Origin of the sequence: Ciceribacter azotifigens (assembly GCF_048159625.1) — a bacterium.
Classification (GTDB): domain Bacteria; phylum Pseudomonadota; class Alphaproteobacteria; order Rhizobiales; family Rhizobiaceae; genus Allorhizobium; species Allorhizobium azotifigens.
This window is the reverse complement of sequence record NZ_JBLQTA010000015.1, coordinates 1-50,024: the sequence shown is the minus strand read 5'-3', so window position 1 is coordinate 50,024 and position 50,024 is coordinate 1. Positions and strand designations below refer to the sequence as shown.

Genomic DNA, 50,024 nt, shown 5'->3' with positions numbered 1-50,024 from the left:
TCGCCGGCGCCGGCGACCGCCATGACAGCGGCCATGAACGCCTGATTGCAGCCGGAGGTGATGTGAATGTTCTCGGCGGTGACCGGTGCCCCATAGATTTCCGCCACCTCGCCGGCATAGGCGTCGCGCAGCGTATCCTCGCCCTCGATCGGCCCGTAGCCGGCGGAGGCCCTCGAGGCGGCGGCCTCGCCGAGCCAGGCGAGCATGTCTGGATGCGGTGGATAGCCGGGAACGGCCTGCGAGAGGTCGATCAGTGGTCCCGATGCGCCGTCATAGGCGCGGCGCCAGGCGAAGACCGAAGGAACCGGCGGCGGAGACAGCCGGGATACGAGCGGATTGAAGGAGGCGGAGGGCATGGTTCGTCGTCTTTCCAGTTTGCTTATTGCTTCTCGCTCTTGCGGCGGGGCTTGGCGGCAAGTGCGGCGCGCGGGTGAGGGCGTGCCGAAAACGTGCCGAGCGGATTGGACTGCGCCGCCGTGGCCCGCGGCGCGCGGCTGCGGATCAGATGGCGGGCCGAGGTGCTCGGGCGGGAGAGCCGCTCGCTTTCGATGGTCGAGAACATCCAGTCGATGAAGACCTTGGCAATCGGGGCCGAGCGCACTTCGTTGCGGCAGGTGACGTAGAAGGCGTCTGAGGCCGGAACCGAAAGATCGAAGGGAATGACGAGTTCGCCCGAAGCGATGAGGCTGCTTGCCGTGATATTGTCCCCGAGAGCGATGCCCTGACCGTGGCGGGCGGCTTCCGTCGAGAGTCGCGCATCGCTCATGAAATGCTCCCTGAGGCGGGGCATGTCGAGCTGATCGGCGGCCGCGAGCCAGGTGGTCCATTCCCGCCCGTCGTCGCCATGCAGCAGGACGTGGTCACGCAGATCGCGGACGGAACGCAGCGGCCGGCTATTGAGAAGCGTCGGGCTCGCGACCGGGAAGAGTTCGAGGCTGCTCCACAGCCGCGCCCAGCAGTCCCGCCAGCCGCCCGAACCATAGAGAATGGCGACGTCGATGTCCGGCGACTGGACGAGCGCTGCGTCGTTGCTGGAGGTGAGCGTCAGGGTGATTTCCGGATACTGCTCGCTGAAGGAACCCATGCGCGGGACCAGCCAGAGCGAGAGCAGGGCAGGGACGCAGGAGATGCGCAGGTTGCCGCTGGTCGATGGACGGTTCACCAGCGCGGTCGCGGCGGCGATCCCTTCGAAGGCGGAAGAGACTGCAGGCAACAGCAGCGCGCCCTGCGGGGTCAGTTTAAGCCTCTTGCCGCCGCGCTCGAAAAGGCTTGCCTTGAGATTCTCCTCGAGCGTCCTGATCTGATGGCTCACCGCGCCGTGGGTGACCTTCAGCTCGCGGGCGGCGGCGGAAATCGAGCCGAGCCTTGCGGCGGCCTCGAAGGCGCGGAGCGGATTGAGCGGGGGCAGGCGAACGGACATGGGCGCGATGCTTGTGAATTTTTCTCACATCGATTGCTATTACATCGTCAATTGCATTTCCATCCCTTTTGCAGGGATAATGCTCATCATAGAGGCGGGGCCGAAGAATGCCCTTTTGAAAGCCATGTCGCGGCCGCGCCGCCGACCTGCTTTCGAAACGACGAGGAAAGGAACGACAAGATGGCGTGGGATCCGACGAAACTGGAGGCTCTGCGGGCGAAATACGGCGGCGACAATGCCGGCGAGATCTTCGACCCGAAGTTCGCCAAGGTGGGTGAGAAGATCTTTTCGAACGGCACGCGCGCAGCCCCCTATGCCGGCGTTCCGACCTTCCTGTCGGCGCCGCATCATCCCGTCGATCCGAAGAATCCCGATTTCGGCGACCTGCAGGTGGCAATCGTCGGCGTGCCGATGGATCTTGGCGTGACCAACCGTCCCGGCTCGCGCTTCGGGCCCCGGGCGCTTCGGGCCGTCGACCGCATCGGTCCCTACAACCACGTGCTCGAATGCTCCCCGATCTTCGACCTCAAGGTCGGCGACATCGGCGACGTTCCCTTCTCCAGCCGCTACCGCCTGGAGCTCAGCCACGAGGATATCGAGAACTACCTCTCGAAGATCGTCGAGGCCGGTGTCATGCCGCTGTCGGTCGGCGGCGACCATTCGATCACGCAATCGATCCTGAAGCCCTTGGCGCGCAAGCACGGCCCGGTCGGCCTCGTGCATATCGACGCCCATTGCGACACGGGCGGACCGTTCGACCAGTCGCGCTTCCATCACGGTGGACCGTTCCGCAACGCGGTGCTTGACGGCACGCTCGATCCGACCCGGACGATCCAGATCGGCATTCGCGGCCCGGCCGAGTATCTGTGGGAGTTCTCCTACGAGTCCGGCATGACGGTCATCCACGCCGAGGAAGTCACCGGGCTCGGCATGCCGGCGATCATCGAGAAGGCGAAGAAGATCATCGGCGATGGACCGACCTACCTCTCCTTCGACGTCGACAGCCTCGATCCGAGCATTGCGCCGGGCACCGGCACGCCGGAAGTGGGCGGACTGACGTCGCGCGAGGTGCTGGAATTGATCCGCGGCCTCAAGGGCATCAACCTCATCGGCGGCGACGTCGTGGAAGTGGCGCCGCAATATGATGCGACCCACAACACGGCCCACGCCGGCGCGCAGGTTCTCTTCGAAATCCTCAGCCTGATGGTCTATAGTCCGGCCGTCCGGGGCCGCTGAGCCGCACATCGGCGGGGCGCTGCCGGCGCCTCGCATCCGAGTTCAAAAGCAGCAAATCAACAAAAGGGAACGCGATATGAAGAAAATTCTCAATGCCTCCGTCAGCCGCCGCGGTGTGCTGGCCGGCTCGCTTGCCGGTGCCGGCATGCTGGCCATGCCGTCCATCCTCAGGGCCCAGGACAAGTCGTTGAAGGTCGGCGTCTACGGTGGCTACTTCAAGGATTCGTTCGACAAGAACATTTTCCCGGAATTCACCAAGGCGACTGGCATCGCCGTCGAGTCCATCGCCGAGCCGACCGGCGAAGCCTGGCTCGTGCAGCTCGAGCAGGCCGCCAAGGCCGGCCAGGCGCCTGCCGACGTTTCAATGATGTCGCAGGTCGCGATGCTCAAGGGCCAGTCGACCGAGCTCTGGGCACCGCTCGACACCGCCAAGATCAAGAACGCCTCGGGCCTGATCGACACCTTCGTCAACAAGTATCCGGACGGCCGCGTCGCCGGCATCGGTGCGGTTGCCTGGTACATCACGCTTGTCACCAACACCGACGTCTACAAGGAAGCGCCGACCTCGTGGGCAGCCCTCTGGGATCCGGCGAACGCCGACAAGCTTGGCCTTCTCGCGCTCGTCTCCAATTCCTTCCTGCTGGAAGTGACTGCCAAGACCCATTTCGGCGGCACGCAAGTGCTCGACACCGAGGAAGGCATCCTCAAGGTCTTCGACAAGCTCGCCGAAGTTAAGCCGAACGTCCGCCTGTGGTATCGTGACGAAGCCCAGTTCGAACAGGCGCTGAAGTCGGGCGAAATCCCGATGGGCCAGTACTACCACGACGTCACCGGCCTTGCTGCCGCCGACGGCCATCCGGTCCGCTCGACCTTCCCGAAGGAAGGCGGCATCATGGATTCGGGTTGCTGGGCGCTGTCGCGCGCTTCGGCCAAGACCGAAGAGGCCCACGTCTTCATCGACTACATGTGCCAGCCGTCGATTCAGGCGACCCTGTCGCGCAAGGTCGGCACCGCGCCGACGGTCAAGCGCGAATTGCTCGACCTGACGGCGGAAGAGTTCGCAGCCGTGTCGTCCGACATCGCGCCGATCATTCCGCGCTACGACCTCTACCAGACCAAGTCGGACTGGCTGAACCAGAAGTGGACCGAACTGATCGTCGGCTGAGGATGAAGCTTGCCCCTTATCCGTCCCCTCTGCCCGCTTGCGGTGAGAGGGGACGGTAGGCGTTGCGGCGCGTTTCAGTCTCCCCTCCAGCGGGGAGACTGTGCCCGTAAGGCGGGTGCGGAGCAGATACCCGCGCCCTTGCGGACGTCGACAAGACAAGTACCCTGCTTGAACCCCAAACAAGATCGCGCGACAATCAAATCCCTTGATGGGATGACGCAGCCGGGGCCGACAGGGACGAATTCCCATTACCCTTATTACTTTCGGAGACATGATGTCCGGACTCATCCTCGACGGTGTGACCAAGCAATTCGGCCTCTTCACAGCCGTGGACCATGCGCAGCTCTCGGTGCCGGAAGGGCGTTTCGTCTGCCTGCTCGGCCCGTCCGGCTGCGGGAAAACCACGCTGTTGCGCATGATCGCCGGTCTTGAACAGCCGACCAGCGGTTCGATCGTGCTCGACAGTGCCGACATCACGGCCGTGCCGACCCACAAGCGCAATCTCGGCATGGTGTTCCAGTCGCTAGCGCTGTTCCCGCACCTGACCGTGGGCGAGAACATCGCCTATCCGCTGCGCATCCGCGGCATCGGCCGCGAGCAGCAGGTGAAGCGCGTCGAGGAACTGCTCGCCATGATCCATCTCACCGGTTATGCCGACCGGCCCGTCACCAAGCTGTCCGGCGGCCAGCGCCAGCGCGTGGCGATCGCCCGGGCGCTCGCCATCTCGCCAAAGCTCTTCCTGCTCGACGAGCCGCTTTCGGCACTCGACGCCAAGCTGCGCGAGGCCATGCAGGTCGAACTGCGCAAGCTGCAGCAGCAACTCGGCATCACCACCATCGTCGTCACCCACGACCAGCGCGAGGCCATGACCATGGCCGACACCGTCGTGGTGATGAACGGCGGCAAGATCCGCCAGGCGGCAAGCCCGATCGAGATCTACCGCAAGCCCGCCGACCGTTTCGTCGCCGATTTCATCGGCTCCACCAATCTCCTGCCGCTGACCGTCGAGGGCGGGCGCACGCTGGTGCTCGGCCAGGCGGTCGAGGGTTTCACAGCCCCTGCGGGCATGGCCGCAGCCAGCTTGTCGGTCCGTCCGGAGGACATCCATCTTTCGGCCCCGGGGGAGGGGCGGCTGACCGGTCGCGTCACCTTCATCCGCGATCTCGGCGGCACGATCGAGACCTTCATCGATGTGCGCGGCACCGAAGTGGTGGCCGTTTCGACGCCACGCGAGCGGCCGGTCGTCTCGGTCGGCCAGGATGTCGGCGTAGTGATCGATCCCGCAACCGCCGTGGTGCTTGACGCATGAGACGCGAACCGCCCCAGAGACCTCTCGACTATGCGCCGCTCGCCTTTCCGGCGGCCATGCTGATCCTGTTCTTCGTCGTGCCGTTTGCGACGATGATTGCCGTCAGCTTCTTCCAGCGCAATCCCTCCGGCTTCTACTCGCCGGCCTTCGTTCTCGACAATTATGCCCGATTCATCAGCCCCTTCTTCGCCGGCGTTCTCGGCTTCTCGCTGATGCTGGCTATCGCGGTCGCCGTCGTTTGCGTCGTGCTCGGCCTGCCGTTCACCTACCTGCTTGCCCGCATGTCGCGCAAAGCCCAGGTGTTGTGGCTGGTTGCGTTGCTGTCGATCCTGTCCCTGTCCGAAGTCATCATCGGTTTCGCCTGGTCGACGCTGTTTTCGCGCACCGCCGGCATCACCAATCTGCTCGTCATGATCGGGCTAATGGAAAATCCGGTGGCGCTGATGCCGAATTTCGGCGCGGTGCTGACCGGCATGGTCTATCAGGCGCTGCCCTATACCGTGCTGGTGCTCTATCCGGCGCTGGTGCGGCTTGACCCGACGCTGACCGAAGCGGCCCGCACGCTTGGCGCCTCGCCGCTTCGGGCCTTCTTCACCGTCGTCGTTCCGGCGCTTCGCAACACCATCCTCGCCACGCTGATCATGGTCTTCATCTTCGCGCTCGGCTCCTACCTGCTGCCGCAGATCCTCGGCCGGCCGCAGCACTGGACGCTGTCCGTCTTGATCACCGACCAGGCGATCTACCAGTCGAACATGCCGTTTGCCGCGGCCATGGCGGTGTTCCTCGTGCTGGTCACGCTTGGCATGGTGGCGCTGACGCTGTTTGTCGGCCGCAAGGGAGAAACGGCATGAACACGCTGCTGACCCGCATCTATTTCGCCCTGATCGGCATCTTCCTCGCTGCCCCGATCGTCGTCGTCGCCGGCGTCTCGGTCAACGAGAAGCAGAGCCTGACCTTCCCGCCGCAGGGCTTTTCGCTCGCATGGTACGGTGCGATCTTTACCGACAGCGGCTGGCGCTCGGCCTTCTTCGCCTCGGTCCTGCTGGCGCTCGCCTCGGCGGCGCTCGCAGTCGCCATCGCCCTGCCGCTCTCCTGGTTCCTGTGGCGCCGCATCGCGCCCTGGGCCAACATCTTCCAGGTGCTTGGCATTGCGCCGTTCACGCTGCCGCCGGTGATCACCGCGCTCGGTCTCCTGACCTTCTGGGCGGCGACCGGCTTCTACGGCCAGCCGTGGACGGCCGTCATCGGCCACGCGATCTTCTTCGTGACACTGCCGCTGGTGACGCTTTCGCTCGGCTTTTCGGCGATCGACCGTTCGCTGGTCGAGGCGGCGGCGACCATGGGTGCCGACGACCGGACGGTGTTCCGGACCGTCGTGCTGCCGCTCATCCGGCCGTATCTCGTTTCGGGCTACGCCTTCGCCTTCGTGCTGTCGCTCAACGAATACATCGTCGCCTACATGACGGTGGGCTTCACCATGGAGACGTTGCCGATCAAGATCTTCAACGCGCTGCGTTACGGCTATACGCCGGTCATGGCCTCCGTCACCGTGCTCTTCGTCGCGGCGGCGGCGCTGATCTTCGGGTTGGTGGCACGTTTCGGCGACCTGCCGAAGCTGCTTGGCGCCATGGCCGCCGACGACCGCTGATCGTCGACGGCCTGCTTCCCGTGCTCGGTCTCAGGCCTGGGGGCCGCCGCGCAGCATCTCGATGATCGCGGAAAAGTCGCGCCCGCCCTGTCCCTGCTTTTCGAAGAGGCCATAGATCTGCGCGGCTTCCGCTCCGAGCGGCGTTGCTGCACCGGTCGAAAGTGCGGCGTCCTGGGCGAGTTTCAGGTCCTTCAGCATGAGCGCCGCGGCGAAGCCCGGCCGGTATTCGTTGTTGGCGGGTGAGGTTGGAACCGGACCCGGAACCGGGCAATAGGTGTTCAGCGACCAGCATTGGCCGGAAGAGGTCGACGCCACGTCGAACAGCGCCTGGTGCGAGAGGCCGAGCGCCTCTCCGAGCACGAAGGCTTCGCAGACGCCGATCATGGAAATGCCGAGGATCATGTTGTTGCAGATCTTCGCCGCCTGGCCCGCGCCGTTGCCGCCGCAATGGACGATCTTGCGCCCCATGGCTTCGAGATAGGGTTTCGCGCGCTCGAACGCGTCCCCGGACCCGCCGGCCATGAAGGTCAGCGTGCCGGCGGCCGCACCGCCCGTGCCGCCGGAGACGGGGGCGTCGAGCGAGGCGCAGCCCTTGCCGGCGGCAAGCTCATGGGCCTGGCGTGCGCTGTCGACGTCGATGGTCGAGCAATCGATCAGAAGCGTGGAAGCCGGGACCGCCTTCACGAGTTCGCGCCAGACGGCGAGCACGTGCTCGCCCTTCGGCAGCATGGTGACCACGACGCCTGCAGCTTCCGCGGCTTCCGCCAGCGAGGAAGCGGGCGTGACGCCGTTTTCTTCCGCTGCCTCAAGGATTTCCGGGGAAAGGTCGAAGCCCCGGACCTCGTGTCCGGCCTTCACGAGGTTGGCGGCCATCGGGCCGCCCATATTGCCCAGTCCGATGAATGCGATGGGTGTTGCCACGGGGAGTCTCCTTCTATCGGTTGTCGGCAAGGATCATTTCGGCAGCCTTCTCGGCGATCATGATGGTCGGCGAGTTGGTGTTGCCGGAGGTAATGGTCGGCATGATCGAGGCGTCGGCGATCCGGAGGCGCTTGAGCGCCCGCATCCGGAGCCGGGGATCGACGACGCTTTCGGCGTCGGCGCCCATGCGGCAGGTGCCGACCGGATGGAAGATCGTCGTGCCGACGTCGCCGGCCGCCCGGATCAGGTCCTCGTCCGTCTCGAAGGCGGGGCCGGGCTTGTATTCCTCCGGCCGGTAGCGCGCAAACGAGGGCTGGGCCGCGATCCGGCGGGTCAGACGGATCGAGCGGATCGCGGTTTCCCGGTCGCCTGCCGTTGAGAGATAATGCGGGCTGATCACCGGCTGGGCGGCGAAGTCCGGGCTCTGCAGGTGGATTGAGCCGCGGCTCTCCGGCCGCAGGTTGCAGACGCTCGCCGTGATCGCGGGGAAGGGATGGACCGGATCGCCGAACTTGTCGAGCGAGACGGGCTGGACGTGGTATTCGAGGTCGGCGGTGTCCTTGTCCGGGCTCGACCTGGTGAAGATGCCGAGCTGGCTCGGCGCCATCGCCATCGGTCCGGAGCGTCGCAAGAGGTATTCGAGCCCGATCGCCGCCTTGCCGAAGAGGCTCGATGCCTTTTCATTCAGCGTCGGCAGGCCGCTCACCTTGTAGACGAGCCGCAGTTGTAGGTGGTCCTGCAGGTTCTCGCCGACCCCCTTCACCTCCGTCACCACCTCGACGCCGGCCTTCTGCAGGACATCGCCGCGTCCGACGCCGGAGAGTTCGAGGATGTGCGGGCTGCCGACGGCGCCGGCGGCGAGCACCGTCTCGCGGCGGGCGCGGAAGGTCTTCGTAGTGCCCTCGTGCCAGACTTCGACGCCGGTAACCGAGCCGTCCTCGATGACGAGCCGTTTCGCCTGCGCCCTCGTCAGCACGGTGAGGTTGCCGTGCTTGACTGCCGGCCGCAGGAAGGCCTTGGCGGTGTTCCAGCGGATGCCGGCGCGCTGGTTGACGTCGAAATAGCCGGAGCCCTCGTTGTCGCCGCGGTTGAAGTCGTCGGTCATCGGAATGCCGGCTTCGAGCGCGGCCTTCTGGAAGGCTTCGAGGATCGCCCAGCGGACACGGGCCTTTTCGACCCGCCACTCGCCGCCCGAGCCATGCGCGTCGTCGGCGCCCTTGTAGAAGTCCTCGGACTTGCGGAAGATCGGCAGCACGTCCTCCCAGCCCCAGCCGGTGCAGCCCATCTGCCGCCAGAGGTCGTAGTCGCGCGCCTGTCCGCGCATGTAGATCATGCCGTTGATCGACGAGCAGCCGCCGAGCACCTTGCCGCGCGGATAGAGGAGGGCGCGGCCGTTCAGCCCTTCTTCCTTCGCAGTGGTGAAGCACCAGTCCGTCCGCGGGTTGTTGATGCAATAGAGATAGCCGACCGGGATGTGGATCCAGTGGTAGTTGTCACTGCCACCCGCTTCGAGGAGCAGCACCCGCGTCGACCGGTCCGCAGCAAGCCGGTTGGCCAGAACGCAGCCTGCGCTTCCCGCGCCGACGATGATGTAGTCAAAGGATTCCATTCCCCACTCCGCAAGTCTCCGCTCCCGGCCTTCGTCGGGGCCGGAACGTCTCTGTCGTCGTTGTCAATGCGTCGCCGGCGAGGCCGGCCCCGTTAGTTACGGCTAATGCCGGTGTTCGAAGCCGAGCTTGCGTCCGAGGCGGGACGCATAGAACTCGCCGATGATCCCGCGCCGGAATAGCAGCACGCACACCATGAAGACGAGGCCGGTGATGATGGTGACGGGGAATTCCGAGGTTGCGAGATAGTTCCCGAGCGTCACCACGAGGCCTGCACCGATCACCGGGCCGACAAGCGTTCCGATGCCGCCGAGCAGCGTCATCAGGATCACTTCTCCGGACATCTGCCAGGTGACGTCGGTGAGCGTCGCGAACTGGAAGACCAGCGCCTTCAGCCCACCGGCCAGTCCCGCAAGCGCCGCCGACATCACGAAGGCGCCCAGCTTGTAGCGCGCCACCGAATAGCCGAGTGACGTTGCGCGGACCTCGTTCTCGCGGATCGACTTCAGGATCATGCCGAAGGGCGAATTGATGAAGCGCCAGATCACCAGCATGCCGATGAGGAAGACCGCAAGCACGAAGAAGTACATGTTGAGCGGGGTGCCGAGATCGATGAAGCCGAGCAGCTTGCCGCGCGGCACGGACTGGATGCCGTCCTCGCCGTGGGTGAATTCCGCCTGCAGGCAGAAGAAGTAGAACATCTGCGCGAGCGCCAGCGTGATCATTGCGAAGTAGATGCCCTGCCGGCGGATCGCGAAGAAGCCCATGACGAGGCCGAGCACGGCCGCGCCTGCGACCCCGACGAGGAGCCCGAGCTCCGGCGGAAAGCCCCATTCCTTGACCACGTGGGCGGTGAAATAGGCAGCACCTCCGAAGAAGGCAGCATGGCCGAAGGAGAGAAGCCCGGTATAGCCGAGCAGCAGGTTGAAGGAGGCCGCGAACAGCGCAAAGCACAGGAGCTTCATCACGAAGATCGGGTAGAGGAAGAACGGGGCGGCGGCGAGAAGTCCGATGCCGCCTGCAAGCAGGATCATCTGCACGAGGGCGGGACGTCCGCCGCCGATGTCGGAAGTGGTCGTTACCTGAGCCATGTCACGCATCCCGGCCGAAGAGGCCTGCCGGCCTGATGAGAAGAACGATCGCCATGATGACGAAGATCACGATGTTGGACGCCTCCGGATAGAAGACCTTGGTCAGGCCTTCGGCGATCCCCAGCATGTAGCCGGTGACAATTGCCCCCATGATCGAGCCCATGCCGCCGACGACCACCACCGCGAAGACGACGATGATGATGTTGGAACCCATGAGCGGCGACACCTGGTAGACCGGGGCGGCAAGCACGCCGGCGAAGGCGGCGAGCGCCACGCCGAGGCCGTAGGTGAGGGTCAGAAGCACCGGCACGTTGACACCGAAGACCTGCACCAGCGTCGAGTTTTCCGTGGCAGCACGCAGATAGGCGCCGAGCTTGGTCTTCTCGATCAGAAGCCATGTGGCAAGGCAGACCACAAGCGATACCACGACCACCCAGCCGCGATAGATGGGCAGAAACATGAAGCCGAGATTGGTGCCGCCGGCAAGCGCCGCCGGCGTGGCATAGGGTTGCCCCGACGCGCCGTAGAGGTAGCGGAAGGTTCCCTCGATCGTCAGCGCCAGGCCGAAGGTAAAGAGGAGGCCATAGAGCGGGTCGAGGTTGTAGAGGCGCCGGAGGAAGAGCCGTTCGATCACCGCCCCGAAGAGGCCGACGATCAGCGGCGCGAGGATCAGTGCCGGCCAGTAGCCAATGCCCCCGAAGGTGAGCAGCAGATAGGCGACGAAGGCGCCGAGCATGTACTGCGCGCCGTGCGCGAAGTTGATCATCCGGAGGAGGCCGAAGATGATCGCAAGGCCGAGGCTCAGCAGGGCATAGAAGGAGCCGTTGATGAGGCCGATCAGGAGCTGTCCGAGCAATGCCTGTAGCGGGATGCCGAAGATTGTCGCCATGGTTCAGACCCCCAGGACCTTGTGGAGCATGTCCATGCGCTCGGGCAGCTCCTCCACCTTGAATTCGGAAACCATCTGGCCGTGCTCCATCAGGTAGAAACGGTCGGCGACCCGGCTTGCGAAGCGGAAGTTCTGTTCGACCAGCAGCACCGTCATGCCGCGCTCCTTGAGCGTCTTCAGCACTTCGCCGATGCGCTGGACGATGACGGGGGCAAGCCCCTCCGTCGGTTCGTCGAGAATTAGCAACTTGACGCCGGTGCGCAGGATGCGGGCGATCGCCAGCATCTGCTGTTCGCCACCGGAAAGCCGGGTGCCCGGGCTGTTGCGCCGCTCGTGAAGGTTCGGGAAGAGCTCGAAGATCTCGTCGAGCGACATGCCGCCGTCCGCGACCTGCGGCGGCAGCATGAGGTTTTCCATGACCGAAAGGCTCGAGAAGATGCCGCGCTCCTCCGGCACGAAGCCGATGCCGCAGCGGGCGGTGCGGTGCAGCGGCACCTTCATCATGTCGGTGCCGTTGAAAACGATCTGACCCTTGCGGGCGCGCACGATCCCGACCAGCGTGCGCAGCGTCGTCGTCTTGCCGACACCGTTGCGACCGAGAATGGTGACCGTCTCGCCTTCGCGCACGGTCATGTCGACGCCATGCAGGATGTGGCTTTCGCCGTACCAGGCGTTGAGGCCGCGTACCTCGAGAAGTGCCGTCATCTCACGCCTCCTCCGTGCCCATGTAGGCGACGCGCACGCGGGGGTCGCTGCTGACCGTGTCGTAGTCGCCCTCGGCGAGGATTTCGCCACGCTGCAGGACAGTGACGTGGTGGCAGATATCGGCGACGACCGAGAGATTGTGTTCGACCATCAACACGGCGCGGGTCTTTGCGACCTCGCGGATGAGGCTGGCGATCACCCGCACGTCCTCCTGACCCATGCCGGCCAGTGGCTCGTCGAGAAGCAGGACCTTGGGATCGAGGGCGAGCGTCGTGGCGATCTCCAGCGCGCGCTTGCGACCGTAGGAAAGATCGGCGGCGATCGTGTTGCGCTCCCGGACGAGACCGACGCTTTCGAGCAGGTTCTCCGCGCGTGGCGTCAGCGCATCAAGCGCCGAAAGCGGACGCCAGAACTGGTGGGCGAGCCCGTTGGGGCGCTGGAGCGCCACGCGCACGTTGTCGAGCACGCTCAGATGCGGAAACACTGCGGAAATCTGGAAGGAGCGCACGAGGCCCATCCGCGCGACCTTGTCGGCCGGCGTGCTGGTGATTTCCTCGCCGAGCAGCGTGATCGTGCCCGCGGTCGGCTGCAGGAATTTGGTGAGCAGGTTGAAGACGGTGGTCTTGCCCGCACCGTTCGGCCCGATCAGGGCATGCACCTGTGCATGATGGACGTCGAGATCGACGTCCCGGACGGCGGTAAAGCCGCCGAAATCACGGCGGAGGCCGCGCGCGGACAAGACCACGCGCGGCTCCGTAGAAGTTCTTTCGGAAGGAAGGCTCATCATCTACGGCCAGACTTACTTCGCGAGCTCGCAACCGCTCTTGGCCGGATCGATATAGGCTTCCTTGCCGGGGATGGTGGCGAGAACGTTGAAGTAGTCCCAGGGCTCCTTGCTGTCGCCGGGCTTCTTCACTTCGAGCAGGTACATGTCGTGGAACATGCGGCCGTTGGGGCCGACCGTACCACCGCGGCCGAAGACGTCGTCGACCGGCATTTCGTGCAGGGCCTTGGCGACGGCTTCCGTCTCGTCCGTTCCGGCTTTCTCGATCGCCTTCAGGTACTGCAGGACGGCGGAATAGGTGCCGGCATGGATCATGTTCGGCATCTTGCCCGTGCGCTCGAAGAAGCGCTTGCCGAACTTCTGGCTGTCCTCGTCGCGGTTCCAGTAGAAGCCTTCCGTGAGCGTCAGGCCCTGCGCCGCCTCGAGGCCGAGGCCATGGACCTCTGCGAGCGTGAAGAGGAGAGCCGCAAGACGCTGGCCGCCCTGGGTGATGCCGAACTCGGCGGCCTGCTTGATCGCGTTCTGCGTGTCGGCGCCGGCATTGGCAAGGCCGACCACCTTTGCACCCGAAGACTGCGCCTGCAGCAGGAAGGACGAGAAGTCGGTGGTCGCGAGCGGATGGCGCACCGCGCCGACGACCGTACCGCCGCTCGCCTTGACGAAGTCGCTGGTCTGCTGTTCGAGGGAGTAGCCGAAGGCGTAGTCGGCGGTCAGGAAGAACCAGCTGTCGCCGCCCTGTTTCACGAGCGCGCCGCCGGTGCCGACTGCGAGCGCGTGGGTGTCATAGGCCCAATGGAAACCGTAGGGGCTGCACTGCTTGCCGGTGAGTTCCGTTGTCGCCGCGCCGGTGACGATGTCGATCTTCTTCTTTTCCTTGGCGATCGCCTGGACGGCGAGCGCGACCGACGAGGTCGTCAATTCCATGATCGCGTCGACCTGTTCGGTATCGTACCACTGGCGGGCGATGTTCGAAGCGATGTCCGGCTTGTTCTGGTGGTCGGCGTCGACGATTTCGACCGGCACGCCGAGCACCTTGCCGCCGTAATCCTCGATTGCCATCTTCGCGGCCTCGACGGACGACTTGCCGCCGAAGTCGGCATAGACGCCGGACTGGTCGTTCAGGATGCCGATCTTGACTTTGCCGTCCGATGCGTCGGCCAGAGCAGCGGTGCTGCTCGCCAGCACGATCGCCAGCGAGGCGATGAGATTCTTGCGCATATGGTCTCCTCCCAGAGTTTTCCAGACTGCGAATCTGTTCAATTTTGACCAGCCGCGCTCCTCAACGTGGCCGATCGTGAGGGCATGATCCGGGAAAAGGACGATTGACGCAAGTTTTCGCGCCGACTAATTGCAAACAGGTTCTGTTCGTTTTTGAACAGAAGACGGGGCTATGCATGCATTTTACCTGGGACGACCTACAGTATTTTCTTGCCGTCGCCCGCACGGGACAGTTGTCAACGGCGGCAAGGCAGCTGCGGACCAGCCACGCGACGGTCTCGCGGCGCATCGACCGGCTGGAATTCGCCTTGAAGGTCAAGCTCTTCGAGCGCAATCCACGCGGCTACGTGCTGACCGGCATGGGGCAGCGCTTTGTCGAGACCGCCGAGAAGATGGAGCAGGAGACGGAGCGGCTGCAGGCCGATCTCGCCGGCGGCGGCAGTGCGCAGCGCGGGGTCGTGCGGCTCAGCGCGCCGGAGGGCTTCTCCAATTTCTTCTTCACCGGCACGCTTCAGACTTTCGCAGCAGCCTTGCCGAGCATCTCGCTGGAACTCGTGACGATCCAGCAGATCATGGCGCTCTCGCGCAAGGAGGCCGACCTCGCGGTCGTCCTCGATCCGCCGAAGGCGGGGCCGTATTTTTCGGAGAAGCTCTGCGACTACCGCCTGAAGATCTACGGCACGCGGGGATATCTCGAGAGCCGTGGCGCTCCGCAAAGCCGCGACGACCTCCTGGACCACGCCTTCATCGGCTATATCGAAGACATGATCTTCGCGCCGGGCCTCGACTATCTCGGCGACATCCATCCGCGCATAAAACCGCGCTTCCAGAGCTCGAGTATCTTCGCGCAGCTGACGGCGACGCGGAATGGGCTCGGGCTCTGCGTGCTGCCGATCTTCATCGCGAAAAACTATCCGGAGCTGGAAGTCGTCCTCGGAGACGAGGTCGAGCTGCTACGCCACTACTGGATCACCTGCCACCGCGATTTGCGGCAGGTGGGGCGCGTCAGAAGCGTCATCGAGTTCCTGCGGAACATCGTGCGGGAAAACATGAATGCGTTCCTGGGGACGACTGAGAGCGCAAGGGTGGTCGCGGCGGAGTAGGCTTGCTTACCCCTTAAACTCCGAGGATCCCCGTCGGTCCGCCGTTTCGCGCGCATACTGGCTCGGCGGCAGCCCGACGACGCGGGTGAAGGCTACGCTGAACGCGCTGGCTGAACCATAGCCGACCTGCTCGGCGACATCCGTGATCGGCAGTTGCCGACTGAGGAGGGACCTTGCGAGCGCCATGCGCCAGGCAAGCAGATACTCCATCGGTGCGGTGCCCACTGCCCGGTTGAACCGCTCGAAGAAGGCCGATCGTGAAAGGGCGGTTTCTTTCGCGAGTTCCTTTACCGTCCAGGGGTGCGCGGGTGCCTCGTGCATGCAGCGGATGGCGACCGAGAGCCGTGGGTCGGAGAGGCCGCGCAGCAGCCCCGGCGGCGTGCCGATACCTGCCGTGGACCGCAGTGCCTCGATCAGCATCACTTCGAGAAGGTGTGCCAGGATGAGGTCGCGGCCAGGCCGTTGTTGTCGCGCTTCCTGGCTGACGAGCGCGACGATCGTCGACAGGCGGCTCTCGTTGCGCACATGCACGATCTTCGGCAGCAGTGAGACCAGCAGCTTCGCGTCCGGCGAGCCGAAGCTGAAATGGCCAACCAGAAGCCGGGCGTCGGGGGGCGCCGAGGGGTCGCCGTGCCTGATCTCGTTCTCCAGGATCGAAACCTCCGATGGATCTCCTCCGGAGGTTAGGGTCGGCTGCAGGCCGGACATGGTGAAGTCCCGGGCCGAGGGAATCAGCACGAAGTCGCCGGCTTCCAGGTCGATCGGGGCATGGCCGTCCACTTCGAGGCGGCTGCCGCCCTCCAGCACCACACAATAGAACGGCTGTCCAGTCTCGGTGCGGCGGACGCACCAGGCACCGGCGCCGCTCACGAGCTTGGAGAGCAGTGCATGCGGCTGCAGCAGCGTGACCACTTCGGCGAGAGGATCGATCAAGTTCAGGACTCTCACTAATGGAACATGGACTTCAAGTCATAATCAGTCCGAATGGGATCGTCTAGTCTGGTTGGCATTCGACACAGACAAGAGGAAACACCATGAAGATTGTCCTGATTACCGGCTGCTCCTCCGGCTTCGGCCTCGAAACGGCCCGCTATTTTCTCGAACGTGACTGGAGCGTGATCGCGACGATGCGGGCGCCGCGGACGGATGTTCTTCCCGCCACCGGGCGGCTGCGCGTCCTGCCCCTCGACGTGACCGATCCCGTAAGCATCCACGGGCTCGTCGATGCAGCGGGGCCGATCGACGCGCTGGTCAACAATGCCGGCATCGGCTGGCTCAACGCGCTTGAGGGCACGCCAATGGAGATCGCCCGTGATCTCTTCGAGACGAACACGATCGGCACCATGGCGATGACGCAGGCCTTCCTGCCGCAGTTCCGCGAGCGCGGGCAAGGCGTCGTCGTCAACGTCACGTCGAGCGTCACGCTGGCCCCACTTCCGCTTCTCTCGGTCTACACCGCCAGCAAGGCGGCGGTGAACGCCTTCACCGAGTCTCTGGTGCTGGAGTTGCGGCCGTTCAACATCCGCGCGCACCTCGTGCTGCCCGGACGGGCGCCGGACACGCGTTTCTCACAGAGTGCGCAGGGACGGATTGCGGCGAACGGTGGTTTCCCGGAGGCTTATGCCGGGGTGGTGCAGGGCGTGTTCGCCGGCTGGGCGGAATTGTCACCGGCGGACGTCACGCAGCCGCGCGACGTAGCCGAGGCCGTCTGGCGGGCGGTGACCGATCCATCGGCGCCCTTGCACATTCCAGCCGGCGTCGATGCACTGGCGCTCGCGACGGCCAAGGCCGCCGCGTGAATGCGATCCGCCTCCGGTCAAAGGGAGGAGGCGCCGGCGCCTCCTCATTCACGCGTTCCGCAGCCGCCCTTCCGCGAGGTCGAGCACGGACTTCGCCGCGTCCATGACGTTCGTGCCGGGGCCGAAGACGGCGGCGACGCCGTGGTCGATGAGGTAGTCGTAGTCCTGGCGTGGGATGACCCCGCCGACGACGACGATGATGTCTTCGGCACCTTTGGCCTTCAGCGCTTCGACGAGCTGCGGGGCGAGCGTCTTGTGGCCGGCGGCGAGCGAGGACATGCCGACGACCTGCACCTTTTCGGCGACCGCGAGGTCGGCGGCCTCTTCCGGCGTCTGGAAGAGCGGGCCGGCGACGACGTCGAAACCGATGTCGCCGAAGGCCGATGCGATCACCTTGGCGCCGCGGTCGTGGCCGTCCTGGCCAAGCTTGGCGACGAGGATGCGGGGTGCCGCGCCCTTGACCTCCCGGTAGTGCTTCAGGCGGTCGGAGAGGGTCGCCAGCTCCGGATCCCCTTCATAGGCCTTGCCGTAGATGTTGCGGACGACCTTCGGCACGGCCGTATGGTCGCCGAAGACCTTACGCATGGCATCGGAGATTTCACCGACGCTCGCCCGTGCGCGGGCGGCCTCGACGGCAGCCTCGAGCAGATTGCCTTCGCCGCTTTCGGCAACGGCGGCGAGCCGGGCAAGGGCCGTCTCGACCGCCTTCGGGTCGCGCTGGCGCCGGATCTGTTCGAGCCGCTTGATCTGGGCGGCCCGCACGGCGGAATTGTCGATCTCCAGGATGTCGATCGGCTGCTCGTCGTTCAGGCGGAACTTGTTCACGCCGACGATCACCTCTTCGCCCTTGTCGATCGCCGCCTGACGGCGGGTCGCGGCTTCCTCGATCAGCTTCTTCGGCAGGCCGGCGTCGACAGCCTTGGTCATGCCGCCCATCGCCTCGACCTCCTCGATCAGCGCCCAGGCCTTCTCGGCGAGTTCGTTGGTCAGGCTTTCGACGTAGTAGGAGCCGGCGAGCGGATCGACCACCTTGGTGACGCCCGTCTCGTGCTGGAGGATCAGCTGGGTGTTGCGGGCGATGCGGGCGGAAAAATCGGTCGGCAGCGCGATCGCCTCGTCGAGCGCGTTGGTGTGCAGCGACTGGGTGCCGCCGAGCGCCGCCGACAGCGCCTCGTAGGCCGTGCGGATGACGTTGTTGTAAGGGTCCTGTTCCTGCAGCGACACGCCCGAGGTCTGACAGTGCGTGCGCAGCATCAGCGACGACTGCTTCTTCGGCTCGAACTCCTGCATGATGCGGGTCCACAAGAGGCGCGCGGCGCGCAGCTTCGCCGCCTCCATGAAGAAATTCATGCCGATCGCGAAGAAGAAGGAGAGGCGGCCGGCGAAGTCATCGACGTTCAGGCCCTTCCTCAAGGCTGCGCGGACATATTCGCGCCCGTCGGCCAGCGTGAAGGCGAGTTCCTGCACCAGCGTCGCCCCGGCCTCCTGCATGTGGTAGCCGGAGATCGAGATGGAGTTGAACTTCGGCATCTCCTTCGCCGTGTACTCGATGATGTCGGCGATGATCCGCATCGAGGGTTCCGGCGGATAGATGTAGGTGTTGCGGACCATGAACTCCTTGAGGATGTCGTTCTGGATGGTCCCGGACAGCTGCGCCCGCGGCACGCCCTGTTCTTCGCCTGCGACGATGAAGTTCGCGAGGATCGGGATCACCGCGCCGTTCATGGTCATCGAGACGGAGATCTTTTCGAGCGGGATGCCGTCGAAGAGGATCCTCATGTCCTCGACGGAGTCGATCGCCACACCCGCCTTGCCGACGTCGCCGACAACGCGCGGATGGTCGCTGTCATAGCCGCGATGGGTCGCGAGGTCGAAGGCAACCGAGACGCCCTGCTGGCCGGCGGCAAGATTGCGGCGGTAGAAGGCGTTCGATTCTTCCGCGGTGGAAAAGCCCGCATACTGGCGGATCGTCCAGGGCCGTCCGGCATACATGGTGGCGCGCGGACCGCGGACGAAGGGGGCAATCCCCGGCAGGCTGTCGAGATGGTCGATGCCTTCGAGGTCTTCGGCCGTGTAGAGCGGCTTGACGTCGATGCCTTCCGGCGTGTGCCAGGTGAGGCTGTCGGCTGGGCGCTTCAGCTCCTTCTCGGCCAGCGCTTCCCAGTCCTTTATGGTCTTCTCGGTCATCCGGTCATCTCCCTGCTTCGTGCGGAGTGCATGTCGACGCGTCTCGCCTGTTCCGTGGCGTCAGCCCCTCTGTCGGCACAGCCGGCAGAGGGGTAACCCGACCGCTAACTTTGCTTGCGTCCTCACCCCTCGAATTCCATGATCAGTTCGTCCACGGCGAGGCTCTGGCCTGCCTTGGCGGCGATGCGCTTGACCACGCCCCGCTTCTCCGCCTTCAGCACGTTTTCCATCTTCATCGCCTCGACGGTTGCGAGCGCCTGGCCGGCCTCGACCTGATCGCCTTCCTTGACCGCCACCGAAGTGATCACGCCCGGCATCGGGCAGAGCAGCATCTTCGAGGTGTCCGGCGGCAGCTTTTCCGGCATCAGCTTGGCAAGCTCCGCGACGCGCGGCGAGCGCACGCGGGCGATGACGTCCATTCCGCGCCAGCGTAGCCGGATACCGGCGCCGGCAAGGCCGATCTTGACGCCGATGGTTACCCCGTCGACATGGAAACGGGCATGGAGCTGTCCCGGAACCCAGCCGCCGGTGATCGACGATACGGCGCCGTCCGCGAAGCGGGCGAAGGTGCCGTCGGCGGAGGTTTCCACCGTCAGCGGATATTCGTGCCCGGCGAGCGTCACCACCCAGTCGCGGCCGACGACGCGGCGATGATTGCCGATGGTGCCGGAAATCTGTACCGCGCGGTCCTGCAGGATCTGGTTGATGAAGCCGGCGATGGCCGCGAGCTTGCGGGCAGAATCCGCATCCGGCGCCACGCCCGAAAAGCCTTCCGGGAATTCCTCGGCGATGAAGGCGGTGGTGAGCCGTCCCTCGCGGAAGCGCTCATGCTCCATCACGGCGGAGAGGAAGGGCAGGTTGTGGCCGATGCCCTCGACCTCGAAATCGTCGAGGGCCGCGCTCATCGCGTCGACCGCCTCAAGACGGCTCGGCGCCCAGGTGCAGAGCTTGGCGATCATCGGGTCGTAATACATCGAGATCTCGCCGCCCTCGTAGACGCCGGTATCGTTGCGGATGATCGTGCCGTCGTCCTGGCGGCCTTCGACCGGCGGACGGTAGCGGGTGAGCCGCCCGATCGAGGGCAGGAAGTTGCGGTAGGGATCTTCCGCATAGAGGCGGCTTTCGATCGCCCAGCCGTTGAGCTTCACGTCCTCCTGGCCGAAGGAAAGCTTCTCGCCCGAGGCGACGCGGATCATCTGTTCGACGAGGTCGAGGCCGGTGATCAGTTCGGTGACCGGGTGTTCGACCTGCAGGCGGGTGTTCATCTCGAGGAAATAGAACTTGTTCTGCTTGCCGTCGACGATGAACTCCACAGTGCCGGCGGAGTGGTAGCCGACCGCCTTTGCGAGCGCGACGGCCTGCTCGCCCATCGCCTTGCGGGTCGCGGCGTCGAGGAATGGCGAGGGAGCCTCCTCGATGACCTTCTGGTTGCGCCGCTGGATCGAGCATTCGCGCTCGCCGAGATAGAGCACGTTGCCGTGCTTGTCGCCGAGTACCTGGATTTCGATGTGGCGAGGCTCGGTGACAAATTTTTCGATGAAGATGCGGTCATCACCGAAGGAGTTCTTCGCCTCGTTGCGGGACGACTGGAAGCCTTCGCGGGCTTCTTCGGCGTTCCAGGCGATGCGCATGCCCTTGCCGCCGCCGCCGGCGGATGCCTTGATCATCACCGGATAGCCGATCTGGTCGGAGATTTTTACCGCCTCGTCGGCATCCTCGATCAGGCCCATATGGCCCGGAACAGTCGAGACGCCGGCTTCGGCCGCGAGCTTCTTGGAGGTGATCTTGTCTCCCATGGCCTGGATCGCGCCGACCGGCGGGCCGACGAAGGTGATGCCGGCGTTTTGCAGGGCATCGGCGAAGACGGCGTTTTCCGAGAGGAAGCCGTAGCCAGGATGGACAGCGTCGGCGCCTGACTTGCGGATCGCCTCGAGGATGTTCTCGATGACGATGTAGGACTGGTTCGACGGGGCCGGGCCGATATGGATCGCCTCGTCGGCCATCTTCACATGCAGCGCGTCGCGGTCGGCGTCGGAATAGACGGCGACGGTGGCGATGCCCATCTTCTTCGCCGTCTTGATCACGCGGCAGGCGATTTCACCACGGTTGGCGATCAGCAGTTTCTTGATTGTCACCGTCACACCTCGAATACGTCTTCAAATGATTCCGGAAAGCTCTGCCGGGCGACCCTCTCGTCGATCATCAGCATGGCTTCGTAGGAAAGCGGGTCGAAATTCTTGTCCGCCGCGACGACCTCGCGACCGAAAAGAAGGTTAAGCCGGGCGGCATCCAGGTTGCCGCGCTCGAACGGTTCCGGCCCGAAATGATGCCAGAGGGCATGCAGGAAGGCCGCATCGATGCGGTGCTCCTTGGTGCCGGGCCTCGCCTTGCGCGGCAGGGCTTTCAGCGGGGTCACACCCTTCGGGTTGGCGCGGCGGATGGTGAACTGTACACCCGTTCCCGGCATTCCGGACGGAAACCCCTTGTGCTTGGTCATCTCGGGAAGGTCGGCCATCGGCGTTATCCCCTCACAACGGGATCGTGTCGTGCTTCCTCCAGCGGGTCTCCACCTGCTTGTTGCGAAGCGAGGCGAAGGCGCGGGCGATGCGGCGACGGGAGGAGTGCGGCATGATCACCTCGTCGATGAAGCCACGTTCGGCGGCGACGAAGGGATTGGCGAAGCGCTCTTCGTATTCCTTCGTGCGGGCGGCGATCTTGTCGGCGTCACCGAGTTCGGAGCGGTAGAGGATTTCGGTCGCGCCCTTGGCACCCATGACGGCGATCTCGGCGGTCGGCCAGGCATAGTTGATGTCGGCGCCGATATGCTTCGATGCCATGACGTCGTAGGCGCCGCCATAGGCCTTGCGGGTGATGAGCGTCACCATCGGTACGGTCGCCTGACTGTAGGCGAAGAGGAGCTTGGCGCCGTGCTTGATGACGCCGCCATATTCCTGGGATGTGCCGGGCAGGAAGCCGGGAACGTCGACCAGCGTCAGGATCGGGATCGAGAAGGCATCGCAGAAGCGGACGAAGCGAGCGGCCTTGCGCGACGAGTCGATGTCGAGGCAGCCGGCCAGCACCATCGGCTGGTTCGCAACCACGCCGACCGTCTGGCCTTCCATGCGGATGAAACCGGTGACGATGTTCTTGGCGAAGGCTTCCTGGATCTCGAAGAAATCGCCCTCGTCGGCGAGCGCGTAGATCAGTTCCTTCATGTCGTAGGGCTTGTTCGACGAATCCGGGATCAGCGTGTCGAGGCGCATCTCGACGCGGGCGGGATCGTCGTGGAACGGCCGGACCGGCGGCTTCTCGCGGTTGTTCAAGGGCAGGAAGTCGAAGAGCAGGCGAACCTGTTCCAGCGCCTCGATGTCGTTCTCGTAGGCACCGTCGGCGACCGAAGACTTGGTCGTGTGCGTGCGCGCGCCGCCGAGTTCCTCGGCGGTGACGATCTCGTTGGTGACGGTCTTCACGACATCCGGGCCGGTGACGAACATGTAGGAGGAGTCACGGACCATGAAGATGAAGTCGGTCATTGCCGGCGAATAGACCGCGCCGCCGGCGCAGGGGCCCATGATGACGGAAATCTGCGGAATGATGCCGGAGGCATCGACATTGCGCTTGAAGACGTCGGCATAGCCGGCAAGCGAGGCGACGCCTTCCTGGATGCGGGCGCCGCCGGAGTCGTTCAGGCCGATCACGGGTGCGCCGTTCTTCACGGCCATATCCATGATCTTGCAGATCTTCTGGGCGTGGGTCTCCGACAGCGAGCCGCCGAGCACGGTAAAGTCCTGGGAAAAGACATAGACCTGGCGGCCGTTGATCGTGCCCCAGCCGGTGACGACGCCGTCGCCGGCAATCTTCTGCTCCGGCATGCCGAAGTCGGTGCAGCGGTGGGTGACGTACATGTCGTATTCTTCGAAGGAGCCTTCATCGAGAAGGACCTCGATGCGTTCGCGCGCCGTCAGCTTGCCCTTGGCGTGCTGGGCGTCTATGCGCCGCTGTCCGCCGCCCATGTGGGCTTCGGCGCGCCGGGCCTCGAGCTGATCCAATATCAATCGCATGCTTCCTCCCGATGATCTTCAAGGCCTGCAATCCAAGTAGTGCCCTTAAACATAGCATCCGGCAAAGAAAATGGTTGAATAGGCGCAGTTGCGGATTTATAAATTTGCAAACAGCGAAATGCGAAATTGCAAAATGGCAATCGGAAAACTCTTCATCGGCCGTAAGGTACGCGAACTGCGCCAGGCAAGCCATGCCACACAGGCCCAGTTTGCCGACAAGATCGGCATTTCGACAAGCTACCTCAACCAGATCGAGAACAATCAGCGGCCGATCTCGGCCGCCGTCCTGCTGGCCTTGGCGGAAAAGTTCGGCATCGACATCGCCGAGCTTTCGTCGGGGCAGAACGACCGGCTGCTCTCGGCGCTGACCGAGGCGTTGTCGGATCCGCTCTTCGAGCAGTATTCGCCGAGCCTGCAGGAGCTGAAGCTGGTAACGCAGAACGCCCCCGGCATCGCCCATGCGCTGATTGACTGCCATCAGGCCTACCGGCGCAACAGCGAGCAATTGGCGAGTTATGACGACCGCTTCGGTGGTACGACGCCCAACGAGACGACCTCCTATGACGAGGTGCGCGACTTCTTCCACTTTGTCGACAACTATATCCACGAGCTGGACGTCGAGGCGGAGAACCTCGCCGCGGAGCTCAAGCTCGGGGAGGGGGACAGCCACGCCGCACTTTCGACCTGCCTCGACCGGCGCTACGGCGTGCGCGTCGTGCGCGGCGAGGCCGGTGACGAGGCGATCAGGCGCTTCGACCCCGCAAGCCGCATCCTGACGATCAGCCGCTACGCGGCGGCACCCACGCGCGATTTCCAGCTTGCTGTGCAGATCGCCCAGATGCATGCCGCGCCGAAGATCGAGCAGGTGCTGAAACAGGCGGGTTTCCGCACCGAAGAGGCAGTCGAGATCTGCCGTCTCGGGCTCGAGAACTATTTTGCCGGTGCGCTGGTGCTACCCTACCGCATCTTCCAGCAGGCGGCGCGGGATCTGCGCCACGACGTCGAGCTGCTGGCGGCCCGGTTCGGCGCCTCGCTCGAGCAGGTCTGTCATCGGCTGTCGACGTTGCAGCGCCCGGGGCAGAAGGGCGTGCCGATCTTCTTCGCCCGCATCGACCGGGCCGGCAACATTACGAAGAGGCACAGTGCCGCCCGCCTGCAGTTCGCCCGTTTCGGCGCCGCCTGTCCGCTCTGGAACGCACATCAGGCCTTCGAAATGCCCGGCCGGATCATCCGGCAGCTCGCCGAGACCCCGGACGGGGTGCGCTATCTCTGCCTCGCCACGCAGGTGAACAAGGGATCGGTCGGCTTCCGGGCTTCACAGCCGAGCTACGCGCTGGCGCTCGGCTGCGAAATCTCCTACGCCGACGCCTTCGTCTATGCCGACGGCCTCGACCTCAACAACCGTGCCGCCTACGATCCCATCGGCATCTCATGCCGCATCTGCGAGCGGACGAAATGCACCAGCCGGGCGGTGCCACCTCTCAAACGCAAACTCGTCGTCGACCATCGCCTGAGAAACGCGGTTCCCTACGAAATCGAGTGATCTCGACCCTGCGACCGCGGACGAGATCATCGCCCGCGTCGTCAGCGCTAGCGATCCGGCGCCGGACGGGTGATTTCGCAATCATCCGTCGGCTCGCTGTCTTCGTGAGGCGACGGCATAGCCTCCGGTGGGTGGCACGAACTCACGTCTCCAACTCCTCCACCATCAGATCGATGAACCTCCTGACCCGGGGTTCGAGCAGGCGCTTGTCGGGATAGATTGCGATGATCGGCACATCGCCGGAACCATGCTCGGACAGGATCCGGCGCAGGCGTCCGGCCGCCAGATCTTCGGCGATCAGGAAATCGGGAAGGAAGGCGATGCCGAGCCCGGCGCGTGCGGCGTCGAGCAGCGCTTCACCGCTGTCGAGCCGCAACCGGCTGCGTCCCTGCGCCTTGATCCATCCGCCCTGTTCTCCCGGAAAGCGCCAGGCCTGGCGCTGGTTGTGGCTGCTGAAGACGAGGCAGTCATGGGAGGCGAGATCGTCGAGATTTGCCGGCTCTCCCCGCTCGGCGATGTAGGAGGGCGAAGCGCAGAGCACAGCGTGGCAGCGGGCGACGACGCGGGAGACCAGGCGCGAATCCGACGTGGTGACGCCGATCCGAACCGCCAGGTCGAAGCCTTCCTCGACGATGTCGGCGACCCGGTCGGTGAAGCTCATCTCGACCTGAACGTCGGGCCAGACCTTCAGATACTTCCCGATGATCGGAAGAAGCACATGCCGGCCATAGGCGTCGGGTACGGTCAATCTCAGCACGCCGCGTGGCACCCCGCTCTTTCCCGCCACGCTCGCCTCCGCTTCATCGATCGAGGCGAGGATCTGCAATCCGCGTTCGTAGAGAACCCGGCCTTCGCCGGTCAGACTCAGCGTGCGGGTCGTGCGATTGAGGAGACGCGCGCCGAGCCGCTTCTCGAGGCGTATGACGGCCTTGCCCGCCGCCGAGCGCGAGAGACCCATCGCCCTGCCGCCGGCGATGAAACTGCCGGCGTCGACCACCGCCATGAACACCTGGATGTCGTTCAGATTGGCACGCAGCATCAAGTCACTCCGGTCGTTCGTTTCTGTGTCGACGCCCATTCGCCAATCAACCGGCTATAGCAGCCGGGCTTCGCGGCAGTTCAAGCCGGGAAGCGGAACGACGACAGGAAGGAAGAGACATGGCACAAACACTTCACCGTTTGAACCCGCCGGCCCTGCCCGATGCGGGCGCGCTCGGCTATTCGCAGATCAGCGTCATGGAGCCGGGCAGGCTTGCCTTCATTTCCGGCCAGGTCGCCTGGCAGGCGGGCGGCGGACCGGTGCCGGTGGACCTCGGCGAGCAGGCGCGGCTTGTCTGCACGAATGCCAAGGCGGCACTCGATGCGATCGGTGCGGTGCCGCAGGACATCGTCATGGTGCGCGTCTACATGACCGATCTGACGCCCGAGCGTGTCGGCGAGGCCATGGCGTATCTCACCGCCTTCTTCGATGGCGCGCAGCCGAGCCTCACGGGTATCGGGGTTGCCGCCCTTGCCGGGCCTGAGCTGCAGATGGAGATGGAAATGATCGTCCGGCTGCCCGACTGACAGAAGGGGCCGGCACCGCCGCAGCCGCAAGGCAGGACGGAGCGGGCAATGCCCGCCCCGCCGAGAAGGTTCACCCGAACAGCGGTTCTGGATGCGGTCGGAAGAAGGCGTCGACGATCTCAGAGCCCACGGCATCCAGTGTGCCCGGCGACCATTTCGGATTGCGGTCCTTGTCGATGATGGCGGCGCGGATGCCTTCGTAGAAATCGGGCGTGCGCAGGATCTGGTCGGTGGCGGCGAATTCGCGTTCGAGGCAGGTTTCGAGATCGGGCGACGACCGGCCCTTGCGCAGGAGCGCCAGCGTCACCTTGAGGCTCGTCGGCGAGCGCGTCAGCATGGTGGCGCGTGCCTTCGTCGCGAACTCGCCTGCTTCGGCAGCGAGTGCTTCAAGGATCTCCTCGATCGTGTCGAAGGCAAAGCAGCGGTCGATCAGGTTGCGGTGTTCGGCGAAGGCGAGCGCCGTCGCCGGCCTCGCTGTTTCGGCGATGACGACTGCGACATCGTTGTGCCCGGCGGCGGCGGGAAGTGAAGCGAGCGCCTCGGCGATTTCGGAAACCTGCGAGGTATCGACCAGCCAGTCGGCGAAGCCGGCGGCGATAGCATCGGTGGCGCCGACCGGCTCGCCGGTGAGCCCCATATAGGTGCCGAGTTCGCCGGGAGCCTGCGAGAGCAGCCAGGTCGCGCCGACGTCGGGGAAGAAGCCGATGCCCGTCTCCGGCATGGCGAGGCGTGCCGTCTCAGTGGCGATCCGGTGACTGGCATGGCCGGAAAGCCCGACGCCGCCGCCCATGGTGATGCCTTCGATCAGCACGACATAAGGCTTTGGGTAGGAGCCGATCCGCGCGTTGAGACGATATTCCTCGCGCCAGAAGGTCGCCGGCTCGGGGCTGCCCGCCTTGCCTCCTTCGTAGAGCATCTTGATGTCGCCGCCGGCACAGAAGCCGCGCTCGCCTTCACCCATCACCATCACGGCGGCAATCGTCGGGTCCTTCTCGAAGTCGTCGAGGGCGGCGTCGATGGCGCGGACCATGCCGAGCGAGAGGCTGTTGATGATCCGCGGTCGGTTGAGGCTGATCAGCCCGAGCGTGCCAGACCGGCCGGTCAACACTTCCTCACCGGCTGTGGCGACATCAAAGAATTTCATTCAATGCTCCTCCTCGTCCTGGCTCTTCTGCGCCGTTCTCCACCCGCGGCGCTCCGCTCATAGCATATGGCCGGGGGCATGGCCTCCCTGCCTTTGGTCGGGTTTCGTTCAACCGACGACGTTGCGTGGCGTTCCTCGCTGGAAAAGCTCGATGTTCTCTACGAGTTGGTCGGCAAGCGCCTGGATGGCCTGCCAGCTCGCCCAGGCCACGTGCGGCGTCAGGATGACGTTGGGCCGGCCGGCGATCCGCATCATTGGACTGTCGAGGGCCGGCGGCTCGCCATCGGTGACATCGAAGCCAGCGCCGGAGATCTGTTCGGCGTCAAGCGCGTCCACCAGCGCCTGTTCGTCGACGAGGCCGCCACGGCCGGTGTTGATAAGGATCGGCTTGCGCTCCATCAGCGCGAATTCGCGCGCGGCGATGATCCCGCGGGTCTCTGCGTTCAAGGGGCAATGCAGGGTGATGACGTCGCTTCGGCGCATCACCTCGTCGAAGGCGGTGCGCCCGGTCGGCGGCACGCCGGCGCCCTTGCGGTCGGCGACCAGTACCGTCATGCCGAAGGCCTCGGCGATGCGGGCGACGGAACGGCCGAGCGCGCCGTGGCCGACGATCCCGAGCGTCGAGCCGGAAAGATCGGAGATCGGGTGATCGAAGAAGCAGAATTGCCGTGCTTCCTGCCAGCGGCCGTCGATCACCGACTGGCGATAGGGAAGGATGCTGCGTCTCAGCGCCAGCATCAGCGCGAAGGTATGTTCGGGAACCGTGTTCGTCGCGTAGTCGCGGATGTTGCAGACGGTGATGCCGGCCTTGCGGCAGGCGGAAAGATCGACGCAATCCGTGCCCGTCGCCGCGACCGCGATCAGCTTCAGCCTCGGTGCGCCGGCGATCGCATCGGCGCGGATCGGCGCCTTGTTGGTGATGACGATGTCGGCATCGGCGATCCGGCCCGCGACCTCTTCCGGGGTGCTGCGACGGTAGAGCACCAGGTTATGCGTAAACTCAGGTTCGCGAAGCGTCGTTTCCGGCGAGAGCGTGTCGCGGTCGAGAAAGACGATTCTGGTCATGGACGAACATTCCTCACGCTTCGCGGTCGTGGTGAGGGTCGTAGCCGATGCTCCGCAGACAGACAATAGCGCCGCCCGCGGGCGGTCCCACCCGCAAACGAGAAAGGCCCGGCACGATGTGCCGGGCCCTCGGGGCAGGGGAAGCAGATGGTCAGTGGCGGTGCAGCCAGGCGTCGATCTCGCGATCGGCTTCTTCCTGGGTCTTGCCGTAGGCTTCCTGGATCTTGCCGGCAAGCTGCTTGCGGTTCCCCTTGATGACGTCGAGGTCATCGCCGGTGAGCTTGCCCCACTGGGCCTGGGCCTTGCCCTTGAACTGCTCCCAATTACCTTCGACCTGATTCCAGTTCATGTCAGCATCCTCTCGTTGGTTGGACAAAGAGGCTTGCGGCCTCGGAGTGAACAACGCCTGCAGGCAGGGGAAGTTCCGTTGCCGGCGACCGGGGAGGGCGCATCTGAGACCATTGGTCGAGTTCGCTGGTCTGGCCGGCGCCGCTTTGCAATTGCCTCCGCCGGAGCCGAGGCGTACAACAACGGCAACGGGAACCGCCCTGCATCTCGTGCGTTTGTCGGCAGGGCGATTGTTGAAGGAGACATGACATGGCTGCAGTCTCGATGACTGGCAAGGCAGGCGAAAAGATGCAGGAAGAAGCCATCGGCAACCCCGATGCGAACCTTCAGGACGTTCAGGCCGAACTCGACAATCTGCGCCGCGACATTGCAGCGCTGACGCAGGCGATCACCTCCCTCGGCAGCGCCAAGCTTCAGGACGCCGGCGCGCGTGCGACCGAAATGGGCGCGGAAATGGCGGGTGCCTCGGCGGCGGCCTACCAGTCTGCGCGCGACGGCCTTCGTTCGGCCGAGCAGGACCTCGAGACCCGCATCCGCAACAATCCCTTGCAGGCGGTCGGGATCGCCGTCGGCATCGGGTTCCTCGCCGCGCTGCTGACACGGCGCTGACCCATGAACCTCATTGCAGAAGTCCTGGCCAGTCTCGCGCTGCGGCACGCGCGCCCGGTGGTGGAAGGTGTCAAGCGCAATACGGTGGCGGCAATGCTGCTGATCGTGCTGTTCGTGACCGCCTATGTCGCGCTCGTCGTGGCGCTCGCACTCTACGTCGCGGAGACGGCGGGGCCGGTCATGGCGGCACTGTCCGTGGCGCTGACCGCAATCGCCCTGGCGCTGGTGGTCATTGCTGTGATGATGGTCCTCAACCATCAGGCCCGCAAGGAGGCCTTGATGCGCCAGCAAATGGCCGCGGCGGCGGGTGACCCGCTCACCACGGGGCTGATGGCCGAGGTTCCGCTGATGATGCGGGAAAGTCCGATTGCCACCACGGCAATGATCGGGTGTCTTGTCTACGCGCTGGCAAAAGTCGGCGGAGTAGGTCGGAAGATCTGACAAGACGCGCCGGAGGATAGCCGGAAAGGGGCGCTACTTTTTGGTGCTGTTGCGCTCGGCGGCATCGAGCCGTTCGAGCAAATCCAAGAAATGCTTCGGCGTGCCTTCTTCGACGATACTATCGTAGTATCCGCGCAACTTTGACGCGATGAGGGTGTTTGAAAGGTCCCTTCCTGCATCGGACCGCTTCGGTCTCGCTTTGCGGTCCTTCATCTTCTCAGGTGCCATGAACCCCACTCACCCCCTTACAATATTAGGAATTCCCCAAGAACTGTACTAGCATAAAAAAAGTTCCGGGGCGTCGGAACTTTTTTGGTCCATCGGCCGTTGTCGCGGAAGTCTGCATTTACGAGTTCTACTGATGAAACTGACCAGGGCTCATCACGCCCGGCCCCTCAGGTGGGCCACAGCCGAAGTGCCGAGCTCAACGCGATCGTCGATTGGCGTGCGTTCGTCGTCCGCCGGCGGGTGGCAGGATCGCGGCGCTGTCGACGAAGGCCGTTCGCCGATTTCCCGTACTGGGCTGAACAGACGACCCGCCCCACGTGCCCTTCCACCCCGTTCCGGCCACTTCAGCCGACACTTCGACCCCGTCCATCAGTCCGCGAACCAGCGCTGAATGCGCCCGATTGGAGAAGCTGAATGTCCCTGACTGCCCGCGTAGCTGCCCATCTTCCCTATCTTCGGCGTTATGCCCGAGCCGTGACAGGCTCGCAGACGTCCGGTGACGCCTATGTGGCGGCCGTGCTGGAAGCGCTGATCGCCGATATTTCGATGTTCCCCGAAAGTGGTGACGACCGCGTGTCGCTATACAAGCTTTTTGTTGCGCTGTTCGACACGACCTCGATCGAGATCCCTCCGATCTCCTCGCCCTTCGCCTGGGAACGACGCGCTGCCGCCAACCTTGCGGCCGTCCCGACCCGGGCGCGCCACGCCTTTCTGCTGACGACCGTCGAAGGTTTTTCGCGCGAACAGGCCGCAGACGTTCTCGGCGTAGACGACGCCGAGTTGGATGCGCTGGTGAGCAAGGCCTCCGAGGAAATCTCGCGGCAAGTGGCGACCGAGATCATGATTATCGAGGACGAACCGCTGATCGCGCTCGATATCGAACAGATGGTCGAGGACCTCGGTCACCGGGTGACTGGCACGGCACGCACCCACGCCGAGGCTGTCGAGCTCTTCCGGCGCACGAACCCGAAAATGGTCCTCGCCGACATACAGCTCGCCGACGGCAGTTCGGGTATCGACGCGGTCAACGACATCCTGAAGACAGACACGATTCCGGTGATCTTCATCACCGCCTTTCCCGAGAGGCTCCTGACGGGTGAGCGTCCGGAGCCCGCCTTCCTGGTTACGAAGCCCTTCAATCCGGACATGGTGAAGGCTCTGATCAGTCAGGCTCTTTTCTTTAATGAACAGGTGGCGGAGAAGGCGTAGTCCGGGCAGGCGACTGCCCGTGCGAGCCACCGAGCGACCTAAGAGGGCAGGTCCCGCATACGCGGGACCGCCGGCGTGTTTCGCGGAGTTGCACGGTGGTTCACAGACTGACTTGGTACGAGCCCCAGCGCGGTGACGAGTACCTGCGCGAATTCTTCATCACCGGCCTGATGGATATCGGCGCGACGCTGATTTTGCAGGATGCCGAGGGCAAATATTCTTGCATAACCACCTTGCCAATGCGCTTCAGACTGGCAGGGAGCGAGCCGCCGACAGACCGGGGCCTGTTCGGCGAGGACATCGGCCGCCGGCTTGAAGACATGAAGGCGCAGCTCCAGCAGCCGGGAGACCATGCGGAGATGGAGATCGACGCGGGCGACGACACCTTCTTCGAATTCCGTTGCCGTATGATCACTATGGCGAACGGCCAGAACAACCTGATGACGGTCGTCATCGATCGGACGGAGGATCGCCGGCGGGAGCGGCTCCTGCGCGCGCTGCTGCGCGAAGTGAGCCACCGGTCGAAGAACCTGCTGGCCATCATTCAGAGCATCGCCTCCCAGACAGCCCGCTATTCGGGCTCTCTCAATACCTTTCTCGGCAAGTTCCGTGGCCGCCTGCACGCCCTGTCGCAGTCGCAGGACCTCATCACGGATTCGAGCTGGAGCGGGGCCTACTTCCGCGACCTGTTGCAACAGCAGATCGAGAAATACGTGCAGGACGGTGCCGCCGACCTCATCCATGTGACCGGAGAAAACCTCCTTTTGACGCCGAACGCGTCATTGCATGTCGGCCTCGCCCTGCATGAACTCACGGTCAACGCCGTCAGCCACGGTGATTTTGTGGCGAGACGTCAGCGGATCGAAGTCTCGTGCGAGCGCGTCCGCGAGGACGGCAGGGAGGCGGTGCGCATTACATGGACCGAGCCGCTCGCGCCGACCGACGGCGAGGCTCCCGCCCGCTCCGCGCGTTTCGGCAGCACCGTCCTGGAGAGAGTCGTGCCGGCCTCGGTGAACGGTAGCGCGGTGCATGAGGTGCGGCCGGGCTCTGTCTATTACGAGCTCACATTCCCGCTCGATGTCGAAGCTTAGAGTTGCCCTGAAATTTGTGCGTCGCGGTGGAACTTTCCGACGCGGTCTGCGTTTCGTGTGCTCAATGGAGGCCGGGAATGAGCACACTTGCCGCGCTTTTGGTTCTTGTCGCCTGTCACCCCGACGAAGGGCATTGCATGAAGGAGCCGGTCGCGGTCGCTTCCTTCGGCAGTCGTGCGAGCTGCATGGCCGCGCTTCCGCAAGAGTTGAAAAAGGCACGCCGCCTCACACCGGTCATCTACGCCGACTGCATTCCGGTCCAGGCGGACCTTCTGGCCGGCCGCGCTCCGATCCGTCAGCGGATAGAGCCACAACGTCTCGCCGTGCTGCTGGACGATGCGGCGCCGAAGCTGGATGTTCCGGTACTCGCGGCGGTCGCCGAGCAGTCTGTGCCGATTCCCTACGAACGCTACTGAGCAGACGGAAATGGCCGAGCCGTGATGTCCCTCTCCGGGTTTGTCATCGATGCCGGAATGGCTCGTCGGCAGCAATTGCCGGCGGCGGCCGTGGAGGCCGCCGCCGGCTTTCAGAGATGCGCACGCATGTCAGGCGCTACGGAAGAAGCGGCTGACGAGCGAGATGAGGAACAGCACGACAAAGACAAAGAAGAGGATCTTCGCGATACCGGCCGACGCGCCGGCAATGCCCCCGAAACCGAGTACGCCGGCGATCAATGCGACGACGAGGAAAAGAAGAGCATAGTAAAGCATGGCTTTTCTCCTTGTATGCACCACGCAAGAACGTCCCGTCATGCCAAATGTTCCGCGGCGCCAAAAAGTCCCGGCGCGACCGGAACCTTGGCGAGTTTCGGCCGTTTCCTCGCAGCACCTCCACAACCACGTGGGAACGGAATGACGAGATTTACCGACAGAGCCTATATTGGCGCCGGTGGCGAGCCGGCCGCACCCCCGTACCAGGGGATCATCTCAAGATTGCGCCAGTTCTATCAATCCGTGCAGGATGAGGGTATACCGGACAAGTTCCTCGAGCTTCTTGAAAGGCTCGATGCTGCGGAAAAGAATGCTGCGGAGCAGCGCGTCACGGGAGACAATGCGTGATGGACCGAGAAAGATCCGCGGAAGAGACCGGTTTCAAGCGGGACATGCTTGCCGCACTCCCGAACCTCAGGGCGTTCGCCGTGTCGCTGACGGGGCGTCATCACCTCGCCGACGACCTCGTGCAGGACACGATCGTCAAGGCCTGGGCGAAGCAGGATCACTTCGAGCCCGGTACCAACATGAAGGCCTGGCTCTTCACCATTCTCCGCAACGAATTCTATTCGCAGATGCGCAAGCGCGGACGCGAGGTGGCCGATACCGACGGTGTCTTCACCTCGCAGCTCGCCACGCATCCGCAGCAGTATGGTTCGCTCGATCTCCAGGACTTCCGCAAGGCGCTCGAGCAACTGCCGCCCGACCAGCGTGAGGCGATCATTCTCGTCGGCGCCTCCGGCTTCGCCTACGAGGAGGCCGCCGACATCTGCGGCTGTGCCGTCGGCACGATCAAGAGCCGCATAAACCGCGCCCGCAACAAGCTGCAGGAAATCCTCGGCGTGACGGGCGAGGCCGACTACGGGCCGGATGCCAACGACGCCGCCGTGATCAAACGGGCCTTCGCAAGCTAGAGGATTTACGGAATGGGAGATCGCCGCGGCGCGCCATCGTGCGCTGCGGCGTTTTTCATATCCGGAACTCTACGCAACCCACCTGACTGGTACCAAGCCTTTTCCCATGGCGGTTCGACGCGGGAAGCGTCAGAGAGCGTCGAGGGGCTCTCGAATAGCGAAGCGAAAAACCCCGAAGTCCGTGGACTTCGGGGGGCGTCTTCGGGTGGTCGCTCTTCGGCCCGTCAGGCGACGATGATGATGCCGGTGAAGAAGGCGATGATCAGCACCACCAGAACGATGAAGATCAGGATCCGTGCGACGGTCGCGGATGCACCGGCCACACCGCGGAACCCGAGCAGGCTCGCGACGGCGGCAATCAGCAGGAATATCAAAATCCATTTCAGCACGATGGGTCTCCTTCCTCGATTGCGGAATAAATGGCCGGTCGGCGAATTTGTTCCAGCGCACGGATCGGCGCAAATTTCGCATCCAGTGGACGGATTGGACACTGAACGGCCTTTCGGGCCGGCCATTTCTTCGCTAAGCCGAAGATCGGTGCATTGCTGCAGGATGGTGCGCCGGCAGGTCGGAAAAAGGCTGCAATCATCTGGACAGAACGGTCCGGTTCTGATCGTGTCTCATCACGAAATCAGGACGGGATTTCTGGGACGCGAAGGGGAGACTGGCTTGAAGATAGGTTCGCCAAAGGAAGTGTTCGAGGGGGAAGCGCGCGTGGCGATGACGCCGGACAGCGCGACGCAACTCCGCAAACTGGGTTATGAATGCATCATCGAAAGCGGCGCCGGCAAGGCCGCCGGCTTCTCCGACGACGCCTATCGTGCCGCCGGCGTCGATGTCGTCGACAGCGCCGAGGCGCTCTATGCGGCGGCCGACGTGATCGCCAAGGTGCGCCCGCCGGAGACGGTGGAGGCCGAGCGCCTCGGCGCCGGCAAGACACTGATTTCCTTCTTCTATCCGGCGCAGAACAAGGCGCTGCTCGATCTCTGCAAGGACAAGGGCGCCAACGTCATCGCGATGGACATGGTGCCGCGCATCAGCCGCGCCCAGAAGATGGATGCGCTCTCCTCGATGGCCAATATCGCGGGCTACCGCGCGGTGATCGAGGCCGGCAACAATTTCGGCCGCTTCTTCACCGGTCAGGTGACGGCTGCCGGCAAGATCCCGCCGGCCAAGGTGCTGGTCATCGGCGCGGGCGTCGCCGGCCTTGCCGCCGTCGGCACCAGCGTCTCGCTCGGTGCCATCACCTACGCCTTCGACGTTCGCCCGGAAGTGGCCGAACAGATCGAATCGATGGGCGCCGAGTTCGTCTTCCTGGACTTCGCCGACCAGCAGCAGGATGGTGCGGCGACCGGCGGGTATGCCGCCCCGTCGTCGCCGGAGTTCCGCGAAGCCCAGCTCAAGAAGTTCCGCGAGATCGCTCCTGAGATCGACATCGTCATCACGACGGCGCTGATCCCCGGCCGCGACGCGCCGAAGCTCTGGCTTGCCGACATGGTGGCGGCGATGAAGCCGGGTTCGGTGGTCGTCGACCTCGCGGCCGAGCGCGGCGGCAATTGCGACCTGACGGTCGCCGACCAGCGCATCGTGTCGGACAACGGCGTGATCGTCATCGGCTACACGGACTTCCCGAGCCGCATGGCGGCCCAGGCATCGACGCTCTATTCGACCAACGTCCGTCACATGATGACGGACCTGACGCCCGGCAAGGACGGCAAGCTCGTCCACAACATGGAAGACGACGTCATCCGTGGGGCGACGGTGACGTATGAGGGCGAGATCACCTATCCGCCGCCGCCGCCGAAGATCCAGGCGATCGCGGCGCAGAAGCCGAAGGAAAAGCCCAAGGAACTGACGCCCGAAGAGAGGCGCGCGCAGGAGGTCGCCGCCTTCAAGGCACAGACCCGCAACCAGGTGGCGATGCTCGCCGGCGGCGGTGCGCTGATCCTGCTTGCCGGCCTCTACGCGCCGGCGAGCTTCATGAGCCACTTCATCGTCTTCGTTCTTTCGTGCTTCGTCGGCTTCCAGGTCATCTGGAACGTCTCGCACTCGCTGCATACCCCGCTGATGGCGGTCACCAACGCGATCTCGTCGATCATCATCCTCGGGGCGCTGATGCAGATCGGCTCCGGCAATTTCCTCGTGATCGTGCTCGGTGCGCTCTCGGTGTTCATGGCCGGGATCAACATCTTCGGTGGCTTCATGGTCACCCGGCGCATGCTCGCCATGTTCCAGAAGTCGTAAGGCGGGAGAGGCACGATGGAATACGGATTTACCACTGCCGCCTACGTGGTCGCGGCTGTTCTCTTCATCCTTTCGCTCGGCGGGCTTTCGGGCCAGGAGAGCGCCAAGCGCGCCGTCTGGTACGGCATCGTCGGCATGGGGCTCGCCGTCGCGGCGACGCTTTATGGCCCCGGCAAGGGCAACTGGCTCCTCTCCGCCATCATGATCGGCGCCGGCGGAGCGATCGGCTGGGTGGTCGCCAAGCGCGTCCAGATGACGGAAATGCCGCAGCTCGTCGCGGCCATGCATTCGCTGGTCGGTCTCGCAGCGGTGTTCATCGGCTTCAACGCCCATATCGAACTCGGCCGCGTGCTCGCGATGGACGAGGCAAGCCGGGCGTCGCTCGAAGGCTTTGCCGCGGTGCTCGCGCACAAGACGGCGGTCGAGCAGGTCATCCTCAAGGTCGAGGTGTTCCTCGGCGTGTTCATCGGGGCGGTCACCTTTACCGGGTCCGTGGTGGCGTTCGGCAAGCTCGCCGGCCGCATCGACGGCAAGGCGAAGAAGCTGCCCGGCGGTCACGTCCTGAACGCCGGTGCGGCGCTGATCTCGCTCTCCCTGCTGTTCATGTATGTCGGCGGCTCCGGCGCATGGACGATCGTCCTGATGACGCTGCTCGCCTTCTTCATCGGTTATCACCTGATCATGGGCATCGGCGGCGCCGACATGCCGGTGGTCGTGTCGATGCTGAACAGCTATTCGGGCTGGGCGGCGGCCGCGATCGGCTTCTCGCTGTCGAACGACCTGCTGATCGTCGTCGGCGCGCTCGTCGGTTCGTCGGGTGCGATCCTCTCCTACATCATGTGCAAGGCGATGAACCGCTCCTTCATTTCAGTCATCCTCGGGGGCTTCGGCACCACGACCGGGCCGCAGATGGAAGTGACCGGGGAACAGATCGCGATCGATGCCGAAGGGGTCGCGAACGCACTCAACGATGCGGACTCGGTCATCATCGTGCCGGGCTACGGCATGGCGGTGGCGCAGGCGCAGCAGTCCGTTTCCGAACTCACCCGCAAGCTGCGCGCCGCCGGCAAGGAAGTACGCTTCGCCATCCATCCGGTGGCGGGCCGTCTTCCGGGCCACATGAACGTGCTGCTCGCTGAAGCGAAGGTGCCGTACGACATCGTGCTCGAGATGGACGAGATCAACGAGGACTTCCCGAACACGGACGTCGCGATCGTCATCGGCTCGAACGACATCGTCAATCCGGCCGCACAGGAAGACCCGAACTCGCCGATCGCCGGCATGCCGGTGCTGGAAGTCTGGAAGGCGAAGCAGGTCTTCGTCTCGAAGCGCGGCCAGGGCACGGGCTATTCGGGCATCGAGAACCCGCTCTTCTACAAGGAGAACACGCGGATGTTCTACGGCGACGCCAAGAAGTCGATCGACAGCCTGCTGCCGATGATCCGCTGATCGTCAGCGGCGACCCCAAAAAAGAACCGGAGCAGGGCGACCTGCTCCGGTTTTGCTTTTCAGGGAATGCCCCGCCGAGGCCGTGTCACATGATCGCGCCGACCTGCCAGGGTACGAACTCGTTGTCGCCGAGTCCGAGTGCTTCGGACTTGGTCTTCTGTCCGGACGCGGTCGCCAGCACATGGTCGAGGATCTCGCGGCCCTTCGCGTCGAGAGAAACGCCCTCGGTGATGATATCGCCGCAGTTGATGTCCATGTCGTCGCGCATCTCGTTGTAGAGGCGGCTGCTCGTCGAGAGCTTGATCGTCGGCGCGGGCTTTGAGCCAAATGCGGAGCCGCGTCCGGTGGTGAAGCAGACGAGCTGGGCACCGCCGGCGATCTGTCCCGTCGCCGAGACCGGGTCGTAGCCGGGCGTATCCATGAAGACGAAGCCGGGGCCGGTGATCTTCTCGCCGTAGAGAAGGACGTCCGTCATCGGCGTGCTGCCGGCCTTGGCGGCGGCACCGAGCGACTTTTCGAGGATGGTCGTCAGGCCGCCGAGCTTGTTGCCCGGGCTCGGATTGTTGTCCATCGAACCGTCATTGATCCGACAGTAGTTCTCCCACCAGGTGATGCGCTCGATGAGCTTGTCGGCGACCTCCTTCGAGGCGGCGCGGCGCAGCAGGAGTTGTTCGGCGCCATAGATTTCCGGCGTTTCGGAAAGCACAACCGTGCCGCCGAGGCCAACCAGCAGGTCGCTTGCGACACCGAGCGCCGGATTGGCGGTGATGCCGGAAAAGCCGTCGGAGCCGCCGCATTGCAGGGCGAGCTTCAGTTCAGAAGCCGGGATCGGCTCACGTTTGGTCTCGTTGACGATGGGCAGGATCTCGTGGATGTGATCGACGATGCGGCGGACAGTCTGTGTCGTGCCACCCGTTTCCTGGATCGTCAGCGAGAAGAAGCGGCTGTCGTCGTGATCGCCGTAAAGCGCACGCATGCGGGCAATCTGCATGGTCTCGCAACCGAGACCGACGAAGACGGCGGCCGCGACGTTCGGGTGGGTCGCGTAGCCCCAGAGCACACGCTGGAGATTGTCGAAGCCGGGGCCGGTGACCGAGATCGCGCAGCCCGTGCCGTGGGCGAAGGCGGCGACGCCGTCGACGTTCGGGTAGCGATCGAGGATGCCGGAGCGGTTCACCTCGTCGGCGGCCCGCCGGATCACTGTGGCGGAACAGTTCACCGTTGCGCAGATGGCGATGAAGTTGCGGGTGCCGGCCTGACCGTTGGCGCGCCGGTAGCCCATGAAATGCGCGGGCTCGATGGCCGGGATCGCCGCCTTCGCCTTTTCAAGGTCGGCGCCGATGCGGTAGTCGCGGTCGTGCTCGCCGAAGGCGCAGTTGTGGGTGTGGACGTGCTCGCCGGCGGCGATCGGCTGGCTGGCGAAGCCGATGATCTGGCCGAACTTATAGATATGCTGGCCTTCCGGGATGGCGACGCGAGCGATCTTGTGGCCGCGGGCGACCGGCGTCTTCAGCTGCTCGCCGAAGCCGAGCGGCCGGCTGCCTGCCGCCACCGGGTCGGTGAGGATCGCGACGTTGTCGTCGGCGTGCAGGAGAAGGGTACCGGTGGGTTCAGTCATAGGAAACACTTTCATGCTGGAGGGCTTTTACGATGCCCCGGAGTTCTGCAAGGCCGCGCATCCGACCGATCAGCGGATAGCCCGGGTGGGTGCCGCGGCCGACATCGTCCAGTAGCTCCTGGCCGTGGTCGGGGCGGTAGGGGATGGAGACGGCGACGCGGCCCTCCTCCCGCCGGCGCCGTTCCTCGGCGACCAGCGCGGCAATGAGCGCGACCATGTCGGTATCGCCGCCGAGATGGGCGGCCTCCTGGAACGAGCCGTCCGATTCCTTGGCGACGTTGCGCAGGTGTGCGAAATGAATGCGCGGTGCGAAGCGGCGGGCGATGGCCGGAACGTCGTTCGCGGGATTGGCGCCGAGCGAACCCGAACAGAGGGTGAGCCCGTTCGAGGGGCTGTCCTGACTGGCGAGAATCCATTCGATGTCGTCGCCGGTCGAGACGATGCGTGGCAGGCCGAGAATATTGCGGGGCGGATCGTCCGGGTGGACGCAGAGGCGAACGCCGAATTCCTCGGCCGCCGGCACCACCTCGGCGAGGAAGCGAGCGTAGTTGGCCCTCAGTTCGTCGCGGCCGATTCCCTTGTACTGTTTCAGCTTTTCCCTCAGGCCGGCGACGTCATAGCGGTCGAAGGCGCCCGGCAGCCCGGCCATGATGGAGTTCAGGAGGTTCTGGCGCAGGCCCTCGCTCGAGGTTTCGTACCATTCCCTGGCAGCCTCGCGAACCTCCTCGCTGTAGTCAGCTTCCGCGCCTTCGCGTTCGAGCATGAAGATCTCGAAGGCGGCCATATGCGGCTGCGAGAAGCGCAGGGCGGTTCCGCCGCGCGGTGCCGGCGCGTCGAGCTGGGTTCGTGTCCAGTCGAGAAGCGGCATGAAATTGTAGCAAACGGTCGAGATGCCGCAGGCAGCGAGATTGCGCAGCGATTGCCGGTAGTTGGCAAAGAGCCGTTCGAGATCGCCTTCGCCGCGTTTGATGTCCTCGTGGACGGGCAGGCTCTCCACGACGTTCCAGTAGAGGCCGAGGTTGCGGTCCGCGCTGATCTCGTCCTGACGGTCGCGGATCATCTCTTCCGGCCAGACCTCGCCATAGGGAACTTCGTAGAGGGCGGTGACGATGCCGGTCGCGCCGGTCTGCGCAATTTCGGGCAGCGTGATCGCATCGAACGGTCCGTACCAGCGCCAGCTCTCGATCATGTGCCGACCTCCTCCACCATGCGTGCGGCTCCCTTTTCAAGCAAGCCGGCATAGGCCTTGGCAAGCGCCGCGTGAAAACCCTCGTTTCCGGCAAGCGCCGGAGGGAAGATCTCAGTGACCCCGAGGAGTGCCGCGACCTTGTCGTCCGCGCCGGTCGCAGCGTCGCTCAGGCTCTTCAGTCGTGCGGCGAGCGGGTCGCGCACGTCGATCGGATTTCCCTTTTCGTCGACGCCGCCGACGTAGCGCATCCACGCGGCGACCGCAAGCGCCAGACCGGCGAACGGCCGTCCGGCCGTCAGGTTCTCGGCGACGGTCGAGAGGATGCGCTGCGGCAGTTTTTGCGAACCGTCCATGGCGATCTGCCATGTCCGGTGGCGGATCGCCGGGTTCGAATACCGCTCGAAGAGCGCGTCGGTATAGGCGGAGAGGTCGACACCTTCCGGTGGCCGGAGTCCGGGCACGATCTCCTCGCGCCAGAGCTCCTTGCAGAACCTTGCGAAGGAGGGATCGGCCACCGTGTCGCTGATCGTCTCGTGTCCGGCGAGATAGCCGAGATAGGCGAGGGAAGAGTGGGTGCCGTTGAGGCAGCGCAGCTTCATGTGCTCGAACGGCGTCACATCGCCGACCAACTGCACGCCGACCGCGCCGAGATCGGGACGCGCGCCGTCGACGAAGCGGTCCTCGACCACCCACTGGCGGAACGGCTCGTGCATGACCGGCGAAAGGTCGAGGACGCCGGTCATCGCCGCCAGCCGTTCGATGTCTTCCGGCTTGGTCGCCGGCACGATCCGGTCCACCATCGTCGAGGGGAACGCGCCTTCGGCGGAGATCCAGTCGGCAAGGGCCGGATCGATGAGCCCCGCACACTCGATAACGACACCCTTCACCACCTTGCCGTTTTCCGGAAGGTTGTCGCAGCAGAGCACGGTGAAGGGGCGCAGGCCGGCGTTTCGCCGACGCTCCAGCGCCCGCACCAGATAACCGACCGCCGAAAGCGGCGCGTCCGGATGCGCAAGATCATGGACGATGTCGGGGTGCTGGCGGTTGAGCCGGCCCGTCGAGGGTTCGTGGCAGTATCCCTTTTCGGTGACCGTCAGCGTGATGATACGGATTGCCGGATCGCTCATCGCCTCGAGCACCGCCTGCGGGTTCTCCCGGGCGACCAGCACGTGGTCGACGGCGGTGATGACGCGCGGCGTTTCGCCCTCGGGTCCGAGTTCGAGGGCGGTGTAGGCATAGTCCTGTGGCGCCAGCAGGTCCCGCTGGTCGGGCCGCACCAGGCTGACGCCGATGATGCCCCAGTCGCCGCCGGATCTCTCCATGGCCTGGGAAATGTAGACGGCACCATGGGCCCGGAAGAAGGCGCCGAGGCCGAGATGGACGATACCGGGCTGTGGGCGCTTGCCGTCCGGCCGGTGGAGACGGGGAAGATCAGCGGGCAAGCCAGCCTCCGTCGACGTTGAGGATTGCACCATGGATGTATTTTGCGGCCGGCGAGGCGAGAAAGACGGCCGCACCGCCGATGTCTTCGGGATCGCCCCAGCGCCCGGCCGGAATGCGGTCGAGGATCGCCTTGCTGCGGTCCGGGTCGGCGCGTAGCGCCTCGGTGTTGTTGGTCGCGATGTAACCGGGGGCGATGGCGTTGACGTTGATCCCCTTCGCCGCCCATTCGTTGGCGAGCAGCTTGGTGAGTCCCGCCACGCCGCTCTTCGACGCGGTGTAGGAGGCAACGCGAATGCCGCCCTGGAAGGAGAGCATGGAGGCGATGTTGATGATCCGCCCGCTGGCGCCACGGGCAAGGACCGAGCGCGCGAAGGCCTGGCTCAGGAAGAAGACGGCCTTCAGGTTCACGTCCATCACCTCGTCCCAGTCGGCCTCGGAAAAATCGACGGCATCGGCGCGGCGGATGATGCCGGCATTGTTGACGAGGATGTCGACCGGAGCCGCGAGGTTCTCGATGGCAGTCGCTGCGGCAATCGGGTCGGAAAGGTCGAGCGCGAGGCCTTCGGCCTTGCCGCCTGTGCTGGTGATGAGATCGATCGTCTCGGTGACGGCGGACCGGCCGGCACAGACGACATCGGCGCCGGCTTCGGCGAGTGAGCGGGCGATCGCCTGGCCGATGCCGGTATTGGCCCCGGTGACGAGGGCGCGCTTTCTCGCCAGCGAAAAGAGTGCGTTCACTTCAGCGTCTCCATCGAGACCATCTCGACGTCCTTGTAGTCGACATTGTCGCCGGCCATCGCCCAGATGAAGGTATAGGCGCCGGTTCCCGCACCACTGTGGATCGACCACGGCGGCGAGATTGCGCCTTCCTCGTTCTTCAGCACTATGTGGCGGGTTTCGTCCGGCTCGCCCATCATATGAAAGACACGCTGGTTTTCGGCAAGATCGAAGTAAAGATAAGCCTCCATGCGGCGGTCGTGGACATGGGCCGGCATCGTATTCCAGACGGAGCCCCTGGCAAGCTTGGTCATGCCGACGACGAGCTGGCAGGAGGTCATCACGTCCGGATGCACGAACTGGTAGATGGTGCGCTCGTTGGAGGTCTCCTGCGCGCCGAGCGACATGTTCGCCGCTTCGTCGATACGGATGAGGCGCGACGGATAGGTGTGATGGGCGGGTGCCGAGAGGATGTAGAAGCGACCGTCGCCGGAAAAGGTGACGGGGCCCGAACCCATGCCGAGATAGAGCATGTCGCCCTTCGCCATCACATATTCGCCGTCGGCGAGGACCGTGCCTTCGCCGCCGATGTTGACGACCACCATCTCACGACGATCGAGGATCGAGGCGGTGCCGCATGGCTTCACCTCGTCGAGGACGAGGCTTCCGCCTGCCGGAACCGCGCCACCGACGATCATGCGGTCGTAGTGCGTGTAGATCAGCCTGATCTCGCCCGGCCTGAAGATGTCGCCGACATGAAAGTTCTTCCGCAGCGCCGTGGTGTCGAAGGTCCTCGCGGTCTGCGGGTCGATGGCGTGGCGGATTTCAACGCTGAGCATGGCTCACTCCTTCTTCATATCGGTCATAGAAAATCGTCGCGGCGCGGTGTGAACGTGTCGATGAGGGTACCGGTCTCCAGTGCCTTGCAGCCATGGACGGCGTTCGCGGGGATGACGAAGCTGTCGCCCGGTCCGATTTCGAAGGTTTCCTCGCCGACCGTGAAGGCGAAACGGCCAGATTTCACGTAGGTCGATTGTACGTGCGGATGGTGGTGCAGGGCGCCGACGCCACCTTCCGGAAAGCGGAATTCCACCACCATGAGGTCGGGGCTGTCGGCGAGAACATGGCGGACGACGCCATTGTCGAGGGTGACCTCTGGAAACACTTTGATGCGGTCGAAGGGCATGCAAATCCTATTTGAAGACTGAGGGAAGCCACAGCGACAGAGCCGGAATGTAGCTCACGAGCATCAGCGTCGCGAAGGCGGCGCCGTAGAAGGGCCAGATCGTCTTCATCGCCTGCGATATCGGTATTCGGCCGACCGCGCAGCCGACAAAGAGGACGGCCCCCACCGGTGGCGTGCAAAGCCCGATACCGAGGTTCAGGACGAGGATGACGCCGAAATGCACCGGATCGATGCCGAAGGCGGTGGCGACCGGCAGGAAAATCGGTGTCGTGATGACGATCAGCGGCGACATGTCCATGAAGGTGCCGAGGATCAGCAAGACGACGTTCAGCAGCAACAGGATGATGAGCGGGTTGTCGGAGACGCCCTGCAGCAGGGCGACCATGGATGCCGGAACCCGCAGGTATGCGAGTAGCCAACCGAAGGACGCGGCACAGCCGATGACCATCAGCACCATGGCGGTGGTGCGGACCGCTGCGAAGGTCGCCTCGAGGAAGTCGCTCCAGCTCAGGGTGCGATAAACGAGCAGCGTCACCAGAAGGGCGTAGACCACGGCGATGTTGGAGGATTCCGAGGCGGTGAAGATGCCGGAGCGGACGCCGCCGAAGATGATCGCGACAAGAATGAGGCCGGGCACCGCCGAGGCGAGAAGGCCGCCGAGCGCGCGAAAGCCGGGGAATGGCTCGGTCGGATAGCCGCGGCGTCTCGCGACGAGCCAGGCGGCGATCATCAGCGATACTGCAAGCAGCAGACCGGGGATGATGCCGGCGGTGAAGAGGTCGGCAATCGAGATGCGTCCGCCGGCCGAGATCGAATAAATGATCATGTTGTGCGACGGCGGGATCATCAGGGCGATGATCGAGCCGACGACCGTCACGTTGACGGCGTAGTCCACGTCGTAGCCACGCGCCTTCATCTGCGGCACCATCAGGCCGCCGACGGCGGAAGCATCCGCCGCAGCCGAGCCGGATACGCCGCCGAACATGACCGAGGCCAGTACATTGACCTGCCCGAGGCCGCCGCGCAGGTGCCCGACCAGCCCGCCGGCCAGCGCAACGAGTCGGCGGGCGATGTCGCCGCGCACCATCAGGTCGCCGGCATAGATGAAGAACGGGATTGCCATCAGCGCGAAGACGGAGACGCCGGAATTGAGACGCTGGAAGACGACCACCGGCGGCAGTCCGAGGTAGAGGACGGTCGCAAAGCTCGAAATGCCGAGGCAGAAGGCGACCGGCGTGCCGATGAGCAGCAGAAAGACGAAGGTGCCGAAAAGAACCCAGAGTTCCATGATTATTCCTCCAGCGGTGCGTCGCCGAAGCGCGCGGTCGGCAGGCCTGCCATCCGCCGTAGCACCCGTTCAGCCGAGAAAAGGACGATGAGGACGCCGCCGCCGACGATCGGGATGAAGTCGAATGCTCCCGAAATCCCGAGACTCGGCACCACATTGCCGGCCGTTTTGTCGGCGAGCGAGGAGCCGAACCAGATCATGCCCCCGCCGAAGGCCGCGACCGCGAAGTCGGACAGCGTATGCAGCCAGCTCTTGGCGCGATCCGGCAGGACGTAGAGCAGGATGTCGAACGATAGATGATATCCCTCGCGGATGCCGACGGCCGCTCCTAGGAAGATGAACCAGCCCATGATCATGACGGAGGCCGGTTCGCTCCAGGTCAGGCTGTCGTTCAGCAGGTACCGCCAGAACACCTGTGCGGCGATGAAGATCGTCATCAGCACCAGACCGGTCCCGGCGATCCACAATGCGGCGCGCGCGAGCAAGCCGGTAAATCGCGCCAAGCCTTTCATACTGTCTTGCACGCCATGCCTCCACGCTAAGCGGCAGGATGGTCGGCGGACATTCCGCAGGCCATCCTGTCTGTTGTCGTCATTCCGTCGCCTGGATCCGGGCGACCATGTCCTTCAGCTTCGCGGAGGTGACATGCTTCTCGTAGACCGGCTTCATCGCTTCGATGAACGGTTTCTTGTCGATGTCGGTGATGACTTCCGCGCCGGCGGCACGGATCTTCTCCTCCGACTTCTTTTCCTGGGCGGTCCAGAGTTCGCGCATGTGCGGAACCGAGTCCTTCGCCGCCTGGCGGACGACCGTCTGGTCCTCGGGAGAGAGCTTGTCCCAGCTCTTCTTCGACATGACGAGGACTTCCGGAACGATCAGGTGCTCGTCGAGCGTATAATACTTGGCGACTTCGAAATGGCCCGAGCTGTCATAGGAAGGCCAGTTGTTTTCCGCCCCGTCGATGACGCCGGTCTGGATCGCGGAATAGACTTCACCATAGGGCATCGGCGTGGCATTGGCGCCGAGCGCGCCGACCATGTCGACGAACATGTCGGACTGCATGACGCGGAACTTCATGCCCTTCAGGTCGTCGACGGACTTGATCGGCTTTTCGGAGTTGTAGAAGCTGCGCGAGCCGCCGTCGTAGAAGGCGAGGCCGATCAGGTCGTGGGCTTCGAAGGCGGCGAGAATTTCATCACCGATGGGGCCGTCCATGACCTTGTGCATGTGATCGACGGAACGGAAGATGTAGGGGAGCGAGACGACCTGCGTTTCCTCGATGATGTTGTTGAACGGCCCGAGCGAGACGCGGTTGAGGTCGATGACGCCGAACTGGGTCTGCTCGATCGTGTCCTTCTCCTCACCGAGCTGGGCGGAATGGAACACTTCGATGCCGATGCGCCCCTTGGTGCGCTCCTCCAGCAGCTTGCCCATGTACTTGACGGCCTCGACGGTCGGATATCCGTCCGGATGCGTGTCGGAAGACCGCAGCACAAGCTCGGCCGCGTGAGCCGACATGGTCGAGACGACGATCGCGGCGGACGCCAGAACGGCGAGGCCGAATTTCCTCAGGATGCTCATTTCACTTCTCCTCCTCTTGTTGCGGCTGTCCTCACAGCCGGTAAGCCGTCTTTGCAAGCTTGTAGGCGAGGTCGTGGGCGACTTCGAAAGCCTCGTCCTCATCGAGGCGGCCAGTCGCGATAAGCGTTGCCAGATAGGCGCAGTCCACCCGGCGGGCCACGTCATGGCGGGCGGGGATCGAACAGAATGCGCGGGTGTCGTCGTTGAAGCCGACGGTGTTGTAGAAGCCCGCGGTTTCGGTCGTCAGTTCGCGAAAGCGGCGCATGCCTTCCGCGCTGTCGAAGAACCACCAGGCGGGTCCGAGCTTCAGCGCCGGGTAGGCGCCGGCAAGCGGGGCCAGTTCGCGAGAATAGCTCGTCTCGTCGAGCGTGAACAGGATGACGGTGAGCTCCGGACGCATGCCGACGGCATCGAGCAGCGGCTTCAGAGCGCGGACGTAGTCGGTGCGCGTCGGGATGTCGAAGCCCTTGTCACGCCCGTGCATCGCCATCACGCCAGCCGAATGGTTGCGCCACGAACCCGGATGGATCTGCAAGACGAAACCGTCTTCCAGGCTCATGCGGGCCATCTCGGTCAGCATGTGGCCGCGGAAGGCATCGGCTTCCTGTGGCGTGCACCGGCCGGCCAGCGCCTTCTCGAAGAGGGCCGCGGCCTCGGTCTGCGGCAGGTCCTCGGTGCGAGCGGTCGGATGGCCGTGGTCGGAGCTCGTCGCGCCATAGGACTTGAAGAAGGCGCGGCGGATGCGATGGGCTTCGAGATAACCTTGCCAGGTCGTGGCGTCGGTCCCCGCGAGCTCGCCGAAGCGTTCGACATTGGCACGGAAGCCTTCGAACTCCGGGTCGACGACAGGGTCCGGCCGGTAAGCGGTGACGACGCGGCCGGACCAGCCGGACTGACGGATCATCTCATGCCACCTGAGTTCGTCGAGCGGGCTCTCGGTCGTCGCGATCACCTCGATGCCGAAGCGCTCGAACAGCGCCCGCGGGCGAAATTCCGGGCGGGCGAGGCAGTCCTTGATGTGATCGTAGAATTCGTCGGCCGTCTCGGCCGAGAAGCGCTTTGTGAGCCCGAAGACATCGGCGAAGGACTGCTCGACCCAGAGGCGGCTCGGGGTGCCGCGGAAGAGGTGGAAGTTCTCGGCGAAGAGCCGCCAGATCTTCCGTCCGTCGGTTTCCGTCGGACCGCCGTCGACACGCGGCACGCCGAGGGCTGCGAGCGGAATGCCCTGTGAGCAGAGCATGCGGAAGACATAGTGGTCGGGAACGACGAAGAGATGGGCAGGGTCGGGGAAAGGAGCGTTTTCTGCGAACCAGCGCGGATCGGTATGACCGTGGGGACTGACGATCGGCAGGGTCCGAACGGTCTCGTAGAGACTGCGGGCCACGCCGCGGGCTGTCGATTCGATCGGGAAAAGCCTGTCCTCCTGCAGCAAATCCGTGGCCTCCTCGCCGCTCGCTCACTAAGGTCCGGAAACGCGATTTGCATTTCCGGAGCAAACTAATATGTTAGTATGCAACACGAGTCAACGGAGGCCTCATGGCTGATCAGCTTCAGCTTCGCGCAGTGGATAGCCTGCGTGTGCCATCGGTTACCGATCTGGTTTTCGAGCAGCTTTATCATCAGGTGGTGGAGCTCGATCTGCCGCCGGGCACAAAGCTGTCGGAGGTGGAGGTCGCAAAGCAAATGGGTGTCTCGCGACAACCTGTGCGCGATGCCTTCTACCGCCTGTCGCAGCTCGGCTTCCTGCTCATCCGGCCGCAGCGGGCGACGGTCGTCACCCACATTTCGGAAAAGGGCGTCCTGCAGGCGCGGTTCATCCGCACGGCTCTCGAAATGGAAACGGCTCGGGCCGCGGCTGCGGTGCTCACCGACCAGCAGATGGACGAGCTGGAGGAATTGATCGAAAGGCAGCGCCGGGCGATGGAGGCGGACGACAAGGTCCTGTTCCATGCGCTGGACGATGACTTTCACAAGCGAATCTGCGACATGTCCGGTCACGACTTTGCCTGGGCGCTGATCCGCGACAGCAAGGCGCACATGGACCGGGTCCGGTATCTGAGCCTTTCCTTCGGAGCGCAGAGCGCGTTTGCGGATCACATCGAGATCCTGAAGGCGCTGAGGGCGCATGACGGAGATGCTGCCGCGGCCTGCATGCGCGTCCATCTCTCGCGGATCAAGGGAATCATCGGACGCATCCGGGAAAGCCACGGGCAATATTTTGCGGCGGACGAGAAATGAACGAAAGACATCACCGGGTTCTTGCAATCGGGGAATGCATGGTCGAGATGGCGCCGCGTGGCGATGGTGCCTATACGCGCAACTTCGCCGGCGACACCTTCAACACCGCCTGGTATCTGCGCCGCCTGCTGCCCGAGGCCTGGGCGGTCGACTACTGCTCGGCCGTCGGCGAGGACCGGATTTCCGATCACATGCTGGCCTTCATGCAGGAGGCAGGTGTCGGTACCAACAGCGTCCGGCGCATTTCCGGGCGCACGGTCGGCCTCTACATGATCGAGCTCGACAACGGCGAGCGCAGCTTCTCCTATTGGCGGGGACAGTCGGCGGCAAAGCTGCTCGCACGGGATCGCGAGGTGCTTTCGGCGGCGCTCGCCGAAACGGACGTCGCTCTCTTTTCCGGGATCACGCTTGCGATTCTCTCCGAAGAGGATCGCCGCAACCTTCTCGATACCCTCGCCGAGGCACGTCGGCGGGGAACTGTCGTCGCCTTCGATCCCAACATGCGGCTGAGACTCTGGCCCGACGTCGCGGTGATGTGCGCTGCGGTGGCGGAAGCCGCCGCCGTTGCGGATATCGTGTTGCCTTCCTTCGACGAGGACGGGCAGTATTACGGTGAGGCCTCGCCGCTCGAAACGATCGCCCGCTACCGGAACGCCGGGGCCTCGACGATCGTCGTGAAGAACGGCGTCGGACGCATCCATGCGGAGGGCCGCGACGAGGGCGTCGTCACGTTCGATCCGCAACCGGTTGCCGAGGTCGTCGACACCACCGCCGCCGGCGACAGCTTCAATGCCGGCTTCCTTTCGGCGCGGCTTTCGGGGGCATCATTGGGGGATGCGATCAACCGCGGCGCGCAGGTGGCCGCACAGGTGATCGGCAAGCGCGGGGCACTCGTCGAGATCGACGCGTGAAGCCTTGAGGGCAATCGGCGAGCGGGAAGCCCGCTCGCCTCTCGTCGTCTGATCAATCGGCTCTGAACGTCTGTTTCTGTGTACCGAGGCCCTGGATGCCGAGCTCGACGGTGTCTCCGTCCCTGAGGTAGCGGGGCGGCTTCATGCCC

Annotated in this window: 50 protein-coding genes and 2 pseudogenes; 20 read left to right on the top strand and 32 right to left on the bottom strand. The window is 64.4% G+C overall.

The window, feature by feature from the left end; all coding sequences use genetic code 11:
* Positions 1–356 (bottom strand): annotated as a pseudogene (locus ACM6UT_RS18470) (aminotransferase); the annotation flags it as partial.
* Positions 357–379: 23 nt separating this feature from the next.
* Positions 380–1,420, bottom strand: coding sequence for a transcriptional regulator GcvA (gene gcvA / locus ACM6UT_RS18465; protein WP_416798815.1), 1,041 nt, complete (start codon positions 1,418–1,420; stop codon positions 380–382).
* 180 nt (positions 1,421–1,600) lie between these two features.
* Between gcvA and speB the strand changes: the two genes are divergently transcribed.
* From speB to ACM6UT_RS18440, 5 genes are all read left to right on the top strand, one after another.
* A complete protein-coding gene (gene speB / locus ACM6UT_RS18460; protein ID WP_416798814.1) occupies positions 1,601–2,656 on the top strand; it encodes an agmatinase in 1,056 nt (351 codons plus the stop codon).
* 76 nt (positions 2,657–2,732) lie between these two features.
* On the top strand, positions 2,733–3,821 hold the full coding sequence (locus ACM6UT_RS18455) for an ABC transporter substrate-binding protein (protein ID WP_416798813.1): 1,089 nt from the start codon (positions 2,733–2,735) through the stop codon (positions 3,819–3,821).
* Positions 3,822–4,095: 274 nt separating this feature from the next.
* Positions 4,096–5,130 carry an ABC transporter ATP-binding protein gene (locus ACM6UT_RS18450; protein WP_416798812.1) on the top strand — a complete coding sequence of 345 codons (1,035 nt, stop codon included), beginning with the start codon at positions 4,096–4,098 and terminating at the stop codon, positions 5,128–5,130.
* A complete protein-coding gene (locus ACM6UT_RS18445; RefSeq protein WP_416798811.1) occupies positions 5,127–5,981 on the top strand; it encodes an ABC transporter permease in 855 nt (284 codons plus the stop codon). Before ACM6UT_RS18450 ends, ACM6UT_RS18445 begins: the two co-directional genes overlap by 4 nt.
* Entirely contained in the window at positions 5,978–6,778 is an 801-nt protein-coding gene (locus tag ACM6UT_RS18440) for an ABC transporter permease (protein ID WP_416798810.1), read from the top strand. The genes ACM6UT_RS18445 and ACM6UT_RS18440 overlap by 4 nt, the downstream gene beginning before the upstream one ends.
* Before the next feature lie 30 nt (positions 6,779–6,808).
* On the opposite strand, the gene mmsB is transcribed toward ACM6UT_RS18440, so the two are convergent.
* From mmsB to ACM6UT_RS18405, 7 genes are all read right to left on the bottom strand, one after another.
* Positions 6,809–7,699, bottom strand: a complete 891-nt coding sequence (gene mmsB, locus ACM6UT_RS18435) for a 3-hydroxyisobutyrate dehydrogenase (RefSeq protein ID WP_416798809.1) — start codon at positions 7,697–7,699, stop codon at positions 6,809–6,811.
* 13 nt (positions 7,700–7,712) lie between these two features.
* Positions 7,713–9,308, bottom strand: coding sequence for a GMC family oxidoreductase (locus tag ACM6UT_RS18430; RefSeq protein WP_416798808.1), 1,596 nt, complete (start codon positions 9,306–9,308; stop codon positions 7,713–7,715).
* A 102-nt stretch (positions 9,309–9,410) separates the two neighbouring features.
* Complete coding sequence (locus tag ACM6UT_RS18425; RefSeq protein ID WP_416798807.1) at positions 9,411–10,397, bottom strand: branched-chain amino acid ABC transporter permease; 987 nt, start codon at positions 10,395–10,397, stop codon at positions 9,411–9,413.
* 1 nt (position 10,398) lies between these two features.
* A complete protein-coding gene (locus ACM6UT_RS18420; protein ID WP_416798806.1) occupies positions 10,399–11,286 on the bottom strand; it encodes a branched-chain amino acid ABC transporter permease in 888 nt (295 codons plus the stop codon).
* A gap of 3 nt (positions 11,287–11,289) precedes the next feature.
* Positions 11,290–11,991 carry an ABC transporter ATP-binding protein gene (locus tag ACM6UT_RS18415; RefSeq protein ID WP_416798805.1) on the bottom strand — a complete coding sequence of 234 codons (702 nt, stop codon included), beginning with the start codon at positions 11,989–11,991 and terminating at the stop codon, positions 11,290–11,292.
* A gap of 1 nt (position 11,992) precedes the next feature.
* On the bottom strand, positions 11,993–12,775 hold the full coding sequence (locus ACM6UT_RS18410) for an ABC transporter ATP-binding protein (protein ID WP_416798804.1): 783 nt from the start codon (positions 12,773–12,775) through the stop codon (positions 11,993–11,995).
* 15 nt (positions 12,776–12,790) lie between these two features.
* A complete protein-coding gene (locus ACM6UT_RS18405) occupies positions 12,791–13,993 on the bottom strand; it encodes an ABC transporter substrate-binding protein (RefSeq protein ID WP_416798803.1) in 1,203 nt (400 codons plus the stop codon).
* A 176-nt stretch (positions 13,994–14,169) separates the two neighbouring features.
* On the opposite strand from ACM6UT_RS18405, the gene ACM6UT_RS18400 reads away from it, so the two are divergent.
* Positions 14,170–15,096 carry a LysR family transcriptional regulator gene (locus ACM6UT_RS18400; RefSeq protein WP_416798801.1) on the top strand — a complete coding sequence of 309 codons (927 nt, stop codon included), beginning with the start codon at positions 14,170–14,172 and terminating at the stop codon, positions 15,094–15,096.
* 6 nt (positions 15,097–15,102) lie between these two features.
* On the opposite strand, the gene ACM6UT_RS18395 is transcribed toward ACM6UT_RS18400, so the two are convergent.
* On the bottom strand, positions 15,103–16,029 hold the full coding sequence (locus tag ACM6UT_RS18395) for an AraC family transcriptional regulator (RefSeq protein WP_416798800.1): 927 nt from the start codon (positions 16,027–16,029) through the stop codon (positions 15,103–15,105).
* Between the two features lie 101 nt (positions 16,030–16,130).
* Between ACM6UT_RS18395 and ACM6UT_RS18390 the strand changes: the two genes are divergently transcribed.
* Positions 16,131–16,895, top strand: coding sequence for an SDR family oxidoreductase (locus tag ACM6UT_RS18390; RefSeq protein WP_416798799.1), 765 nt, complete (start codon positions 16,131–16,133; stop codon positions 16,893–16,895).
* Between the two features lie 48 nt (positions 16,896–16,943).
* Here ACM6UT_RS18390 and scpA read toward each other — a convergent pair whose 3' ends face one another.
* The 4 genes from scpA to ACM6UT_RS18370 all read right to left on the bottom strand — a co-directional run bounded on the left by scpA (position 16,944) and on the right by ACM6UT_RS18370 (position 23,143).
* Complete coding sequence (gene scpA / locus ACM6UT_RS18385; RefSeq protein ID WP_416798798.1) at positions 16,944–19,082, bottom strand: methylmalonyl-CoA mutase; 2,139 nt, start codon at positions 19,080–19,082, stop codon at positions 16,944–16,946.
* Positions 19,083–19,204: 122 nt separating this feature from the next.
* A complete protein-coding gene (locus tag ACM6UT_RS18380) occupies positions 19,205–21,223 on the bottom strand; it encodes an acetyl-CoA carboxylase biotin carboxylase subunit (protein ID WP_416798797.1) in 2,019 nt (672 codons plus the stop codon).
* The gene (locus tag ACM6UT_RS18375) at positions 21,220–21,597 is read right to left on the bottom strand and encodes a hypothetical protein (protein ID WP_416798796.1); all 378 of its coding nucleotides are present in this window, start codon (positions 21,595–21,597) and stop codon (positions 21,220–21,222) included. Before ACM6UT_RS18375 ends, ACM6UT_RS18380 begins: the two co-directional genes overlap by 4 nt.
* 13 nt (positions 21,598–21,610) lie before the next feature.
* Positions 21,611–23,143, bottom strand: a complete 1,533-nt coding sequence (locus tag ACM6UT_RS18370) for an acyl-CoA carboxylase subunit beta (protein ID WP_112691153.1) — start codon at positions 23,141–23,143, stop codon at positions 21,611–21,613.
* 133 nt (positions 23,144–23,276) lie between these two features.
* Between ACM6UT_RS18370 and ACM6UT_RS18365 the strand changes: the two genes are divergently transcribed.
* Positions 23,277–24,686, top strand: a complete 1,410-nt coding sequence (locus ACM6UT_RS18365) for a helix-turn-helix domain-containing protein (RefSeq protein WP_416798795.1) — start codon at positions 23,277–23,279, stop codon at positions 24,684–24,686.
* Positions 24,687–24,828: 142 nt separating this feature from the next.
* Here the strand turns inward: ACM6UT_RS18365 and ACM6UT_RS18360 are convergent, their stop codons facing one another.
* Positions 24,829–25,725, bottom strand: a complete 897-nt coding sequence (locus ACM6UT_RS18360) for a LysR family transcriptional regulator (protein WP_416798794.1) — start codon at positions 25,723–25,725, stop codon at positions 24,829–24,831.
* Between the two features lie 119 nt (positions 25,726–25,844).
* Between ACM6UT_RS18360 and ACM6UT_RS18355 the strand changes: the two genes are divergently transcribed.
* The gene (locus ACM6UT_RS18355; protein ID WP_416798793.1) at positions 25,845–26,252 is read left to right on the top strand and encodes a RidA family protein; all 408 of its coding nucleotides are present in this window, start codon (positions 25,845–25,847) and stop codon (positions 26,250–26,252) included.
* A gap of 70 nt (positions 26,253–26,322) precedes the next feature.
* Here the strand turns inward: ACM6UT_RS18355 and ACM6UT_RS18350 are convergent, their stop codons facing one another.
* From ACM6UT_RS18350 to ACM6UT_RS18340, 3 genes are all read right to left on the bottom strand, one after another.
* Positions 26,323–27,396 (bottom strand): enoyl-CoA hydratase/isomerase family protein, encoded by a 1,074-nt coding sequence (locus ACM6UT_RS18350; RefSeq protein WP_416798792.1) that lies wholly within the window; start codon positions 27,394–27,396, stop codon positions 26,323–26,325.
* 108 nt (positions 27,397–27,504) lie between these two features.
* Positions 27,505–28,461, bottom strand: coding sequence for a D-2-hydroxyacid dehydrogenase (locus tag ACM6UT_RS18345; protein ID WP_416798791.1), 957 nt, complete (start codon positions 28,459–28,461; stop codon positions 27,505–27,507).
* Positions 28,462–28,612: 151 nt separating this feature from the next.
* Positions 28,613–28,810 (bottom strand): CsbD family protein, encoded by a 198-nt coding sequence (locus tag ACM6UT_RS18340; protein WP_129334234.1) that lies wholly within the window; start codon positions 28,808–28,810, stop codon positions 28,613–28,615.
* Between the two features lie 248 nt (positions 28,811–29,058).
* Here ACM6UT_RS18340 and ACM6UT_RS18335 point away from each other — a divergent pair, with 248 nt between their 5' ends.
* Together ACM6UT_RS18335 and ACM6UT_RS18330 are read left to right on the top strand one after the other, a co-directional pair.
* Positions 29,059–29,418: an ElaB/YgaM/YqjD family protein gene (locus ACM6UT_RS18335; RefSeq protein ID WP_416798790.1), complete on the top strand. Its 360-nt coding sequence runs from the start codon at positions 29,059–29,061 to the stop codon at positions 29,416–29,418.
* Positions 29,419–29,421: 3 nt separating this feature from the next.
* Entirely contained in the window at positions 29,422–29,859 is a 438-nt protein-coding gene (locus ACM6UT_RS18330; RefSeq protein ID WP_416798789.1) for a hypothetical protein, read from the top strand.
* Between the two features lie 33 nt (positions 29,860–29,892).
* Here the strand turns inward: ACM6UT_RS18330 and ACM6UT_RS18325 are convergent, their stop codons facing one another.
* A complete protein-coding gene (locus ACM6UT_RS18325; protein WP_416798788.1) occupies positions 29,893–30,087 on the bottom strand; it encodes a NepR family anti-sigma factor in 195 nt (64 codons plus the stop codon).
* Between the two features lie 414 nt (positions 30,088–30,501).
* On the opposite strand from ACM6UT_RS18325, the gene ACM6UT_RS18320 reads away from it, so the two are divergent.
* The 3 genes from ACM6UT_RS18320 (at position 30,502) to ACM6UT_RS18310 (ending at position 32,803) form a co-directional block, all read left to right on the top strand.
* Positions 30,502–31,296: a response regulator gene (locus tag ACM6UT_RS18320; RefSeq protein WP_416798787.1), complete on the top strand. Its 795-nt coding sequence runs from the start codon at positions 30,502–30,504 to the stop codon at positions 31,294–31,296.
* 95 nt (positions 31,297–31,391) lie between these two features.
* On the top strand, positions 31,392–32,387 hold the full coding sequence (locus ACM6UT_RS18315; protein ID WP_416798786.1) for a sensor histidine kinase: 996 nt from the start codon (positions 31,392–31,394) through the stop codon (positions 32,385–32,387).
* Positions 32,388–32,464: 77 nt separating this feature from the next.
* Positions 32,465–32,803, top strand: coding sequence for a hypothetical protein (locus ACM6UT_RS18310; RefSeq protein WP_416798785.1), 339 nt, complete (start codon positions 32,465–32,467; stop codon positions 32,801–32,803).
* A gap of 129 nt (positions 32,804–32,932) precedes the next feature.
* Here ACM6UT_RS18310 and ACM6UT_RS18305 read toward each other — a convergent pair whose 3' ends face one another.
* On the bottom strand, positions 32,933–33,097 hold the full coding sequence (locus ACM6UT_RS18305; protein WP_416798784.1) for a DUF1328 domain-containing protein: 165 nt from the start codon (positions 33,095–33,097) through the stop codon (positions 32,933–32,935).
* 141 nt (positions 33,098–33,238) lie between these two features.
* Here ACM6UT_RS18305 and ACM6UT_RS18300 point away from each other — a divergent pair, with 141 nt between their 5' ends.
* Positions 33,239–33,445, top strand: a complete 207-nt coding sequence (locus ACM6UT_RS18300; protein ID WP_416798783.1) for a NepR family anti-sigma factor — start codon at positions 33,239–33,241, stop codon at positions 33,443–33,445.
* On the top strand, positions 33,445–34,011 hold the full coding sequence (locus ACM6UT_RS18295) for an RNA polymerase sigma factor (RefSeq protein ID WP_416798782.1): 567 nt from the start codon (positions 33,445–33,447) through the stop codon (positions 34,009–34,011). The genes ACM6UT_RS18300 and ACM6UT_RS18295 overlap by 1 nt, the downstream gene beginning before the upstream one ends.
* Positions 34,012–34,235: 224 nt before the next feature.
* Here the strand turns inward: ACM6UT_RS18295 and ACM6UT_RS18290 are convergent, their stop codons facing one another.
* Entirely contained in the window at positions 34,236–34,400 is a 165-nt protein-coding gene (locus ACM6UT_RS18290; RefSeq protein ID WP_416798781.1) for a DUF1328 domain-containing protein, read from the bottom strand.
* 280 nt (positions 34,401–34,680) lie between these two features.
* On the opposite strand from ACM6UT_RS18290, the gene ACM6UT_RS18285 reads away from it, so the two are divergent.
* Complete coding sequence (locus tag ACM6UT_RS18285) at positions 34,681–36,255, top strand: Re/Si-specific NAD(P)(+) transhydrogenase subunit alpha (RefSeq protein ID WP_416798780.1); 1,575 nt, start codon at positions 34,681–34,683, stop codon at positions 36,253–36,255.
* Positions 36,256–36,270: 15 nt separating this feature from the next.
* Complete coding sequence (locus tag ACM6UT_RS18280; protein ID WP_416798779.1) at positions 36,271–37,704, top strand: NAD(P)(+) transhydrogenase (Re/Si-specific) subunit beta; 1,434 nt, start codon at positions 36,271–36,273, stop codon at positions 37,702–37,704.
* 85 nt (positions 37,705–37,789) lie between these two features.
* Here the strand turns inward: ACM6UT_RS18280 and ACM6UT_RS18275 are convergent, their stop codons facing one another.
* From ACM6UT_RS18275 to uxaC, 10 genes are all read right to left on the bottom strand, one after another.
* Complete coding sequence (locus ACM6UT_RS18275; protein ID WP_416798778.1) at positions 37,790–39,322, bottom strand: UxaA family hydrolase; 1,533 nt, start codon at positions 39,320–39,322, stop codon at positions 37,790–37,792.
* Positions 39,315–40,511, bottom strand: coding sequence for a mannonate dehydratase (uxuA, locus tag ACM6UT_RS18270; protein ID WP_416798777.1), 1,197 nt, complete (start codon positions 40,509–40,511; stop codon positions 39,315–39,317). The genes ACM6UT_RS18275 and uxuA overlap by 8 nt, the downstream gene beginning before the upstream one ends.
* A complete protein-coding gene (locus tag ACM6UT_RS18265; RefSeq protein ID WP_416798776.1) occupies positions 40,508–41,986 on the bottom strand; it encodes a mannitol dehydrogenase family protein in 1,479 nt (492 codons plus the stop codon). The genes uxuA and ACM6UT_RS18265 overlap by 4 nt, the downstream gene beginning before the upstream one ends.
* Positions 41,943–42,692: a 2-dehydro-3-deoxy-D-gluconate 5-dehydrogenase KduD gene (gene kduD, locus ACM6UT_RS18260; protein ID WP_416798775.1), complete on the bottom strand. Its 750-nt coding sequence runs from the start codon at positions 42,690–42,692 to the stop codon at positions 41,943–41,945. Before kduD ends, ACM6UT_RS18265 begins: the two co-directional genes overlap by 44 nt.
* Positions 42,689–43,510 (bottom strand): 5-dehydro-4-deoxy-D-glucuronate isomerase, encoded by an 822-nt coding sequence (gene kduI, locus ACM6UT_RS18255; protein WP_416798774.1) that lies wholly within the window; start codon positions 43,508–43,510, stop codon positions 42,689–42,691. Before kduI ends, kduD begins: the two co-directional genes overlap by 4 nt.
* A gap of 23 nt (positions 43,511–43,533) precedes the next feature.
* Positions 43,534–43,857: a cupin domain-containing protein gene (locus ACM6UT_RS18250; RefSeq protein WP_416798773.1), complete on the bottom strand. Its 324-nt coding sequence runs from the start codon at positions 43,855–43,857 to the stop codon at positions 43,534–43,536.
* A 7-nt stretch (positions 43,858–43,864) separates the two neighbouring features.
* The gene (locus ACM6UT_RS18245) at positions 43,865–45,145 is read right to left on the bottom strand and encodes a TRAP transporter large permease (RefSeq protein ID WP_416798772.1); all 1,281 of its coding nucleotides are present in this window, start codon (positions 45,143–45,145) and stop codon (positions 43,865–43,867) included.
* Positions 45,146–45,147: 2 nt separating this feature from the next.
* Positions 45,148–45,669, bottom strand: coding sequence for a TRAP transporter small permease (locus tag ACM6UT_RS18240; RefSeq protein ID WP_416798771.1), 522 nt, complete (start codon positions 45,667–45,669; stop codon positions 45,148–45,150).
* A gap of 67 nt (positions 45,670–45,736) precedes the next feature.
* Positions 45,737–46,726, bottom strand: a complete 990-nt coding sequence (locus ACM6UT_RS18235; protein ID WP_416798770.1) for a TRAP transporter substrate-binding protein — start codon at positions 46,724–46,726, stop codon at positions 45,737–45,739.
* A gap of 31 nt (positions 46,727–46,757) precedes the next feature.
* Positions 46,758–48,158: a glucuronate isomerase gene (gene uxaC / locus ACM6UT_RS18230; RefSeq protein ID WP_416798769.1), complete on the bottom strand. Its 1,401-nt coding sequence runs from the start codon at positions 48,156–48,158 to the stop codon at positions 46,758–46,760.
* Positions 48,159–48,262: 104 nt separating this feature from the next.
* On the opposite strand from uxaC, the gene ACM6UT_RS18225 reads away from it, so the two are divergent.
* On the top strand, positions 48,263–48,964 hold the full coding sequence (locus tag ACM6UT_RS18225; protein WP_416798768.1) for a GntR family transcriptional regulator: 702 nt from the start codon (positions 48,263–48,265) through the stop codon (positions 48,962–48,964).
* Positions 48,961–49,875 carry a sugar kinase gene (locus tag ACM6UT_RS18220; RefSeq protein ID WP_416798767.1) on the top strand — a complete coding sequence of 305 codons (915 nt, stop codon included), beginning with the start codon at positions 48,961–48,963 and terminating at the stop codon, positions 49,873–49,875. The genes ACM6UT_RS18225 and ACM6UT_RS18220 overlap by 4 nt, the downstream gene beginning before the upstream one ends.
* Positions 49,876–49,927: 52 nt before the next feature.
* On the opposite strand, the pseudogene ACM6UT_RS18215 reads toward ACM6UT_RS18220, so the two are convergent.
* Positions 49,928–50,024, bottom strand: a pseudogene (locus ACM6UT_RS18215) (2-hydroxyhepta-2,4-diene-1,7-dioate isomerase); the annotation flags it as partial.

Bases quoted from the DNA above. Each gene is read 5' to 3' on its own strand.
- ACM6UT_RS18320 (WP_416798787.1), top strand. From the start codon at position 30,502: ATGTCCCTGACTGCCCGCGTAGCTGCCCATCTTCCCTATCTTCGGCGT.
- ACM6UT_RS18235 (WP_416798770.1), bottom strand. From the start codon at position 46,726: ATGAGCATCCTGAGGAAATTCGGCCTCGCCGTTCTGGCGTCCGCCGCG.
- ACM6UT_RS18325 (WP_416798788.1), bottom strand. From the start codon at position 30,087: ATGGCACCTGAGAAGATGAAGGACCGCAAAGCGAGACCGAAGCGGTCC.
- ACM6UT_RS18375 (WP_416798796.1), bottom strand. From the start codon at position 21,597: ATGGCCGACCTTCCCGAGATGACCAAGCACAAGGGGTTTCCGTCCGGA.
- ACM6UT_RS18430 (WP_416798808.1), bottom strand. From the start codon at position 9,308: ATGGAATCCTTTGACTACATCATCGTCGGCGCGGGAAGCGCAGGCTGC.
- ACM6UT_RS18225 (WP_416798768.1), top strand. From the start codon at position 48,263: ATGGCTGATCAGCTTCAGCTTCGCGCAGTGGATAGCCTGCGTGTGCCA.
- ACM6UT_RS18445 (WP_416798811.1), top strand. From the start codon at position 5,127: ATGAGACGCGAACCGCCCCAGAGACCTCTCGACTATGCGCCGCTCGCC.
- ACM6UT_RS18350 (WP_416798792.1), bottom strand. From the start codon at position 27,396: ATGAAATTCTTTGATGTCGCCACAGCCGGTGAGGAAGTGTTGACCGGC.
- ACM6UT_RS18390 (WP_416798799.1), top strand. From the start codon at position 16,131: ATGAAGATTGTCCTGATTACCGGCTGCTCCTCCGGCTTCGGCCTCGAA.
- ACM6UT_RS18220 (WP_416798767.1), top strand. From the start codon at position 48,961: ATGAACGAAAGACATCACCGGGTTCTTGCAATCGGGGAATGCATGGTC.
- uxuA (WP_416798777.1), bottom strand. From the start codon at position 40,511: ATGATCGAGAGCTGGCGCTGGTACGGACCGTTCGATGCGATCACGCTG.
- ACM6UT_RS18405 (WP_416798803.1), bottom strand. From the start codon at position 13,993: ATGCGCAAGAATCTCATCGCCTCGCTGGCGATCGTGCTGGCGAGCAGC.
- ACM6UT_RS18410 (WP_416798804.1), bottom strand. From the start codon at position 12,775: ATGAGCCTTCCTTCCGAAAGAACTTCTACGGAGCCGCGCGTGGTCTTG.
- ACM6UT_RS18370 (WP_112691153.1), bottom strand. From the start codon at position 23,143: ATGCGATTGATATTGGATCAGCTCGAGGCCCGGCGCGCCGAAGCCCAC.
- speB (WP_416798814.1), top strand. From the start codon at position 1,601: ATGGCGTGGGATCCGACGAAACTGGAGGCTCTGCGGGCGAAATACGGC.
- ACM6UT_RS18300 (WP_416798783.1), top strand. From the start codon at position 33,239: ATGACGAGATTTACCGACAGAGCCTATATTGGCGCCGGTGGCGAGCCG.
- ACM6UT_RS18305 (WP_416798784.1), bottom strand. From the start codon at position 33,097: ATGCTTTACTATGCTCTTCTTTTCCTCGTCGTCGCATTGATCGCCGGC.
- ACM6UT_RS18365 (WP_416798795.1), top strand. From the start codon at position 23,277: ATGGCAATCGGAAAACTCTTCATCGGCCGTAAGGTACGCGAACTGCGC.
- ACM6UT_RS18355 (WP_416798793.1), top strand. From the start codon at position 25,845: ATGGCACAAACACTTCACCGTTTGAACCCGCCGGCCCTGCCCGATGCG.
- kduI (WP_416798774.1), bottom strand. From the start codon at position 43,510: ATGCTCAGCGTTGAAATCCGCCACGCCATCGACCCGCAGACCGCGAGG.
- ACM6UT_RS18335 (WP_416798790.1), top strand. From the start codon at position 29,059: ATGGCTGCAGTCTCGATGACTGGCAAGGCAGGCGAAAAGATGCAGGAA.
- ACM6UT_RS18360 (WP_416798794.1), bottom strand. From the start codon at position 25,725: ATGCTGCGTGCCAATCTGAACGACATCCAGGTGTTCATGGCGGTGGTC.
- ACM6UT_RS18455 (WP_416798813.1), top strand. From the start codon at position 2,733: ATGAAGAAAATTCTCAATGCCTCCGTCAGCCGCCGCGGTGTGCTGGCC.
- ACM6UT_RS18400 (WP_416798801.1), top strand. From the start codon at position 14,170: ATGCATTTTACCTGGGACGACCTACAGTATTTTCTTGCCGTCGCCCGC.
- ACM6UT_RS18340 (WP_129334234.1), bottom strand. From the start codon at position 28,810: ATGAACTGGAATCAGGTCGAAGGTAATTGGGAGCAGTTCAAGGGCAAG.
- ACM6UT_RS18265 (WP_416798776.1), bottom strand. From the start codon at position 41,986: ATGGTGCAATCCTCAACGTCGACGGAGGCTGGCTTGCCCGCTGATCTT.
- ACM6UT_RS18450 (WP_416798812.1), top strand. From the start codon at position 4,096: ATGTCCGGACTCATCCTCGACGGTGTGACCAAGCAATTCGGCCTCTTC.
- ACM6UT_RS18420 (WP_416798806.1), bottom strand. From the start codon at position 11,286: ATGGCGACAATCTTCGGCATCCCGCTACAGGCATTGCTCGGACAGCTC.
- ACM6UT_RS18250 (WP_416798773.1), bottom strand. From the start codon at position 43,857: ATGCCCTTCGACCGCATCAAAGTGTTTCCAGAGGTCACCCTCGACAAT.
- ACM6UT_RS18415 (WP_416798805.1), bottom strand. From the start codon at position 11,991: ATGACGGCACTTCTCGAGGTACGCGGCCTCAACGCCTGGTACGGCGAA.
- gcvA (WP_416798815.1), bottom strand. From the start codon at position 1,420: ATGTCCGTTCGCCTGCCCCCGCTCAATCCGCTCCGCGCCTTCGAGGCC.
- ACM6UT_RS18245 (WP_416798772.1), bottom strand. From the start codon at position 45,145: ATGGAACTCTGGGTTCTTTTCGGCACCTTCGTCTTTCTGCTGCTCATC.
- ACM6UT_RS18330 (WP_416798789.1), top strand. From the start codon at position 29,422: ATGAACCTCATTGCAGAAGTCCTGGCCAGTCTCGCGCTGCGGCACGCG.
- ACM6UT_RS18440 (WP_416798810.1), top strand. From the start codon at position 5,978: ATGAACACGCTGCTGACCCGCATCTATTTCGCCCTGATCGGCATCTTC.
- ACM6UT_RS18280 (WP_416798779.1), top strand. From the start codon at position 36,271: ATGGAATACGGATTTACCACTGCCGCCTACGTGGTCGCGGCTGTTCTC.
- ACM6UT_RS18295 (WP_416798782.1), top strand. From the start codon at position 33,445: ATGGACCGAGAAAGATCCGCGGAAGAGACCGGTTTCAAGCGGGACATG.
- ACM6UT_RS18310 (WP_416798785.1), top strand. From the start codon at position 32,465: ATGAGCACACTTGCCGCGCTTTTGGTTCTTGTCGCCTGTCACCCCGAC.
- scpA (WP_416798798.1), bottom strand. From the start codon at position 19,082: ATGACCGAGAAGACCATAAAGGACTGGGAAGCGCTGGCCGAGAAGGAG.
- ACM6UT_RS18345 (WP_416798791.1), bottom strand. From the start codon at position 28,461: ATGACCAGAATCGTCTTTCTCGACCGCGACACGCTCTCGCCGGAAACG.
- ACM6UT_RS18275 (WP_416798778.1), bottom strand. From the start codon at position 39,322: ATGACTGAACCCACCGGTACCCTTCTCCTGCACGCCGACGACAACGTC.
- ACM6UT_RS18425 (WP_416798807.1), bottom strand. From the start codon at position 10,397: ATGGCTCAGGTAACGACCACTTCCGACATCGGCGGCGGACGTCCCGCC.